The following is a 57,536-nucleotide window of genomic DNA, read 5'->3' as shown; positions in this document are numbered from 1 at the left end:
TGACCGAAATCGCCCGCGAGATACAGAACGGCGAGCGCGAGGCAGGCAACAGCCGTATGCACGGCTACGTCTTCCAGGGCCGCGCCTACGAGGGGCTGACCTGTAACGCCCTGGAGTGGGTGGCCAGTCACGGTGGCGGCACCATCGTCGATGGCGAGGGCGAGATCACCATCAACAACCCGCAGGCCGCCGCGGCATTGGACCTTGCCGCTTCCTGGATCGGCGACATCTCGCCCAACGGCGTCCTCAACTACACCGAGGAAGAGGCCCGCGGCGTGTTCCAGGGCGGCAATGCCGTGTTCATGCGCAACTGGCCCTATGCCTGGGCGCTGGCCCAGAGCGAGGGCAGCGAGGTGCGCGGCAAGGTGGGCGTGACCCAACTGCCCTATAGCGGCGACGGCAGCACCGCCGCCACCCTGGGCGGCTGGAACCTGGCGGTATCGCGCTACAGCGAGAACCCCGAGCTTGCCGCCGAGCTGGTGGCATTCCTGGCCGGCGAAGAGGAGCAGAAGCGGCGCGCCATCGAGGGGGCCTACAACCCGACCCTCGAAGCACTCTACCAGGATGACGAAGTACTCGAAGCGGTGCCCTTCTTCGGCGAACTCTACGAGACCTTCGTCAACGCCGTAGCACGGCCTTCGGCGCCCACCGGCGATGCCTATGGTCGCGTCAGCAACGCCTTCTTCAGCGCCACTCACGACGTGCTCTCCGGCAGCCGTAGCGGCGAGCAGGCGATGAGCGACCTGGATCACGAGCTGGCCCGTCTCAAGCGCCGCAACTGGTAACCCCCTTCAGGAGCCCGCCATGTCGACTCCCGTGACCGAAAGCGCGCCGATACCGGCGCGCCCCCTGCCGGCAAGCTATCGCAGTACCAAGGTGAGGCGGCAGCGAGTGCGCGCCGCCTGGTTCTTCCTGGCGCCGATGCTGGTGACCCTGGCCATGGTGGCCGGCTGGCCGCTGCTGCGCACTTTCTACTTCAGCTTCACCGACGCTTCGCTGTCGGACATGAGCGATACCCTGTTCATCGGGCTGGAGAATTACCTGGTCTACGACGACGGCCGCTGGTTCGGCGTGCTGGCCGACCCCATCTGGTGGCGGGCGGTATGGAATACCGTCTACTTCTCGGTGGTTTCGGTGTCGCTGGAGGTGGTGTTCGGGGTCATCGTCGCCCTGGTGCTCAACGCCGAGTTCAAGGGCCGCACCCTGGTGCGCGCCGCGGTGCTGATCCCCTGGGCGATCCCTACCATCGTCTCGGCGCAGATGTGGGCGTGGATGCTCAACGACCAGTTCGGCATCATCAACCACCTGCTGATGGCGCTCGGCATCATCGCCAGCCCCATCGCCTGGACCGCCGACGCCAACTACTCCATGTGGGCGGTGATCATGGTCGACGTGTGGAAGACCACGCCGTTCGTCGCCCTGCTGGTGCTGGCGGCACTGCAGATGCTGCCCAAGGACTGCTACGAAGCCGCCGAGGTCGACGGTATCCACCCGGTCAAGGTGTTCTTCCGCGTCACTCTGCCGCTTATCACCCCGGCGCTGATGGTAGCGGTGATCTTCCGCCTGCTCGATGCACTGCGCGTGTTCGACGTGATCTACGTGCTCACCTCCAACTCCACCAGCACCATGTCGATGTCGATCTACGCCCGCCAACAGCTGGTGGAGTTCCAGGACGTGGGCTACGGCAGCGCCGCTTCCACCCTGCTGTTCCTGATCATCGCCCTGGCGACCATCGCCTATCTCTATCTGGGCCGCAAGCAACTGCAACTGGGGGGTGACTGATGACCTCGCGCCAGCTTTCCAAACTCGCAGCGCGTGTCGGCTTCTGGCTGCTGGTGACCTTGATCGTGGTGATCGCTGTATTCCCGTTCTACTACGCCATCAAGACCTCCTTCACGCCTTCCGGCGACCTGTTCCGGGTCGAGCTGTGGCCGACGCGGGCAACGCTCGCCAACTACGTGCAGATTTTCTCCCAGCGCAGCTTTCTGCAGGCGATCTTCAACTCCATCCTGGTCGCCACCAGCGTGGTGTTCATCGCGCTGCTGCTGGGCATCACTGCCTCCTACGCCCTGGGGCGGGTACGCTTCCGCGGCCGCACCTCGGTGTTGCTGATCATCCTCGGCGTATCGATGTTCCCCCAGGTGGCGGTGCTGTCGGGGCTGTTCGAGGTGATCCGCGCGCTCAACCTCTACAACAACCCGGGCGGGCTGATCCTGAGCTACACCATCTTCACCCTGCCCTTCACCGTGTGGGTGCTGACCACCTTCATGCGCCAGCTGCCCCTGGAGCTCGAGGAGGCCGCGATCATGGACGGCGCCACGCCCTGGGTAACCATCACCAAGGTGTTCCTGCCATTGATGTGGCCGGCCATGGCAACCACCGGGCTGCTCGCCTTCATTGCCGCCTGGAACGAATTCCTGTTCGCCCTGACCTTCACCCTGACCGACAGCCAGCGCACGGTGCCGGTGGCGATCGCCCTGCTCTCCGGCGGCAGCGCCTACGAGCTGCCCTGGGCGCCGATCATGGCCGCTTCGGTAGTGGTCACGGTACCGCTGGTGGTGCTGGTGATCATCTTCCAGCGGCGCATCGTCTCGGGGCTGACGGCCGGTGCGGTAAAGGGATGAATCGGAGCGGCTGAACCCGACACGAACAGGATTGTCCACGGCAACTCGTACCTGACGAACAACCATGCCATCGAGGCTTGATCAAGGGAAACTCATGCAAGACAACACATTCTGGTGGCGCGGCGGCGTCATCTACCAGATCTACCCACGTAGCTTCATGGACAGCAACGGCGACGGCGTCGGCGACCTGCCGGGGGTCACCGAGCGGCTCGACTACGTCGCCTCGCTGGGCGTGGACGGCATCTGGCTGTCGCCCTTCTTCACCTCGCCGATGCGCGACTTCGGTTACGACATCAGCAACTATCGCGACGTCGATCCGCTGTTCGGCACCCTGGCAGACTTCAAGGCCCTGCTGGAGCGCGCTCATGCACTCGGCCTCAAGGTGATCATCGATCAGGTGATCAGCCACACCTCGGACCAGCACCCCTGGTTCCAGGAGAGCCGCAGGAACCGCGGTAACCCGCGCGCCGACTGGTACGTGTGGGCCGATCCCAACCCGGACGGCACCGCGCCCAACAACTGGCTGTCGATCTTCGGCGGTCCGGCCTGGACCTTCGACAGTCGGCGCCAGCAGTACTACCTGCACAACTTCCTGTCGAGCCAGCCGGACCTCAACTTCCACAACCCCGAGGTGCGCACCGCCCAGCTCGACAATATGCGCTTCTGGCTCGAGCTGGGGGTCGACGGCTTCCGCCTCGACACGGTCAATTTCTACTTCCACGACCAGCACCTGCGCAGCAATCCGGCGCTGACCATCGACGCCACCCGCACGCTGGGCGCGCCCAAGGAGAACCCCTATACCTGGCAGCGCCACATCTACGACATCAGCCGCCCCGAGAACGTCGAGTTCCTGCGCGAGCTGCGAGCGCTGATGGACGAGTACCCCGGCACCACCACGGTGGGCGAGATCGGTGACGACACGCCGCTGGAGCGCATGGCCGAGTACACCTCGGGGGGCGACAAGCTGCACATGGCCTACACCTTCGACCTGCTCAACGCACCGCGCTCGCCGGACTACATTCGCGGCGTGCTCGAGCGCTTCCAGCAGTTCGCCGGCGATGCCTGGCCGTGCTGGGCGCTGTCCAACCACGACGTAGTGCGCAGCGCCACCCGCTGGGGCAGCGAAGAGTGCGCCTTCGCCTACCCCCGCGTGGCGCTGGCCCTGCTCTTCTCGCTGCGCGGCAGCGTCTGCCTCTACCAGGGCGAGGAGCTCGGCCTGCCCGAGGCCGAGGTGCCCTTCGAGCGCATTCAGGACCCCTACGGCCTGCCGCTGTGGCCCGATTTCAAGGGCCGCGACGGCTGCCGCACGCCGATACCCTGGGACGATACCCCGCTGGCCGGTTTCTCTCACGTTGAGCCGTGGCTGCCGGTGGCCGAACCGCACCTGGCCATGTCGGTGGCACGTCAGCAGGACGACCCGGAGTCGATGCTCAACGCCACCCGTCGCCTGCTGCGCTTCCGCCACCAGCACCCGGCCCTGTTCGACGGCGACATGACGCTGCTCGACCTGGGCGAAGCGCTGGTCGCCTTCACCCGCCAGCGCGGTGGCGACAGGCTGCTGTGCGTGTTCAACCTCACCGGTCAGCCCCAGAGCGCGACGCTGCCCGAGGTGCGCGAAGCGCTGCAGGAGCACGGTTTCCAGTACGAGGTGAGCGGCGGCAAGTTACATCTGCCGCCCTATCAGGCGGCCTATTTCCGGCTCTAGATGGTTCTGAAAACAACGACCGGCCGTATAGCGGCCGAGGATGGATCGAATGGCAAGCGTCACCCTCGACAAAATCAACAAGGTCTTCGGCAGCACGCACATCATCAAGGATGTGGACCTGGCGATCGGTGAAGGCGAATTCGTGGTCTTCGTCGGCCCCTCGGGCTGCGGCAAGTCCACCCTGCTGCGCCTGATCGCCGGGCTGGAGTCGATCAGCGACGGCGAGCTCTCCATCGGCAATCAGGTGGTCAACGAGCTGCCGCCGCGGGAGCGCGGCGTGGGCATGGTGTTCCAGTCCTACGCGCTCTACCCGCACATGACCGTGTACGAGAACATGGCCTTCGGCCTCAAGCTGGCCAAGACCGCCAAGGAGACCGTACACGAGCGGGTGATGGCGACGGCGCGCATCCTGCAGCTCGAGGAACTGCTCGAGCGCAAGCCCAAGGCGCTCTCCGGCGGCCAGCGCCAGCGCGTGGCCATGGGTCGCGCCATGGCCCGGGAGCCGCGCATCCTGCTGTTCGACGAGCCGCTCTCGAACCTCGACGCCTCGCTGCGGGTACAGATGCGCAACGAGATCGCCCGCCTGCACAAGCGGCTCGGCTCGACCATGGTCTACGTGACCCACGACCAGGTCGAGGCGATGACCCTGGCGGACAAGATCGTGGTGCTCAATGGCGGTCGCGTGGAGCAAGTGGGCAGCCCCCAGGAGCTCTATCAGCGCCCGGCGACCAAGTTCGTGGCCGGCTTCATCGGCTCGCCGACGATGAACTTCCTGCCCGCACGCCTGCTCGGTGCCGATGCCACCGGCTGCCGGGTCGGCGCCACCGGGCTGACCGAGCTGGCGCTGCCCCAGGATGCCTCGGGCCATACCCAGGGAGCGGCGCTGACGCTGGGCATTCGCCCCGAACACCTGCGTCTGAGCGAGGCTCAGGGCAGCGAGGGCTTCGAGATCGTCAACGTCGAATACCTGGGCAACGAGGTATACGTCTACCTGGAGCCCAAGGAGGGCGAGACCCTGCTGATCCAGCGCGGCGAAGCGCCCACGACGTGGCGGGTCGGTCAGCGCGTGACGCTGGCTCCCGACCCCGAGCACGTGCACCTGTTCGACGCCGGAGGTCGGGCGCTGTCGGTCAAGGCCGCACGCGCCGTGGCCTGAGACCATGGTAGCGTTACAAAAATAGACGGCGGGACTGTCCCGGCCACGGCCGGGGCGGTATGCTGGGCGCCGTACTCATTAGCAGGGAAATAATCGTGTCGCCACCGGCCCGCCGTATCACCCTCAAGGATCTGGCCCGCGAGCTCGGCGTCTCCACCGCCACCATATCCAATGCCTTCAACCGGCCCGACCAGCTCTCGCCCAGCCTGCGCGAGCGCATTCTCGCCGAGGCCAAGCGGCTGGGCTATCGTGGTCCCGACGCCAAGGCGCGCAGCCTGCGCACCGGGCGTTCGCGCATCATCGCGGTGGTTCTGGCCGAGAGTCTTACCTACAGCCTCAACGATGCCGTCTCCAGCGAGTTTCTCTCCGGCGTGGCCGAGGTACTCGACAGCCAGGGCCATACCCTGCTGCTGCTCTCGGCACGGCAGGTCAATTGCCAGTTGGTCGACTCGGCAAGCATGGCCGACGGCTTCATCGTTTACGGCTTGATGCCCTCCGCCGAGCTGTTCGACTCGCTGCCCCTCCACGCTGCGCTGGTGGCGGTCGACTTCAACGTGGCGGGCCATCCTTCGATACACGTCGACAACGAGCCTTCCTGCTTCGAGATCGCCGACCACGCGCTGTCGGTCGCCCCACGCAAGCGACCGGCCATCGTCAACCTGCGCCTCACGGCGGAACCCTGCAATGGAAGAATCGATCCGCAGCACACCCTGCTCTCGGCCGAACTCACCATTACCCGCTCGCGGCTGGCCGGCTTTCATGCCGCCCTGGAAAAGCACGACTTCGACCTCGAACGGATCCCGATGTGGAACGTGGAGGAGAACACCTTCGAGGTATGCGCCCCGGTGATCGAGGAGATTCTCGATCTGCCCGACGCCGAGCGTCCAGACCTGCTGCTGTGCATGTCGGACCGTATCGCCCTGACCGCCCTGACCCTGGCCGAGCAACGCGGCCTGCGTATTCCCGATGACCTGAGTCTGATCGGCTTCGACGGTATCGCCGAAGGCCAGTACCGGGCGCCGCGGCTGACCACGGTGCGCCAGGAGAGCAGCGAGAAAGGACGCCTGGCGGCGCGCATGATCCTGGGCCTGGAGCCGAGCCACTCACGCCTGCTGACGACCGAGATGATGCTGGGCGAGACCTGCTCCTAGGAGCTGATTCGTTAAACAGCGGGCTCGCTTGCACGTTGCTTGCACACTTCATGACCATTGGCTGCATCGCCTTGCGAGATGCTGCATGGGCCCACCCTTCGCCGCGAGCCCACGATGCCAGCCTTACCTCTGCTCTCCCTGTCTTCTCCCGGTCGCGCCGGTCGCCGTCAACGGGGGCGCTTTACCCTGGGCGCCCTGCTGGCCGTGCTGGTTCTGGCAGCAGGCGCGGCCGGGGCCTGGTGGCTGGTCTCGCAGCCGCCGCGCATCGAGCGCCGGGCACCGGTCGAGCCACCCGCCCCGCTGGTGGACACCGTGCTGGCACAGCGTCAGGCAGCGGCGCCGTCGCTGCACGGCTTCGGCCGGGTGATCGCCGAGCGCGAAGCGCACCTGGCCAGCCGCGTAAGCGGCGAACTGCTCGAGTTCACTGACGCAGCGCTACCGGGCCGCGTGGTCGAGGCCGGCAGCGTGCTGGCACGACTCGACGACGCCGACCTGAGGCTGGCCCTGCGCGAGGCCGAGGCCGCGCTGGCCCAGGCCGAGGCGGCACTGGCCATGGAGCGCGGCGAGCAGCAGCGGGCCGAGACGGAGTATCGCAGCTTCGGCCGCGAGCTTTCCGCCGAGCGCCGCGCGCTGGTGCTGCGTCAGCCGCAACTTCATCAGGCCGAGGCCGAAGTGGAACGGGCCCGTGCCGCCCGCGACCGGGCACGGCTGGAGCTGGAGCGGGCCACCCTCACCGCGCCCTGGCGCGGAATGGTGCAATCGCGGCTGCTGGGCAGCGGCAGCATGGTGAACAACGGCACCGAGCTGTTGCATCTGGTCGACGTCTCGCGCTTCTGGATTCGCGTCTCGCTGCCCGGCGAAGCGCTGGGCTGGCTGCACGCCGCCGACGCCAACGGAGCGGGCAGCGGCGTGACGCTCTCGACACGTACCTGGCCCGGCGGCGAGACTCGCCGCGGCGAGGTGATCGCGATCCTGCCGGCGCTGGAGGAACAGGGCCTGCAGGCCCAACTGCTGGTGGCGGTCGACGATCCGCTGGGTCTCGACAACGGCGCAGCGGCCCTGCGCCTGGGCGATATGGTGCGCCTGGAGTTCGAAGCGCGCCCGCAGGACGATCTGTTCGTGCTGCCTGCCGCCGCTCTGCGCCCGGGTGACGAGCTATGGCTGCTCGACGAGGAGGAGCGTCTGCGTCGGCGCACGGTGAGCGTGATACATCGCGGTGAGACGCGGGTACTGATCGCCGATGGCCTCGAAGACGGCGAACGCGTAGTCACCTCGCAGTTGGGCCAGCCGCGCACGGGCATGCGCCTGCGCTCACGCATCGCCGACAGCGAACGTCCCGCCGGTGAGCGTCGGGAGTCCCGCTCATGATGCGCCGTGGTCCCATCGCCTGGATGGTCAATCACGGCGTCGCTCCCAACCTGCTGATGGTGCTGCTGATCGTCGGTGGCCTGTTGGCGTCGCTTGCGATCAAGAAGGAAGTGTTCCCCGAGTTCGAGCTGGAAATCGTCCACGTGGCGATCGGCTATCCCGGCGCCACTCCTGAGGAAGTGGAGCGCAGCCTGCTGCTGCCCATGGAGGCAGCCCTGGCCGACGTCGACGGCATCGACGAGATGACCGCCACCGCCAACGAGGGCGCCGGGCGTGTCTCCCTGTCCCTGATCGACGGGGTCGACGTGATGCGCGCCTATCAGGACATCCAGCAGGCGATCAACGCCATCACCAACCTGCCCGCCGCCGCCGACCCGCCGCGCTTCAGCCTTGCCGGTCGTGCGCGCAGCGTGATGAACCTGCAGGTGCACGGCTGGGTCGACGACCGGCTACTGCACGACGTGGCCGAGGATCTGCGCGCCGAGCTGCAGGCCGCCTCCGGCATCTCGCGGGTGGAGCTGGCGGGCAATCGCGAGCGCGAGGTGCAGATCCTGCTCGACGAGGAGGCGATGCGCCGGCATGGCCTCGACCATCGCGGGCTGGCCTCGCGAATCGCCGACGAGGCACTGGATCTCGCCAGCGGTCGTCTGGCCACCGCCGAGGGCGAATGGCTGATCCGCTACCAGGGACGCCGCGACGAGGCTCGCGAATTCGCCGAGCTGCCGCTGATCGGCACCACCGACGGCGGTCAGCTGCGCCTGGGGGACATCGCCCGGGTGGTGGACGGTTTCGCCGAAACCGATCGCGAGGTGCTCTACAATGGTGCTCCTGCACTCAGCCTCGAGGTGTACCAGATCGGCAACCAGACCCCGATCGGCATCTCCGATGCGGTGCACGCCCAGCTCGAACGGCTGCGTGCCGGCCTGCCCGAGGGGGTCTATCTGAGCGTGTCCCAGGACACCTCGGAGATCTATCGCGACCGCCTCGACCTGCTGCTCAAGAACGCCTGGCTGGGTCTGGCGCTGGTGCTGGTGCTGATGGCGCTGTTCCTCGAGGCGCGTCTGGCGTTCTGGGTCACCCTGGGCATCCCCACCGCCTTCCTCGGCGCCATGCTGTTCCTGCCGTGGCTGGGCGTGTCGATCAACATGATGTCGATGTTCGCCTTCATCATCGCGCTGGGCATCGTCGTCGACGACGCCATCATGGTGGGCGAGAACATCCACAGCTATCGCGAGCAGGGCCACTCTCTGCGCGAGGCCGCCGTGCGTGGCGCCCGCGAAATGGCGGTGCCGATCAGTTTCGCCATTCTCTCCAATATCGTCGCCTTCATGCCGCTGCTGTTCCTGCCGGGCTTCCTGGGAATGATCTTCGCCGTCATCCCGGTAGTGGTGGTCACGGTGTTCCTGGTGTCGTGGCTGGAGGCGCTGTTCATCCTGCCCGCGCACCTGGCCCATCGTGCCGGTGGCCGCAAGCCGGCGCCCTGGCTCAGGCCGCTGGACCGCCTGCGCCGCACCCTGCAGAACGGCCTGACGCACTTCACCCAGCAGCGCTTCGAGCCGTTTCTGCAGCGCGCCCTGAATCAGCGCCTGCTCACCGTGAGCCTGGCCATCGCCGTGCTGGCCCTGGCCATCGCCTGGAGCTTGAGCGGTCGCATGGGCTTCTCGCTGATGCCGCGGGTCGAGTCCGACCGGGTTCAGGCCACGGTGACCCTGCCGGTGGGCAGCCCCATCGCCGACGATCGCCGCATTCGCGATCAGCTGCTCGATGCCGCCATGGCGCTGAGCGAGCGCGACGATGGCCCACGCTTCGCCGCCAGCCGCGCCCAGATCGACGGCGACCGTTTGAACGTGCGCCTGACCATCGAGCGCGACAGCCTCAATGCCTGGCCGCCGTCGCGAGTCGCGCGGGAGTGGCGCGAAGAGGCAGGCGACATCATGGGCGCCCAGGCGGTACGTTTCGAGTCGGATTTCGGTGGCCCTGGCGCCGGTGCCGGCCTCACTCTGCGCCTGTCGCACCCCGACAGCCGCGCGCTGGAAGCCGCCGCCACCCGGCTGGCCGACGAGCTGACCGAGTTCGAGGGTCTGACCGACATCGACAGCGGTCTGGCCGACGGCAAGCCTCAGCTCGAACTGCGCCTGGCGCCGGAAGGCCGGGCGCTGGGTCTCACCGGCGCCGACCTGGCCGCTCAGCTGCGCGGCCCGCTGCAGGGCGTCACCGCCATCGAGCAGTTCGTCGGGCGACACGAGATCAGCGTGGCAGTGCGTCTGCCCAGTGAGGAGCGCGACAGTCTGGGCCATCTCCACCAGTTGCCGATTCGCACGCCGGATGGTCAGGTGGTGCCGCTTGCGCGCATCGCCGAGATCCATCTCGGTCGTGCGGCAACCACCCTGCAGCGCGTCGACGGCAGGCGCCAGATCAGCGTCACCGCCGATACCGAGAGCGACGCGCAGATCAACCAGGTGGTGGCCACCCTGCAGGCGGACGTCTTTCCCGCCCTGCAAGCGGCCTGGCCGGGGCTCGAGTTGACCCTAGGTGGCCGCCAGCAGGAGACCGCCGAGAACGTCTCCGCCTTGAGTCACGCCACCTGGCTGACGCTGATCGCCCTGTATGCGCTGCTGGCGATTCCGTTTCGCAGCTACCTGCAGCCGCTGCTGGTGCTGGCGGCGATCCCCTTCGGCGTGATCGGCGCCATGGCCGGCCATGCCATCATGGGCTTCGGCCTCTCGGTGATCAGCCTGATGGGCATGCTGGCGCTCTCGGGAGTCGTGATCAACGACGCTCTGGTGCTGATCGACTACGCCAACCGGCGCCGGCGCGAAGGCTTCGGCGCCCGCGAGGCGATAGTCGCCGCGGCGACCCGGCGCTTGCGCCCGATCATGATGACCACCCTGACCACCTTCCTGGGGCTCGCCCCGATGATCTTCGAGACCTCGCGCCAGGCCCGCTTCATGATTCCCATGGCCATCTCGCTGGGCTTCGGCATGCTGTTCGCCACCGTGATCCTGCTGGTGCTGGTACCCTGTCTCTATCTGATGCTGGAAGGATTGCGCGAGCGATGGGAACGCCTGACCACTACCGTTACCACTCAGGAGACGACCCGATGAGGCCGCGCCTGCTCCGCGCCCCGTTCTCTCATCTGGGCGTCAAGCTGTTCGTCATCATCCTGTCGGTCAACGTGGCGATCGCCGGGCTGGTCTTCCTGTCGGTGTCGCGCAGTCTCGACCGGGGCTTTCTCGACTATCTCGAGACCACCCAGGTGCAGCGTGCCGAAACCCTGGCCGAGGGGCTGGGCCAGGAGTGGGCACGCCGCGGCGGCTGGCAGTGGCTGCGCGACTCACCGCCGGCCTGGGAGCGGCTGGTGCGCCAGCAGCTGTGGCCGGGCGAGCGTCAGCCGCCCCATGGCATCGAGCGACGCCTGGGCGATGCCCGCGACTTCGTGCTGCACGATGCCGAGGGCCTGCCGGTGATCGGCCTGCCGCCGGACGACCAGGAAATGGCCGCCGAGCTCCACTGGCTGCCCATCGAGTATCGCGGTCAGCGGGTCGGCACCCTGGGCTATCGCCCGCCGCAGCAGCTGATGGCGCGCATGGATCGTATCTTCCTCGCGCGCCAGCAGCGCAACCTGGGCATCATCGTCGCCTCCCTCGGCCTGGCCTCGCTGCTGCTGGCAGGTGGGCTGGCCTGGTGGCTGGGCCGACGCACCCGCAGCATGGCGCTCGCCACGCGCAGCCTGATCGAAGGCGACTACAGCGCCCGCCTGCCGGAGCGCGGCCGCGACGAACTCTCTCGCCTGGCCCGCGACTTCAACATGCTGGCCGCCACCCTGGAGGCCAGCCGCGAGGCCCGCAGTCGCTGGGTATCGGACATCGCCCACGAGCTGCGTACGCCGCTGGCGGTACTGCGCGGCGAGATCGAGGCCATGCAGGACGGCATCCGTCCCTTCAACGAAGACAACCTGCACTCGCTGTCCCAGGAGGTGGGTCAGCTCGAGCGTCTGGTCGCCGACCTGCGCCTGCTCTCCCAGAGCGATGCCGGCGCCCTCGAGGTGCAACTGGCACCGCTCGACCTGGCGGCCAGCCTGGCCTCGCGCCTCGAGGAGGCCGGCGGCTGGCTAGGGGATTGCGGCATGACGCTCACCACGTCGATCCAGGGCCCGGCCTGGATCCGCGGCGATACCCGGCGCCTGCGCCAACTGTGGACCAATCTGCTCGACAACAGCTGTGCCTATACCACCTCGCCGGGCCAACTGGACGTCAGCCTGACTCAGGACGGGGAGCGAGTACGCGTGACCTGGCAGGACAGCCCGCCAGGCGTGCCGGAAGCATCGCTGGAGCGCCTCACCGAACGCCTATACCGGGTCGAGGGCTCGCGCAGTCGCGCCAGCGGCGGCAGCGGACTGGGACTCTCCATCGCCAGCGCACTGGTCAAGAGTCACGGCGGCACCATGCAGGCCTCACCCTCGCCGCTGGGTGGGTTATGCTGGACCCTTGAGTTTCCCGCCCTGGTGGCCGATGAGCGAACCCCATGAGGAATAGCGCCCATGCATGACTCCGACGCCCCACGCGACACCCTGCTGATCGTCGAGGACGAACCCAAGATCGCCCGCCTGGTGGCCGACTACCTGGAGGGCAGCGGCTTCGCCACCCAGCACATCGACCACGGCGATCAGGTGCTGCCATGGCTGCATGAGCGAGCCGGCGAGGAACGGCTGCCCGCCCTGGTGCTGCTCGACCTGATGCTGCCCGGCACCGACGGCCTCACCCTGTGCCGCGAGATTCGCCAGCGCTGGCCGGGCGTTGCCATCATCATGCTCACGGCGCGGGTCGAGGAGGTCGACCGCCTGCTGGGCCTGGAGCTTGGCGCCGACGACTACATCTGCAAGCCCTTCAGCCCGCGGGAGGTGGTGGCCCGGGTCAAGGCGGTGCTGAGGCGTAGTCAGGCGCTGCGCGACCCCGCCGCGGCCGGCGGTAGCCAGCTCACCCTCGACGACGAAGGCTGGCGCGCGCTGGCCGACGGCCAGGACCTGGGGCTCACCGCGGTGGAATATCAACTGCTCAAGGTGATGACGCAGGCCCCCGGTCGCATCTTCACCCGCGATCAGCTGATGGACCGCATGTATCGCGATCATCGCATCGTTTCCGAGCGCACCGTGGACAGCCACGTCAAGAAGCTGCGGCGCAAGATCGCCGACATCTGGCCCGAGCGCGAGATCATCCGATCGGTGTATGGGGTGGGCTACAAATACCAACCCGAGGAATAAGAGGCTCATTTGTACCGCATCGGCATCCGAACCCATACTCATTGCACGTTTCGTGCAACTTGATTGCACAGGGCCGTACGACACTGCAAGCATCCACTCAACGTGAAGGAGTCACTCGCATGCGCCGTACCATTACCCGAAACATGCTGATGCCCGCCCTGCTCGCCGTGGCCATCGCCCCCATGTCGCTGGCCGCGGTGGCCGCTCCCGGTCAGGGCGAAGGCGGCTGGCACGAGCAGCGCCACGAGCGCTTCCAGGAGCGCCGTCAGGCCCTGTTCGAGCGCGCCGGGCTCGACGAGGAGACCCGCAGCGCCCTGGAAGAGGCCCACAGCGAGCACATGCAGGCACTGCGCGAGTTGCACGAGCAGCACCGCGAGCGCATGGATGAGATCCTCGACGAGGAGCAGCGTGAAGCCCTGCGCGAGGCCAAGCGCGAGATGCGCCAGGAGCACCGCGCCGAGCGCGGCGGTGAGCGTCGTCAGAGCATGCAGGAACGTCTGACCACCCTGGTCGACAGCTGGGAGCTCTCCGACGAGGAGCGTGAGCGGCTGACCGAACTGCGCGAATCCCTGTATGCCGACATGCAGGAGCTGCGCGGACAGGAGTTCGACTCCCGCGAGGAGCGCCGCGAGGCCTGGCAGGAGCTGCGCGACGAGCATCGTGAAGCCCTGACGGAAGTGCTCACCGAAGAGCAGATCGACGCTCTCGAAGCCTTCATGCAGCAGGGCAAGCACAAGGGCCACAAGCATCACGGCCGCGGCTGATTGCCAAGCGGCACCAGGTATGACACGAGCAGGCCCGGCATTGCGCCGGGCCTGTTGCGTTGCGCCCCTCGCCTCGCTCAGTTGTAGAGCACTCCCGGCAGCCAGAACACGATGCTCGGCACCATGTAGAGAATGAACATGGCCACGAACACCAGCAGCAGGAACGGGGCGATACCGATGAAGATGTCGTTGAGCTCGATGCCCTTGGGCGAGATGCCCTTCAGGTAGAAGGCCGACATCGCCATGGGTGGCGTCAGAAACGAGGTCTGGATGTTGAGCGCCACCAGCACGCCGAAGAACAGCGGGTCGATGCCGAACAAGTGCAGCAGCGGCAGGAAGATCGGCACGAAGATGATGATGATCTCGGTCCATTCCAGCGGCCAGCCCAGGATGAAGATCAGCAGTTGCGCCAGCAGCAGGAACTGCAGTGGCGTCAATGACATGCCGCTGATCCAGTGCTCGATGAGGGAATGGCCGTCGAGCAGCGAGAACACCGAGGAGAAGATCCACGAGCCGACGAACAGCCAGCACACCATGGCGCTGGTACGCGCGGTGAGGAACACCGCCTCGCGCAGCCGCGCCAGGGTCAGCTGGCGGTAGGCCGCCGCCAGTAAAATGGCGCCCAGTGCACCGATACCCGCGGCCTCATGCGGCGTGGCCAGGCCGAAGAGGATGGCCCCCAGCACCGACATGATCAGCACGAACAGTGGCACGAACGAGGTCAACAGCCCCCAGTACACCTCACCCAGCGGCACGTCGAGCTTCTCCGCCGGCAGCTTCGGCGCCACCTTGGGGTTGATCATCGCCCGCCCCATCACGTAGACGATGTACAGCCCCGCCAGCAGCAGCCCGGGAATCAGCGCCGCGGCGTAGAGACGCACCACCGAGACCCCGGCCATCGCCCCGTAGAGGATCAGCATGATGCTCGGCGGGATCAGAATCCCGAGGCAGCCCCCGGCACAGATCACGCCGCTCGACATGCGCTTGTCGTAGCCGGCGTTGAGCATGGCAGGCAGCGCCAGCAGCCCCATCAGCGTAACCACGGCGCCGACGATGCCGGTGGCAGTGGCGAACAGCGCGCAGGTGATCAGGCTGGCCACCGCCAGCGAGGCGGGCATGCCGCGAGCGGCAAGCTGCAGGCTGGCGAACAACCGGTCGAGAATGTTGGCCCGCTCCACCATGTAGCCCATGAAGAGGAACAGCGGCACGGCGATCAGCACGTCGTTGGACATGACCCCATAGGCGCGCTGCACCAGCAGCGAAAAGATGATATCGCCGATGGCGAAGTAGCCGAAGCCGATGCCCATGGCGATCAACGTGAAGGCGATGGGAAAGCCGAGCATGATCAGCACGATCAGCATGCCCAGCATCAGGATACCGATTTCCGGCTCGCTCATTGGCGGGGCTCCCCTGATTTTTCCTGGGCGGCCTTGATCTCCGCCTCCTTGTTGATGGGAATGGCGATCTCCTCCACGTCACCCAGCCGGCGCGGCCACTTGCCGTGTATGAGACACATCACGCAGCGCGTCACTTCCGCCACCCCCTGTAGGGCAAGCAGCGCCGCGCAGGCGGGAATCACGAACTTGTAGGGCCAGATGGGCGGGCCCCCGGGCGTATAGGAGCTGTGCTCGTTCTGACGGTAGGAGATGGCGAAGAAGTCCCAGCCGTAGAACACCAGCGCGAAGATGCCGGGGTAGAAGAACAGCAGGTAGAGCGCGAGCTCCAACCCGGCCTGGACGCGGATGGGGAAATAGCGCGACACCACGTCGGCCCGCACGTGGGCGTTGTGGGCCAGCGCATAGGCGCCGCTCATCATGAACAGGGTGCCGTAGAGCATGTAGCTGGTGTCATAGGCCCAGGTGGTCGGTGCCCCCATGGCATAGCGCATGAAGACCTCGTAGCTCACCACGAGGGTCAGGATCAGGATCGCCCAGGCGAAGGTCTTGCCCACCCAGGTGCTGAGATGGTCGATGAAGAACACGAAACGCATGGTCACCTCTCACCATCCCTGCGCCACCCATCGGGGTGGCGCAGGACGGAACATGAACCCGGCAGCGTCCTGAACCGGGGCAACATGCCGATCCGGGCCCGCAGGCCCGGTGGCTCACAGGATGGTTGAGGTATCGGTGGGCGACTTGCCGTAGAAGTGCACATACGCCGGCTCCTTGGGCGTGGTGTGCTCGAGGTGGTAGCCCACGACGCGCTCGCAATACTCCCGCTGATGCTCGACTACCTTCCTGAAGAACTCGTCGCGGGACTCGTTCTCGATCACCTTGTCCCACGCCTCGAGCTGGGCCTGCAGCACCGAGTCGGGTGTGATGTAGGTCTGTACTCCCTGCTGTTCGCGCATACCGTTGAGATCGCGCGGATAGCGCTCCATGGCCTTCCAGTACATCTCGGAAGAGGCCGCCTTGGCGGCATACTGCAGAATGGCCTGGAACTCCTCGGGCAGGCTGTCGTGCCGGTTCCTGTTGAAGATGATCTCGAAGGCCTCGCAATCCTGGTGATAGCTGCGCAGCATCCAGGTCTTGCTGACGTCGGGGAAGCCGAGCAGCCGGTCCGACGAGGGGTTGTTGAACTCGGCGCCGTCGAGCAGGCCACGATCCATGGCCGGCACGATATCGCCACCGCCCATGATGGTCACGGCTGCACCGAATTCACGCATCAGGTCCGCCGCCAGGCCCACGGTGCGGTACTTGAGCCCGCGCAGGTCGTCGGCGCTGCGAATCGGCTCCTTGAACCAGCCCAGCGCCTGAGTCGGCATGGGGCCGGTCTGGTAGCCCACCAGCGGCAGCTCGAGCATCTCCAGCAGTTCGCCGTAGAGCTCCATACCGCCTCCAGTCCAGTACCAGGCAAGGAACTGATGGGCATCCCAACCGAAGGGGGGTGGCGTGCCGAACAGCGAGAAGGCCTTGTGCTTGCCGTACCAGTAGGCCGTCACGCCATGGCCGCCGTCGAGCGCGCCGGAGATCACCGCATCCTGCAACTGCAGCGCTCCGACCACGGCACCGGCCGGCAGCAGGTTGAGGCGCAGGCGACCGCCGGACATCTCGTTGACGATGCGCACGTAGTCGGCAGCGAACTCGTGGAAGATATCCTGGTTGGGCCAGGTGCTCTGGAAGCGCAGCGTAGTGGTCTGAGCCACGGCGATACTGGGGAAGCCCACCGCGGCGGCCGCCCCGGCCCCCACGGCCGCTGCCGATCCCGTGAGGAAACGACGACGCGAGGTGTCGGTGGTGGATTTGCTGTCGCTGGCGCTCTGCCCGCCGGCCTGGGCCGCGGGCGCTTTCTTTTCATGAGCCATCAGATACTCCGGAAACAATCGTTATCGTTGTACTTCTTACCCGCTCGAGCCGGCACCGGTCCGAGCGGTCTTCCCGAAAGCATCCATGCCGATACTGGCATAGCGTGCGTGTTCCCTGACTTGCAGTCGGTTACATCAGGTATAGCTGGGGTAAGTAAGCCTGCAAGCGAACTTTGCGTAGGCTCAGTTAACGTTTCGCCCGAATCTGTTAACGCAGGGTTGAAGGGCACAGGCAAAGCGCGTATTTTATTTGAACGTTCATTCAAAAATAAGAGCGGCTTTCCGCCATGAAGTTGTCAGCCCTGACGCCATCATCCAATTCCGCCGCAGCGGCGTACGAACGATCTCCTTTCGGCTTCGGTAGTCGCCGACGGCCCCGTCAGGTCTGAAACATTGAGTGGTCCTCAGGCGTGCTTTCGATTGTCGAGAAACAATCTAGAGCGCGTCTCGACAGGGATTGGCGGAAGGGTTCATTCACTTCGGAATGGAGTTCGCCTACATGGCGCAGAACCTACCCAGCGAGCGTCGCGATCGGCTCAACCCCGTGGTCTTCCACGGCTCGATGGCCGGCATACTGGTCTTCCTCGTCCTCACCATGACCTTCACCGATCAGGCCGGCGCCTTCTTCGACGCCGGCCTGGCCTGGGTCAGCGAAACCTTCGGCTGGTACTACATGCTGGCGGTGCTGGTCTACTTGGTCTTCGTGATTGCCATCGGTATGTCGCGCTTCGGCCGCATCCGTCTCGGTCCCGATCACTCGCGACCAGAGTTCTCGACGCTCTCCTGGGCGGCCATGCTGTTCGCCGCAGGCATCGGCATCGACCTGCTGTTCTTCAGCGTCGCCGAGCCGGTGGCCCACTACCTGATGCCGCCGGAGCTGCCTCCCGAAAGCCAGGAGGCGATGCGCGCCGCCGTGGTCCAGACCTTCATGCACTGGGGGCTTTCCGGCTGGGGGCTCTACGTGCTGATGGGCATGGCGCTGGCTTACTTCAGCTACCGCCACCGCTTGCCGCTGGCCATCCGCAGCGCACTCTACCCACTACTGGGCAAGCGCATCCACGGCCCCATCGGCAACGCCGTGGACATCACCGCGGTGATTTCCACCGTGTTCGGCATCGCTACCAGCCTCGGTATCGGCGTGATGCAGCTCAACTACGGCCTGGCCTACATGTTCGACGTGCCCGAGAGCCTCTCGGTGCAGGTCGTCCTGATCGCGCTGGTAGTGGTACTCGCGACCATCTCGGTGGTCAGTGGGGTGGAGAAGGGCATCCGCCGGCTATCGGAGTTCAACATGCTGTTGGCGCTCGCGCTGCTGCTGTTCGTGCTGTTCCAGGGTCATACCCTGCAACTGCTCGACATGGCGGTGAACAACGCCGGTGACTACCTCTCCAGCTTCGTGGCCATGAGCTTCAACACCTACGCCTTCGCCGGCGAAGAGGCCAACGAGTGGAAAATGTGGTGGACGATCTTCTTCTGGGGCTGGTGGATCGCCTGGACGCCCTTCGTCGGCCTGTTCCTGGCACGTATCTCCCGCGGTCGCACCATCCGTCAATTCGTTGCCGGGGCGCTGGGCATTCCGCTGGCGTTCATGATGGTGTGGATGTCGGTGTTCGGTAACAGCGGCATCGAACTGGTGGCCAATCAGGGCGTCGTCGAACTCGGCGAACAGGCCCTGAATACCCCACAGACCACCATGTACACGCTGCTCGAATACTACCCCTGGGTCGGTATCACCGCCGCAGTGGTGACGATTCTCGGCATCGTCTTCTTCATCACCTCGGCCGACTCCGGCGCGCTGGTACTGGCGAACTTCACCTCGATCCTGTCGGACGTGAACCACGATGCCCCGATCAGGCTGCGCATCTTCTGGTCGGCGGTGATCGGCCTGGTGACGGTGGCGCTGTTGATGGCAGGTGGCCTGGCGGCGCTGCAGAGCGCAGTGGTGATCACCGCACTGCCCTTCTCGCTGGTGATATTCGCCATCATGCTCGGCATGTACAAAGCGCTGAAGCTGGAGGGCAGCAAGGCCGAAGCGCGCAGCCGCATCGCCGGCACCGCCCCGGGCGGCGACTGGCGCGAGCGTCTCGACCGCGCCCTGGACACCTCTACCCGCGCGGGCGCTGCCGCCACTATCGAGCACGCCATTCGTCCGGCACTCACACAGTTCGCCCAGGAGCTGGAGAGCCGCGGCCAGGAGGCCAACGTCAGCGAGGAGCAGCTCGAAGGCGAGGCGCTGCCCTGCCTGACCCTGCAGGTGGATCTGGAGAATGCCGCCAGCTTCGTCTATCAGGTGTGCCCGCACCGCATGCGCACGCCGAGCTTCCTGCCGGCGGACGACGACTACTACGTGCGGTTGGACGTCTATCTGGCTGAGGGCGGCCAGGAGAAGGATCTCAACGGCTTCACCCGCGGTCAGGTGATCGCCGACGTGCTCTCGGAATACGAGCGCCATCTGCACTTCCTGGCCCTGGCCGACGAGGGCGGCAGCGTGCAGGCCATGCCGGGAGCGGTGGGCGAGCCGCCGGCGGACGCCAGCCCGGCCTGATCGGCTCGCTTGGCCTGGCGCGGCGACACCTCACGGTGTCGCCGCTTTCTTTTGCTCCCTGAACATGGCATAGACGTTGGCCGCCTTGTGGCGACGCAATATGCGGGAGTAACGTTATCGTTACCTTGCACCTCTCTCGGTATCGCCATGGCCCGCTCCCGCCTCCCATCCGGTTTTCGATTCCCCATGCCCGGCAGCGCGCTGCTCGCCGCCTGGCGGGAAGGCTACGGCCTGGCCGAGCTCAAGCGCGACCTGCTGGCCGGTCTGACCATCGGTATCGTCGCGGTGCCACTCTCCATGGCTCTGGCCATCGCCACCGGTGTGCCGCCACAGCATGGGCTGTATACCGCCATCGTGGCCGGTGCCATCATCGCCCTCACCGGCGGCTCGCGCTTCAATATCTCCGGCCCCACTGCCGCCTTCGTGGTCATCCTGTTCCCCATCGTCGCCAGTCATGGGCTCGGCGGGCTGCTGATCGCCACGCTGATGGCAGGGCTGATCCTAGTGGCGCTGGGGCTGGCGCGCCTGGGCAACCTGATCCAGTTCGTGCCCTATCCGGTGGTGCTCGGCTTCACCGCCGGCATCGCCGTGGTGATCGCGCTGCTGCAGCTGCCCGACTTTCTCGGGCTCGACGGCGTCGAGCTCGGCGACAGCACACTGCACAACCTGGCCGCCATCGTACGCGCCGCACCGGGGGTGGCGCCGGCCGAGTTGGGTATCGGCCTGATCACGCTGGCCACGCTGATCCTGTGGCCGCGCTTGAAGCTGCCGGTGCCGGCGCCGCTGGTGGGACTGGCGGTGGGCACGCTGGTTGCCCTGGGCGCCACCTGGTGGGGCATGGAAATCGAGACCATCGCTTCGCGTTTCAGCTGGGAATACCAGGGCCAGAGCGGCAGCGGCATTCCGCCCTTCGCCCCCGGTCTAGTGATGCCCTGGCGGCTGCCGGGGCCGGACGGTCTGCCGCTCACGGTGGATTTCGCCCTAATCCGCGAGCTGCTCGGCCCGGCCTTGGCCATCGCCATGCTGGCGGCCATCGAGTCGCTGCTCTGCGCGGTGGTGGCCGACGGCCTGACGCGCACCCGCCACGACCCCAATGCCGAACTGATCGGCCAGGGGCTGGGCAACATTGCCGCACCTTTCTTCGGCGGCATCACCGCCACCGCGGCACTGGCGCGCACGGCCACCAACGTGCGCAGCGGCGCCTTCTCGCCGCTGGCCGCGGTGATTCATGCGCTGGTCGTGCTGCTGGCGGTAGTGGCGCTGGCGGGCGTGCTGGCCCTGGTGCCGATGGCGGCGCTTGCCGCGCTGCTGTTCATCATCGCCTGGAACATGAGCGAGGCGCGCCACTTCATGCACACCTTGAAGAGCGCGCCGGGCAGCGACGTCGCCATCCTGGTGATCTGCTTCCTGCTCACGGTGGTGTTCGACATGGTGCTGGCGGTGGCGGTCGGCATCGGCCTTGCCGCGGCGCTGTTCATTCGCCGCATGGCCCACCTGACCCATGCGCGACGCCTGGAACCGGGCCTCGACGAGGAGAGCCGCGACCTGCCCCGTCAGGTGGCGCTCTACGACATCAACGGACCGCTGTTCTTCGGCGCCGCGGAGAAGGCCGTATCGTCGCTGCGGGTGGTGGACCCCGACGTGCGGGTGGTGATGCTCGACATGCGCGACGTGCCGAGCCTGGATGCCACCGCCATCGTCGCCCTGCAGTCGCTGGTCGAGGAGCTGAGTACGCGCCAGGTGGGGCTGATCTTCATCGGTATGCCGGCGCGCATGGTGCTCAAGCTCAAGCGTGCCGGGGTCAAGCGTCAGGCCGGTCGTCTGGCCGCCGTGCGCCAGCCCGCCCAGGCCCGCCGGCTGGCCGAGCAGTGGCTAGCCACGCCGGCCGCTTGAAACGCGCTACTCGCCCTGCAGCGTGGCGATCAGCCGCCGCGCGCCACCGTGGTCTCGGTGCTCGCCGAGCCAGATGCCTTGCCAGGTGCCCAGCGCCAAGCGGCCGTCGCGCACCGCCAGGGTCAGTTGGGTGCCGAGCAGGCTGGCGCAGACGTGGGCGGGCATGTCGTCCGGCCCCTCCAGGGTGTGGCGGAAATAGGGCAGATCCCCCGGGATACGCTCGCGCAGGAAGGCGTCGAGGTCGTGACGCACGTCCGGGTCGGCGTTCTCGTTGAGGGTCAGCGAGGCCGAGGTGTGCAGCAGCTGCAAGTGCAGCAGGCCGACCCTCACCTCGCGCAACTCGGCCAGCGCCCTGGTTATCTCGTCGGTGATCAGGTGAAAGCCGCGCGAGCGCGGCGCCAGGCGCAGCTCCTGCTGATGCCACATGGCGACTCTCCTCGTCGGTGGCTTGGACGGATGTTCGTCCATGCTAGCGGGTCTGTCGGCTAGGCCCAAATCAGCTGCAAAAAAAGGCGCGACCGAGGTCGCGCCTGAACGCCGCCAGCTCAGGCGACGAGAGAGCAATCTTTCAGCTGGCCAGATCGAGCACCACCCGGCCTTCGATCTTGCCTTCGTGAAGTCGCTGGAAGACGTCGTTGATGTTCTCCAATCGGTCGGTGCTCACCGTGGCCTTGACCTTGCCCTCGCCAGCGAAGTCGAGCGATTCCTGCAGGTCCTGGCGGGTGCCGACGATGGAGCCACGCACGGTGATGCCATTGAGCACGGTCTCGAAGATCGGCAGCGGGAAGTCACCGGGCGGCAGGCCGTTGAGCGAGATGGTGCCGCCGCGGCGCACCATGCCCTGAGCCTGCTCGAAGGCCTTGGGCGACACCGCCGTGACCAGCACTCCGTGGGCGCCACCAATGGTCTTCTTGAGATAGGCCACCGGGTCGGTCTTGGCCGCGTTGACCGTGACGCTGGCCCCCAGACGCTCGGCCAGCGCCAGCTTGGCGTCGTCGATGTCCACGGCGGCCACGTTGAGCCCCATAGCCTTGGCGTACTGCACTGCCATGTGACCCAGGCCGCCGATGCCCGAGATGACCACCCACTGGCCGGGGCGGGTGTCGGTGACCTTGAGCCCCTTGTAGACAGTGACGCCGGCGCACAGCACCGGGGCGATTTCGACGAAGCCGACGTTGTCCGGCAGGTGGCCGGCATAGTCCGCCACCGCCAGGGTGTAGTCGGCGAAGCCGCCATTCACCGAATAGCCGGTGTTCTGCTGCGACTCGCACAGGGTTTCCCAGCCGCCCAGGCAGTGCTCGCAGTGGCCGCAGGCGGAGTGCAGCCAGGGTACGCCGATGCGGTCGCCCTCTTTCAGGTGCTTGACCCCGGCGCCAACGGCGGCGACGTGTCCCACACCCTCGTGGCCGGGAATGAAGGGGGGATTGGGTTTGACCGGCCAGTCGCCGTGGGCGGCGTGCAGGTCGGTATGGCACACGCCGGAGGCGGCGATCTTGACCAGCACCTCGCCGGGACCGGGACGCGGTACCTCGACCTCTTCGATGGCCAACGGTTCGCCAAACTTGCGCACCACGGCGGCTCTCATCGTCTTGTCCATAGCCTTGCTCTCCTTATCTCCTGTCGTGTCGGACGGCAGTTGCCGAAGACGGAATCAACGCAATCGCCAGGGCCTGGAGTGGTGGGCCACTCTCGAAAAAAAGGAAGGACGCCGCCCGGTCGGGCGGCGTGGTTCACGACATGCTGGCTCAGAAGAAGCCGAGCGGATTGATGTCGTAGCTGACCAGCAGGTTCTTGGTCTGCTGGTAGTGCTCGAGCGCCACCTTGTGGGTCTCGCGGCCGACGCCGGACTTCTTGTAGCCGCCGAAGGCGGCGTGAGCCGGGTACTGGTGGTAGCAGTTGGTCCACACGCGGCCGGCCTGGATGCCGCGGCCCATGCGGAAGGCGACGTTGATGTCGCGGCTCCACACCCCGGCGCCGAGGCCGAACTCGGTGTCGTTGGCGATGGCCAGGGCCTCGGCCTCGTCCTTGAAGGTGGTCACCGCCACCACCGGGCCGAAGATCTCCTCCTGGAACACGCGCATCTTGTTGTTGCCCTTGAGCAGGGTCGGCTGGATGTAGTAGCCCTTGTCATAGGCCGGGTCGAAGCTCTCCTTGTCGCCGCCGGTGAGGAACTCGGCACCCTCTTCGCGGGCGATGTCCATGTAGGACATGATCTTGTCGAACTGCTCCTGGGAGGCCTGAGCGCCGACCTGAACGTCGGTGTCCAGCGGATTGCCACGCTTGATCTTGCCCACCCGCTCCATGACCTTGGCCATGAAGGCGTCGTAGATGTCTTCATGGATCAGCGCCCGCGACGGGCAGGTACACACTTCACCCTGGTTGAAGAACGCCAGCACCAGACCCTCGGCGGCCTTCTCGATGAACGCCGGTTCGGCGTCCATGATGTCGGCGAAGTAGATGTTGGGCGACTTGCCGCCCAGCTCCACGGTGGAAGGAATGATGTTGTCGGCGGCGCACTTGAGGATGTGCGCTCCCACCGGGGTGGAGCCGGTGAAGGCGATCTTGGCGATGCGCTTGCTGGTGGCCAGCGCCTGGCCCGCCTCGGCGCCGTAGCCGTTGACCACGTTGACCACGCCCGGCGGCAGCAGGTCGCCGACCAGCTTCATCAGCTCGAGCACGGAAGCCGGGGTCTGCTCGGCGGGCTTGAGCACCACGCAGTTGCCGGCGGCCAGGGCCGGGGCCAGCTTCCACACCGCCATCAGCAGCGGGAAGTTCCACGGGATGATCTGGCCCACCACGCCCAGCGGCTCGTGGAAGTGATAGGAGACGGTGTTGGCGTCGATGTCGGCGGCGGTGCCTTCCTGAGCGCGGATACAGCCGGCGAAGTAGCGGAAGTGGTCGATGGCCAGCGGCAGGTCGGCGTTGAGGGTCTCGCGCACCGCCTTGCCGTTGTCCCAGGTTTCGGCAACGGCGAGTTTCTCCAGGTTCTGCTCGATACGGTCGGCCATCTTGAGCAGGATGTTGCTGCGCTCGGTGGCGGAGGTCCGGCCCCAGGTAGGAGCGGCGGCATGGGCGGCATCCAGCGCCTTGTCGATGTCCTCGGCGGTGGAGCGTGGAATCTGGCAGAACACTTCGCCGTTGACCGGGCTGACGTTGTCGAAGTACTGGCCCTTGACGGGGGGGACGAACTCGCCGCCGATGTAGTTGCCGTAGCGCTGTTCGAAGGTGATGACGGAACCGGGCTGACCGGGATTGGCGTAGATCATGATGCTAGCTCCTGATTGAGTTGTTCTTGCTCGGCAATGCAGAGAAAGGCTGCTTGCTTTCGGGTCGTCGGTGCTGTCGGGTACTGCCCCGGCTCACTCGACCGACCCGCCAGGAAGCGAGTCTTGTAGCCAGTGTAGATACCCTTTGAAGGCCTGCCCCATACTTCATTTGAAGGAGGATGGGGTGGCCTTTGGTAGTAGCCTGCCGGGCCCGGTTGCGGCCCGGCGGGCAACGCTTTCGCCCCCTCTTACTGCGCGTACTCACGCGGCAGCTTGAAGGTCCACAGCATGCCACCCTGGTTGAAGTTCTTGATCACCTCGGCCACCTCGCCGCCCCACAGTGGCACCGCACCGCCCCAGCCGGATACCACCGAGACGTACTGCTCGCCATCCATCTCCCAGGTAATCGGCGTCGCCACCACGCCGGAGCCGGTGTTGAAGCCCCACAGCTCCTCGCCGGTGGTGGCATCGAATGCCTTGAGATAGCCCTCCGGCGTACCGGTGAAGACCAGGTTGCCGGCGGTGGTCATCACGCCGCCCCACAGCGGGGCGCGATTCTCATGCCGCCAGACTTCTTCGCCGGTGCGCGGATCGACCGCCCGCAGCACGCCGATGTAGTCGTCGTTGGCGGGCCGGATGGTGAAGCCAGCGCCCAGGTAGGCCGCCCCCTTGCGGTAGGAGACCGGCTCGTTCCAGATATCCATCATCCACTCGTTGGAGGGGATGTAGAAAAGGCCGGTGTCCTGGCTGTAGGCCATGGGGTTCCAGTTCTTGGCTCCCAGGAAGGCCGGATAGGCTTGCACCGACTCGCCGCGCTCGCCCTCGACGTCGGCCGGATTGCCCGGGCGCCCACCCTCGGTGAAGATCGGCCGGCCGCTCTCGTCCAGGCCTTCCGCCCAGGTGATCTTGTCGGCGAAGGGGAAACCGCGAATGAACTCGCCGTTCTCACGGTTCAGCACGTAGAAGAAGCCGTTGCGATCCGCCGTGGCCGCCGCCTTGATCACGCTGCCGTTATCCTCGTAGTCGAACGAGATCACCTCGTTGACGCCGTCGTAGTCCCAGCCGTCGTTGGGCGTGGCCTGGAAGTGCCACTTGATGCTGCCGTCGTCGGGATCGATGGCCAGCCGTGAGGAGCTGTAGAGGTTGTCGCCGGGGCGCAGGTGAGAGTTCCACGGCGCCGGGTTGCCGGTGCCGATCAGCAGGGTATGGGTGTCGGCGTCGTAGAAGCCGCCCAGCCAGGGGGCGCCGCCGCCCTGCTGCCACATGTCGCCCGGCCAGGTCTGCCCGGCCTCGCCGCCGGTGATGCCGTGCTCCACCGCTTCGCCGTTCTCGTAGACGTAGCCCATGTGGCCCTCGATCACCGGCCGGGTCCACAGTTCGTCGCCGGTCTCGGCATCGAAGGCGAAGATCGTGCCCACCACGCCGAATTCACCTCCGGCCACCCCGGTGATCAGCTTGCCGTCGATCACGATGGGCGCCGCCGTGATAGAGTGCCCCGCCTGATAGTCGGCCACGCGCTTGATCCACTGCACCCGGCCGGTCTCGCGGTCCAGCGCCACCAGACGCGCGTCCAGGGTGCCGAAATAGACCTTGTCGCCATAGATGGCGGCACCGCGGTTGATCACGTCGCAGCAGGGCATGATCCCATCCGGCAGACGCGCCTCGTACTGCCAGATCTGTTCACCGGTATAGGCATCCACCGCCCAGATACGCGAGTAGGAGCCGGTCACGTACATCACGCCGTCCTTGACCAGCGGCTGGGACTCCTGGCCCCGCTGCTTCTCGCCACCGAAGGAGAAGGCCCACACCGGCCTGAGTTGATGAACGTTGTCGGTATTGAGTGTCGTCAGCGGGCTGTAGCGCTGGCCGTGCAGGCCCATGCCATTGGTGACCACCTGATCGGTGGCGAGGTGGTCGTTGAGCATGTCGTCGAAGGTGACGGCCTGGGCCTGGGCGGAAATGGCCAGGGCAAGGGCCGTCAGGGCAAACGGTCGAGACAGCTTGCCGATGGGAAATGACTGAGTCATGACGCTCTCCGGAGGGGCAGTAGGTCAACAGGATTGTTATTCGCTCCAGCGCCGCTCCTGCCAGGCGCTTCACGACTCAATGTGTGCCATGTGTAACGGGCCAACCATGGCCAACAGGGACGACATGCTCTCCTCACTTGGTCGTAAGACTCTTATTGAAAAGATCGCTGCGATACTGTCGCATAGCCAATGTCGTCGCCTTTTTGTCAGCCATTACTTACACGCTGATCAGAGAAAAACGACAGAAGCTTCCGGGAGGGGATGGTATTTTTCTCATTCGCTAAAGCAACCACTAATGCAGCATCGGGCGTACACGCGATGCTCGGCAACACGGACGTAGGGAGGTGTCATGGCGCACGCAACCGGACTGCAGTTCACCCTGACCCTGCCCGGCGTCGATGACGTGGCGGTGGTGGACTTCATCCACCGCGAGGCGCTTTCCAAGCCGTTCGAACTGATCCTCAACCTGGCCAGCCGCCACGGTGACCTGGACGCCGCAGCGCTGCTCGACCGCGAAGCCTGTCTCACGATCTGGCAGGACGGCGAGCCGCTGCGCCGGGTGCATGGGGTGATCAGCGAGTTCGGCCGCGGCGACCGCGGCCATCGCCGTACCTTCTATTCGCTGGTGCTGCGCCCCTCCCTGTGGCGTCTCTCGCTGCGTCAGAACTCGCGTATTTTCCAGCAGCTTTCACCGCTGGTGATCATCGAGACCCTGTGCGCGGAGCGTGGCCTGCACGACATCGCTTTCGCCGTGACACGCGAACCCGAGGTTCGGGAGTTCTGCGTGCAATATCGCGAATCCGACCTGGCCTTCATCGAGCGCCTGGCCGCCGAAGAGGGGCTGTGCTACTTCCACGAGTTCAGCGACAGCGGTCATCGTCTGGTGTTCGCCGATGCGCCCCACGTGCTCGGCGACCTCGGGCCGCGCACCTATCACAGCCGCGCCGGCGGCACCGCGCCCAGCCGGCACGTGCGCCAACTGCGCCAGCTCGCCCGGGTGGCGCCCTCCTCGGCGACCCTCAAGGATTACTCCTTCAAGCAGCCCGCCTATGATCAGCTGCATGAACACGTCGGTCAGGACGTGGAAGCACTCGGTCAACGTGGCGTCGCCGATCAGGGCTACGAGCACTACGACTATCCCGGCCGCTACAAGCAGGATGCCTCCGGCCAGCCCTTCACCCGCGTGCGCCTCGAGTCGCTGCGCCACGAGGCACTCACGGCCGAGGCGATCAGCGACCTGCCCGAGTTTGCCCCCGGCGCTCGCTTCGAGCTGACCGACCACGATGCCGCCAGCCTCAACCGCGACTGGCAACTGATCGCGGTCACCCATTACGGCAAGCAGCCCCAGGCCCTGGAAGAGGACGGTATCGTCCTGAACGGTGAGCAGGGGGCGGCCGACGACGCGGGCATGACGCGCTACCACAACGAACTGTTGCTGACCCCCGGCGACATCGCCTGGCGCCCCAGGCCCAATCCCAAGCCGCGGGTCGACGGCCCCCAGATCGCCTTCGTGGTCGGGCCGGCAGGGGAAGAGATCTACTGCGACGAATACGGCCGGGTCAAGGTACAGTTCCCCTGGGACCGCGACGCTGCGCCCGATGAAACCGCCAGCGCCTGGATCCGGGTCGCCCAGGGTTGGGCCGGCAGCGGCTACGGCAGCATGGCGATTCCCAGGATCGGCCATGAGGTGATCGTCAGCTTCCTCGAGGGCGATCCGGATCAGCCGCTGATCACCGGGCGTACCTACCACGCGACGAACCTACCGCCTTATCCGCTGCCCGTCCACAAGACCCGCACCACCATCAAGACCCAGACCCACCAGGGTGAGGGCAGCAACGAGCTGACCTTCGAAGACTTGGCCGGCGAAGAGTTCATCTACGTGCATGCCCAGAAGAACCTGGAGCTGCACGTCAAGAACTCGCGGCAGAAGCGCGTGGAGTACGACGACAGCGCCACCATCGGCCACGACTCCACTCTCGCCGTCGCCAACGACCGCATCGAAACCATCGAGGGCAACCGCGACGTCACCGTCGGCGCCAACCTCAGTGAAAAGATCGACGGCGAACGCGGCCTGCGCGTCGGCAGCAGCTTCCAGACCCACGCCGGGGGCGACATCACTCTCAAGGCCGATGGCGAGATCGTGCTCGACGCCGCGAAGATCACCCTGGTGGCGGGCGGTGCCGCGCTGGTCGTTGCGGACGGTCGCGTCGACGTCACCCCGCATCTCAACGTCGGCTCCGCTTCCCCGGGAGCCGCCGCCCTGCCGCCCATTCCCGCCGTGCTGGAAGCGGCCGCCGGAGAAGGCAGCCCCTTCGTCTCCCACTGCCCGCTGCTAGGGTAACCCATGTCGTCCTATGACTACTGGACCGGGCGCTGCCACCTGCGTGCCGGCTCGCCGGCGGCGAGACGCTGGCAGGCCGCTACCGACGAGGCCATGGTCACCGTAGTGGTACGGGCCGAATCGGAAGACGACATGCGCACCCGATTGCAGCAAACCCTCGACGGCGAAGGACTCACGCTGGAACGCCTCGACGCAGTGCAAACCCTGCTGCAACGCTTTCGCCGCGAAGGCATGTCGAAAACGCTGATCGACCTGGCGGAGGCGCTCTCACCGCGTACCCCGGTAGCCTTCGGCGAGATGCTTCCACTGCTGTCGATACCCACAGCGCCACAAGAGGCTTCCCGCCCGCCGCCGCCCCCGGTCCGCTACGACGAGATCGCCTGGGCGGACCTCTTCACCCCCACCTCGCCACCGCTGTGGGCGGTGATCGACGGCGTCAACTGTCGCGAGGCCATGCAACGGCTCGCCGCTGCCGAGGTCCAGAGCGCCTGCCTCTACGCCACCACCGACGCCGCCACCCGCGCCATCGCCCCCTGGCTGGTCCGGCTCGAACCCGACAGCGAGATCCGTCACTGGCTGGCAGGCCTGCCCCAGGCGCAGCACTGGGGCCTGCTGCTGCAGTCCCACGCCACCCTGAAGCAGCTGCGCAGCCACCTGCGCAAGTTCACCATGCTGTGGACCCCGGCCAACGACCAGGCCCCGGTCTACTTCCGCTTCTACGACCCGCGCGTGGCGCTGGACATGGCCCAGGCGCTGGCCCCCTGGAAACTGGCCGCCCTCATGGCCCCGCTGGACACGCTCATCGTCGGACTCTCGCCCCTGATGAACGTGCCCGACGCGGCCAACCTCAGCGACCCGCCCCACTTCGCCGCCACGCCCCAGGAAGTACAGGGGCGCCTGCTGCGGCTGGCGCTGAATGACCCCGAGACCGAGCGCCACGGCGAGGCCACTCCCATCACCCCCGGGCGCAGCTTCGCCATTGACCCAACCGAGTTCACCCGTTTCGGCGCCCTGCAGACAACCCGGGCACAGCGCAAGCTGGCCAGGGAACTCATGGAACCCTATGCCACGACCCCGCTGGCGGACCTCCTGGCCGCGGTCGAGGCTGCCGGCAGGCTGGGGCAAACCTACCGGCTCGTCTCGAAGCAACAGATCAAGACCCTGGCGAAGTGCTGCCTGGAACTGGGCGACGACTTCCTCCAGCACCACCCGGACGCCAGGGAGATACTCGAACATCCGCACATGGCCGGCTGGCGAAAGCGCGACCTGCTGGAGGCGTGGCTGCCCCGCGGGCGCATCAGGCATGCCCTCTTGGCACCGTATCGCGATCAGGAAAGTGAGATGCAGAACGACAATTTTCGGCCCATCGTCAGCGAGGAGCGGTCATGAGCTATGTGCCCACGATTGAAGACATTGCCTACCTGGCCATGCATCAGCCGGACAAGTTTACCAGTGCCGAGCAGACATTACGGTCCATGAGCCATGCGCTTAGAAACGGGAATGGCAATGTCGACCAAACAACCCAGGTAACCGTACGGAGACACTACGCGAATTACCAGCTCAATGGCGGCCAGCCGCTAACCGAAAGCCCCATTCCTCGTACTAGTGGCTCAGCAGAGGAAGATGGGCCAGACACGGAATTTGCGGCCACCTGTGTGCAGTGCACGCAGGACGACGGATGCTGCATCAAGGCTGGCAGCGTGATTGACAAGAGCCACCCATCCCGCAAGGTTGAATGGCCTCCCGTCGATGGAGCCACGACCCTACTGGTCGTTGCCGAACTGCAAGGCACTCAGCTCATTTCCGACGTGTTGGTAAACTGGGAGGGAGAAGAAAATTGTCTCGCAGGCCGCTCGGATAAACCCTGTCTGTTGACGAGTGGACTGGCGGATGGCCGGCACCAGATTACGGAAAGTACCAGCGAAGCTTCCGTCGCCTATCAGCAGCACTTGAGTCTGGCCTTGGCGCTGGGGGATTTCATTCCTCACGACGTCACGCTGGCGCTGTTGGCCTTTGACAGCCTCATGAGTCTCAATGCACTGAACAACCAGGGTGGAAGAGCGAGCTTTCAGCCGAACCAGTGCTGGCCGGGCAAGGATGTCAAGGAAGCTCTGACGGTCATCCCCTATCCCTGCACCAAGCTGGATGGCGACGTCACCCTGGCCGTGGAAACGTCCTTCATGACCCATGGCGTGTCCGCTCAGGTGGAGGCCAAAGGGACACTAAGCGGGCAGTACGGCCGCTATGAACTGACACTGGAAGGCAGCGCCGACTCGACGGGGCATTCTCAAGAGAGCATTCCTAGAGAAAACGATGCGCCGGGGCTTGTGGGCATGATCGTCAATACCATTCAGACCATGGATCGGTACATTTCCATGGGAAGCTCAAATGACGGTATCAGGCGCAACAGCTCGAACATGGGCTCGGGCGTCATCCTCAGTAAATCCCTCACCTTCCAACCAACGGGATTCGAACTCGCCCCGGTCGCAGGCAGTCCGGACCTGGAAGTCAAAATCGGCAGTCTGAATTCCACACTGAGCGTGGGCGTCACGGGGCGGATCGACCTGATCGAAGCCGTTTCGGCTGCACTGCTTTCTCCCGCCGGCAGGGATATGGTGCAGAATGCCCGTGCGCGTATGGAGGCAGGTGAAAACGTCAACGCTACCATCCAGGGTAATCTTCAGCTCAGCGCCATGGGATCGTTGACACACACAGTAAACGGGAGCGGTGGGGAGAGCGTGGCCACCTACCGGATTCCCGCTTCGGGTGAGCCGAGCGAGGCCATCTTCAATGGCATCGCTCAAGAATTCACCGGAGAGCTGAAGATCCTGGGCCTGGCAGAACTCAAGCTCCATGTGGAGGGCCGGGTCTTCATTCTCTCCGCCCAGGCAGGTGCGCGCGGCTCCATTCACACCTCCTGGACCTGGGAGGTACGCTCGCGCGATGGCGTGAGGGAGAAGCGTTATATCTTCGAAGGGGTCAAGGTCAGTGGGGAAGCCTATGCTGAAGTCGACTTTAGAAGAGGAGAAGACACTGATGATAGTCAAAGCTTGGGGATTGAATCACAAACAGGACTTGCAGACTCAAGGCTAGAAGGAGAAGCTCAAGTCTCGGACCTGTTTGACAGGGTAAGGTCCGCTATTGACAACTCCAACCGGCAAGCAGCTGGAGATATTGAAGGTTTCAATCCCAACCCAAGAGGGGATGATGGCAATGGGAAGACGATCTGGGAGCCGGATCCAAAGGAGCCCGAATGGGTGCCGTTTTAAGCTTCTATATTCATTGTTTTTTTCATGCTTTTTACTGTTACAGGGGACGGCAATGGCTCATCCGATTGAGCGTGAATATTGGGTAAATATCCATACACAGGGCTCCGCCTGGACTCTGCGCATCAATGACCTAAAAATTTGGTCCTATGGTCGAACTGGTCATCAGAGTATCTCCTACCCTATTAGTACAAATATCAAGAACGGGCATAATACGGTTTCCTTAATCTTTGCCCCTTTGATAAGCCAAGACCCCGAGACGGGAGAGTTTCTTCAAGGTCCTAAGCCGGATTTCTGGGTTGACGTTTCCATTGAAGCAATCAATACCCGGACGCAAGAGAAAGAACGCCTCAACACTCTACTGTTGCGCTACGATATGGAGACCGGCGAGCTGGTAACTTACGACGAGCCCGTGGGGAGTGACAGAGCCGTCCATGAAACCGAACACCTGCGTACCAATGGCGAGTTCCACGTCAGCTCGCCAGATATTCTGGTGCTTGGCAGCGGTGAGTCTATCAATGCTGAACGAGTAGATATGAGCTTCCGTGTCTTCGATCCCATCCCTGATTTTCATTGGCGTGATGAGGCCACGGAGTTAGAGGACACACCGCTGATGCGCCATGAGTTACGGCAGGCCTATCAGGAACTTTACCGTCTTTTCGAGGCAGGCGATACCGAAGCCATTCTGCGCAAGGCAGGGCCGGTCTGGGACCGCGCTGGCCTGCTGATGGCTGGTGGCAAGAGCGCTAGAGAGTATTCAGAATCGATGCCCATTGGTTCGCAACTGATTAGCATGCGTCGTGAGCCAGACGGACCGCGCCTGGAGCCATTGAGACTCGCTGACGATCCTTTGAGCGACAGCCTGGAGTTCATGGGTAACGGTCGTCTCGTCAGCATCCGACCAAGCCCTCTGCGCTGGTCTTATCCTGATCAGCCAAACAAAGAAGCACATACCATGCCCTTCGTGTTCTACCGCACCGCTGCCGGAGAGTGGCGCATTGCCACTATAGACTAATGAAACCAGTAGCACGCAAAGGCGATCTGCATCGCTGCCCCATTCCCGGCCACGGCGTGACGGAAATCGTCTCGGGCTCGCCCTCTGAGGTAGAGGGCCAGCCCGTGGCTCGGGTAGGCGACAAGACCGGCTGCGGCGCCACCATCATCGAAGGGGCGAGCAGTTCCACCACCGATGGAAGGCCTACGGCTTATCTTGGCTGCAAGACGGATCATGGTGGAGAGATCATTACCGCCTCGGGCAAGGCAAAGGTTCAGCCGTGACAAGGCTATCGAAGTTCCTGGTCCTTGTAGTGCTTGCCATGCTCGCCTGGCAAGGATCGGCAATGGCTAACAATTTCGAGTATCGATACAACGCTTATATTCACACCGAGGGATCCGCTTGGTCCCTTCGGGTCAATGATATTTATGTGCGTGACAATGTCGATGTTCCCTATGCAGATTATTCACCAAATATCGGCTTGAACCTCCGTCCTGGAAAAAACACCCTTTCTCTACTTTTCTCTCCTATTACCGGGCAGGACCCGAGTACCGAAGAGTATCTCTATTCCCTACATGATGGAGTGGCGATCGACATTGCGGTCGAGCGTTATCAATGGACGACCCAGGAGCGGGAGCGCATTCACCCTATTCGCATCCGCTACAACGAGGCGGAAGGCAGGTTCGAACATCTCGAACTCACTGCCAGTGGCGAGGAGCGTGTGCTAGAACAGCCGCACCTGCGTAGCAATGGTCGCATGCAACTCTCCGAATTTGATGACATCATTTTTGGTGGTGGTCAGACGATTGATGGCTATCGTCTGGACATCACTTTTACCGTCGATGATCCCATCCCGGCCTTTCACTGGGAGCGGGAAGCCGTCGTGCTGGAGGATACTCCTGAACTGCGCCGTGAGCTACGCGATGCCTATCGGCATATTCATGGTTTGATTTCAAGAAATGATACAGAGGCGATCTTTCAAGAGGTTGAGCCAGTCTGGGAGCGTACGGCATATATGCTGACGGAGAGAAACTCCGCTCGTGATTTCATCGAAAACACTCAACATGGTTTGGCTGGATACGAGCGGGTGGGTCCAGGAGGTGAGGTATTGCAGCCTCTCTACTGGGGTGATAACCCGCAGGAAGATCAGTTGGAGTTTCTGGATAACGGTCGTCTAGTTCGGATCCGTCCCAATCCCATTCTCTGGGAGCATCCCCCTGCTGGCAGCGAGCGTTTTGCCAGCTTCCCGGTGGTCTTCTACAAAACCCGCAATGGCGAATGGCGGGTGGCGGATGTGGCGACCGGCATATGAAACCCATTGCACGAAAAGGCGATCTGCATCGCTGTCCTATCCCCGGCCACGGCGTAACGGAAATCGTCTCGGGCTCGCCCTCTCAAGTCGAGGGCCAGCCCGTGGCCCGGGTGGGCGACAAGACCGGCTGCGGCGCCACCATCATCGAAGGAGCGAGCAGTTCCACCACCGATGGAAGGCCTACGGCTTACCTTGGCTGCAAGACGGACCATGGCGGCGAGATCATCACCGCCTCGGGCAAGGCAAAGGTGCAGCCATAGTCGTCTCTGTCCAACGACTGCGTGAGACTAGCAACAAAGGTGCCCAGAAGAGAGGAAGCACGAATGCGGCAACGTAATCGAGGCGCCTCACGCGAATGGACGCAGGGTGAACTGGCCCTGCTCGAGAGCCATTACCTGGCCATGACGTGGTGGGAGCTGCAGGTACGCCACTTTCCTCATCGTACCCTTGCGGCGATCAAGCGCATGGCCCACAAACAGGGGCTGAAAAAGCGGGCGGGCGCAATCACGGAGAAGCAGCCTTGGACCGAGGAAGAGCTGCTCGTGGTGGTTCAACACTTTCCCACACTCACGGCACCGGAGATTCGGCGTCGCTTTCTGCCGCACCGTACCGTCATCGCCATCCGCCACGTGGCCAAGAAATTCGACCTGAAGGCCTTTTCGGCAGAGCGCTGGACCGAACGAGATCTGGCGATTCTACGACGCGGCTTTCCTCAAGGCGGCGCTTCGCAGGTAAGAAGGGAACTGCCACATCGCACCGAGGAGGCGATCAAATTTAGGGCTCGGGCAGAAGGCCTGCGCTATGTGCCCCAAGGTGATGGCGATACAGGTGATAGATGGAGTGCCGAGGAGCTTCAGCGTCTCGAGGAGCACCGACACTTGCCTGCCGAGGAGCTGGCCAAGCTATTTCCACACCGGCCCAAGCGAGCAGTTATCAACAAGCGCTACAAGCTACGGTGGGCACCGACCCAACGATGGTCAAAGGCCGAGCTGCAGCACTTGCAAGAGAACCTGAACGCTCCTTTGGAAGTCTTGTGTCAGCTGTTTCCCCACCGCCCCCGAGATGGCGTCCGGATCAAGCGGGACCGTTTTCGGAGGCGTGAAAAAAGCCACCCAAATCTCACCTGATAGTATGAGGAGGATGGCAAGAGCCATGCGCGACAAGAAACGGCAATGAATCGGGGTCGGTGTGGTGTCATCCTCCTTCGGAAATCAGTTCGAGAGCCTCCAGCTCATAGCGCCCGTAGAGGTGCACCACGCTGCGCATCAGCTCGTGGCGAGCCACGGCAATTTCATCGAATCGTTCGGGAATCGGCAGTGCCATGACCTCGCTTGCGGTCATGCCGGCGCCGGCGGCACTGCGCAGGGTGTCGTCCAGCCAGGCTAGATAGTCGTGCATCTGCTCGAAGGGGGCCGTTCCCACCACCACCGGCCCGTGACCGGGCACCAGATAGCGGAAATCGAGCGCTTCCAGCGTACGCAGCTCCTCACGCCAGACGTCGATCCCCGGTGTGTGCGGCGTGGTCGGGGCGCGTTGGTAAAACACCATGTCGGCGGCCAACAGCACACCGGTCGTATGATCCAACAGCACCAGATCGGCGCCCGAATGCCCGCTCATGGCGATCAGCTCGATCTCCCGGCCGCCGATCGTCACTCGCCCGGGGGTCACCGCTTGCGTGGGCAGTACGACTTCGGTACCGCGCATCCAGTCGCCCAGCGCGCGGTAGAGGTTGTCCGCGAAGTCGTTGCCCTGCTCGGCAAGAAGCCGAATCGTTCCCTCCAGGGCGTGGAGGATGTCGGCATCGAAGGCCTGATTGCCGAAGACGTGGTCGGGATGGTGATGAGAGAGAAACACATGGGTGATGGGCAGCGCGGTTACCGCCTCTATCGCTTTGCGCATCTGCTCGCCATAGCGACGCGATGGCCCGGTGTCGAACACGACCACCCCTTCCTCGGTGATGAGGAAGGCGGTATTGACGATATTGCCGCCATTGGCGCGGGCAAAATCCTCCCTGGCGCCTTCGAAGACCCACACGCCCGGGGCGATCTCCAGCGGCTCGAGAGAGTAGCGATAGGCATCGGCCTGGGCGGAGAAATTCCCCACCATCAGACAGCCCAGCAGCAGCAGGACTTGGCGCATGCTCATCCCCCCAGGCGGCTTTCGGTGAGGTTGCCGCCATTGTCGCGCAGCAGCAGGGTGATGCCGGCCGGGGCGTCGTCGTGCTCCAGGTCGAAGACGAACAGCGGGTTCTCCGAGGCGGACTCCGACAGCGACATGCTGGCTAGGCGCTGTTGGCTCGCCGTGTGGCGGAGCTCCACGCTCTCGATGTTGAAGCGGGGAATGTTGGCCACCATGCCGGAATCCATGGGGTGCATCACCTGGGCCTTGAGCCGGCTACCGGCCATGCCGTCGGCCGGCGAGAACAGGGCGCCGCGCACCTGGCCGAAGCTGTTCGCCCAGTCGGGATTGCTGGCGGTGGCGCTGGGCGCAGTGCACCCGCCGCCGGCAGCCTCGACGTGAACGCTGCCGATGTGCCAGGCGTCCTGGTCGTCACGCACCGCGGCGCGCACGGTGGACGCCTGCTGAATGCGGAAGTTGAGCGCCACCGTGCGGATGTCGGCCGCCTCTGGGCGCAGGGTGAAGAGATGCGGCACCGGGTTGAGGTCCACCCAGGCGATCACCTCCTGGACGGCATGGGGAAACGCCGACAGATCGACGGTCAGCGGCACCTGGGTGGCATCCTCGGCGAAGGGCGGCGCCTTGAGTACCACCGTGTCGCTGTGGCGGATGTCGGCCCCCTCACCCAGGTAGCGGGCCAGGTTGTAGTCCCACATCGGTGAGCGAAAGGGATCCTCCGGCACCTCGGCGGCCACCGGCGTGACCGTTAGCCAGGCCAGGGCCAGCAGCCAGACGCAGCGGCACGATTCGGGTAGCAAGCGGGGCATCGCCGTCACTCCGTCTGGCCGAGTATCTCGGCGTAGAAGTCGGGCATGCGGTAGACCAGTGCATGGGCCTGGAAGATGTCGCCCAGGCTGCCCTCGCGCAGCGCACGGTCGACGATCGCCTCGACGGCATAGCCCAGCTGGCGATGGCTTTCGCGCACCGCCATGCCGATGTCCCATTGCTGGCGGGAGATGCCCGGAAACACCGCCTCGGCGAGGCGGAAATCATGCTGCGGATACTGCGCCAGATAATGTTCGAGCTCGCCGCGCATGGCCATGACCCCGGCCACCTCGCCGCGGGCCATGGCGGCGAAGGCATCTCCCACATCGCGGTAATGGCGTACGCCATCGCGCAGCTGGCCGCCCATGGTGGCCGTCAGATAAGTGGCCGGCAGGGTGTCGTACTCCGCGCCGATGCGCTGATGGCGGAAGCTGCCCAGGGTGACCTCGCCCTCGAGCCGGCCGGCATCGTAGGCGATGTCCCACTGCTCACGCTGATAAGGGCCGAACATCACCACGCTCTTGTTGATGTACTCGCCGGTGGAGTCGCGCATGTAGGAGAAGTCGCGGTCGTAGGGCACCCGCATCATCACGTCGGCCACCTGAGTGGGACGCAGATAGTGGCCGCGGGAGACACTGTTGCCAAGATCCCGCCCCAGGCTGCTGCCTGGCTTGATCCAGAAAGGCCGAAACTCCACGCCCAGCCCGGCGGCGATGGCCCGGCCGATCTCGGCATCGATACCGCGCGCCTCTCCCTGCTCGTCGCGATAGGCGTAAGGGGGAAAGTCCTGGTAGAGCCCGATGTTGATGTGCCCCGATGCCAGGACCTCATCCAGATCGCGCAGCGCAGGGCGCCGCAGCAGCTCGGCGCTGGCTTGGCTTCGCGTCACCTCGTGGGCGGTTTCGAGTGCTGCCGCCGAGAGTTCGCCCGCTCCGCTCGGCGATGCCAGCAACAGCCAGCCGAACGCCGCCAGCACGCTGATCCAGTTGCGCTTGCCCATGATGCGCTCCTCCTTCCCGGGAAATCGGTCGGTGCTCGTCTCCCCTCAGGGGGTCACCGATTCGATATAGGTCTTGATCGCCCAGATGGCGGTCTGATCGAGGTTGGACTTGAACGACGGCATCCCCCGCTCGGTGCCATTGATCACGCGCTGCAGATAGAACTCGTCGTCCCACTCCTCGAGGTTGCGCAGATCGGGGGTCAGACCGCCCGACATGGCCTGGATGCCGTGACAGACGGCGCAGTTGCCGGCGTAACCGCGCTCGCCGACTGCAACCGCCTCGTCGTAAAGGTCAGCGTGCTGGTTGCCGGGACGGAAGGGGTTTTCCATCAGCGGCGCCTCGCCCAGGTCGGGCAATCCCTTGGTGTCGACCTCCTGGGGGGTGACGTCGCCATGCCCCAGGGCAGCGCTGGCGGTGCCCAGCGACAGGGCCAGCAGCGCCACACCGGCGAGGCGTCGGGAGACGTGAACGGCGGAAGAAAGGGCAGGAAGGGGCATGCGGTTCATGGGAGCACCTGTTCTTGTGATGATTGACTCGTTGTCGTGACTGGCGGGTGGTGACTAGCTGAGTCGAGTCTGGTCACAACGCAGCGCAGCCGCATCGCCACTTTTTGCCCCTTCCCCCTCCTTCCTTGGTCGTAGTTCGCTTTTCCCGCCCTGCTCCCGTCGTAAGCCCTTGGGAGGAGCACAAGGGCCCCATGGTGGCATGGGCCATCTGCGGATGAAGTGCTGAACTGCTTCTCATCCCTCACACGAACGATCGTCATGACAACCCTCATCACGACAACTCTCATCACGACAACAAGGACAAGAACATGACTGACGCCCCCCTTACCTCACCGGTCGCACACCCCACGCACCCTACCCGCCGTCAGCTCGGCCTGGCACTACTCGCTGCGGCCCTGGGCCTCTCCTCGACCCTGGCCCTGGCGGCCGGAGATCTCGCCACCCGACCCGAACGCCTGGAACGGCTGGTGATCGGCACCGGCGAGAGCATGCTCGGCGTATCGGTACGCGAACATCACATGGAGACCGGGCAGTCCTACCGCCTGGTGATCGAGGCCACCGGCATGCAGGAGTGCGCCTGGGTGGCGCCTGCCTTCTTCAAGAACGCCTGGCTGCGCAAGATCGAGGTGGGCAACGTCGAGATCAAGGCGCCCACGCTCACCGAGCTGGAGTTCGAGCGGGAGGGCGAGGCGGAGCTGTTCTTCGTACCCATTCGCCCTGGCACCTACGAATGGGCCTGCGCCGGTCTGGAAGAGCGCGGTGTGACCGGCACCTTCATCGTGCAGTGACCTGACCTTTCACTGCCCTACAGGAGCCGATCATGAAAGAGTCCCCACTTAGCCGTTGCCTGGCCGGCGGCGTGTTCCTCGCCACCTGCCTGCTCGCCCCCCTGGCCCAGGCCGATACGCTCGAGGTGCGTTTCGGCTACCTGCAGTGGCAGCCCGACCGTGGGCCGGCGCTGGCCCGGCTGACCCCCGAGCCCGAAGACGCCGGCCTGCAGGGGGCGCAGCTGGCGATCAACGACAACCTGAGTACCGGCCGCTTTCTCGGCCAGCACTATCAACTCGAGAGCGCCATCCTGGGCAGTGAGGACGCCCTGCTGGAAGCGCTGGCCACCATGCTCGATGCCGACATCGAGTTGATCGTGCTGAACGTGCCGGCTACGACCCTGCGCAAGGCGAGCGAGATCGGCGGCGAGCGCGCCCTGCTGTTCAATGCCGGCGCGCGTGACGTCTCGCTGCGCCTCGACGAGTGCTCCCCCTATCTGCTGCACACCGTCCCCAGCCACGCCATGCTCACCGATGCCCTGGCCCAGTGGTTGAACGTGCGCCGCTGGCGCTCGGTGTTTCTGATCAGCGGAACGACCGACGACGACCGGGCCTGGGCCGAGGCCTTCCGCCGCTCGGCGCAGAAGTTCGCCTTGAACGTGGTCACCGACAAGGAGTGGACCTTCGAGGCCGACATGCGCCGCAACGCTTCCGCCGAGCTGCCGCTGTTCACCCAGGGGCCCGACTACGACGTGGTGGTGGTGGCCGACGAGCGCAACGACTTCGGCGACTTCGTGCCCTTCAACACCTGGCTGCCCAGGCCGGTGGTAGGCACCCAGGGCATGTCGCCGGACGCCTGGCACCCGGCCATCGAGGCGTGGGGGGCAGCGCAGTTGCAGAACCGCTTCGCCAAGCAGGCCGAGCGCCCCATGACCGGCACCGACTACGCCGCCTGGGCGGCGGTACGCGCCGTGGGGGAAGCCGTGACGCGCACCGAGAGCGCCGACATGGAGATCCTGCGCGACTATCTGCTCGGCGACGACTTCGAGCTGGCCGCCTTCAAGGGCCGGCCGCTGAGCTTCCGCGACTGGAACGGCCAGCTGCGCCAGCCGGTGCCGCTGGCTCACCCCAACAGCCTGGTGGCCATGGCCCCGTTCGAGGGCTTCCTTCACCAGCACACCGAGCTAGACACCCTGGGCTACGACCGTCCGGAAAGCCGCTGTCGCCTGCGCGACTGACGCCTTGCCCGCCGACCTCCTTGCCTGCCGAACTACAGGAGCAGAACAATGAAACTCCCCATCCGTCTTGCCGCCGCCGTGTTGATGTTTGGCCTCTCCTCTTCGGTGTGGGCCCAGAGTCTGGCCTACGTCTCCAACGAGCGCGATCACACCATCTCGGTGATCGACATGGCCACTCTGGAGGTGGTGGACACCTTCCCCGTCGGCCAGCGCCCGCGCGGCATCCTGCTCTCCCCCGACGAGAGCCTGCTCTATGTCTGCGCCAGCGACGACGACGCCGTTCAGGTGGTCGACCTGGCCACGCGCCGCGTCATCGATACCCTGCCCTCCGGCGAGGACCCGGAGCAGTTCGCCCTGCACCCCAACGGGCGGCATCTCTACATTGCCAACGAGGACGATGCCCTGGTCACCGTGCTCGACGTGGAAACCAAGCGCGTGCTGGCCCAGATCGAGGTCGGCATCGAGCCTGAGGGCATGGGGGTGAGCCACGACGGCCGCTGGGCGGTGAACACCAGCGAGACCTCCAACATGCTGCACTGGATCAACACCGAGACCTTCGAGATCGAAAAGAACATCGTCATCGGCTCCCGCCCGCGCCACGTGGAGTTCACCCGTGACGACGCCCTGCTGTGGGCCTCGGCGGAAATCGGCGGCACCGTGCACATCATCGACGTCGAGAGTCTCGAAGAGATCCACACCATCGATTTTCGCATCCCCGGGGTGAATCAGGACCGGGTCCAGCCGGTGGGCATCCAGCTCACCTCCGACGGTCGCTACGCCTTCGTCGCCCTGGGCCCGGCCAACCATATCGCCGTGGTGGATGCCCAGACCTTCGAGGTGCTCGACTACCTGCTGGTGGGCGCCCGGGTATGGCAGGTAGCGCTCAGCCCGGATGAAAAGACACTGCTCACCACCAACGGCGTGAGCGGCGACGTCTCGGTGATCGACGTGGACAAGCTGGAGGTGATCAAGACCATCGACGTGGGCCGCTTCCCCTGGGGAGTGAAGATCACCTCGGGATCCCGGTCATGAACGTGCAAGCCCTCGATATCGGCTATCGCTATCGGCACGATCCCGTCCTGCAGGAGGTCAGCTTCACGCTGGCCTCCGGCCGTTTCCACGCCCTGCTGGGCCCCAACGGCGCCGGCAAATCGACCCTGTTCGGCCTGCTCACGCGACTGCTTGCGCTGCAGCAGGGCGATCTGCTGCTGGGCGGCCGCTCGCTCCGGCGCCAGCCGGCCGCGGTGATGCGCCATATGGGCGTGGTGTTTCAGCAGAACGCCCTGGACCTGGATCTCAACGTGATGCAGAACCTGCTCTATCACGCCGCCCTGCACGGCATGTCACCACGCGAGGCCCGCCGGCGCTGCGCGGAAGAGCTCGAGCGCCAGCGGCTGGACATGCACGCCCGCACGCCGGTGCGCCGGCTCAACGGCGGCCACCGCCGCCGCGTGGAGATCGCCCGTGCCCTGCTGCACCGCCCTGCCCTGCTGCTGCTCGACGAGGCCACCGCCGGGCTCGATCTCGACAGTCGAACGGCACTCAATGCCCACGTGCGGGGGCTGTGCCGCGAACGGGGGCTCACCGTGCTGTGGGCCACCCATCTCATCGAGGAGATCGGCGACGGGGATCGAGTGCTGGTGTTGCACCGCGGTCGGCTGCTGGCCGACGAGACCGGCGAGGCGCTGTGCCGCCGCCATGGCGGCACCAGCCTGACCGAGACCTTCCACAGCCTGACCCGGGAGGCCGTGGCATGACACCGCGCGATTACTGGTACTGCTTTGTGGGCGTGCAGAAGCGCGAATGGCTGCGCTTCTGGCAGCAGCGTACGCGCTTCGCCAGCGCCCTGGTCCGGCCATTGCTGTGGCTGGTGGTGTTCGCCGCCGGCTTCCGCATGGTGCTGGGGGTGTCCATCATCCCGCCCTATGTGACCTACATCACCTACGAGACCTACATCGTGCCCGGGCTGTGCGGCATGATCATCCTGTTCAACTCCATGCAGGGCGCGCTCTCGATGGTCTACGACCGTGAGCTGGGCTCCATGCGGGTGCTGCTCACCAGCCCCCTGCCGCGCCCTTTCCTGCTACTGACCAAGCTGCTGGCCATGGGCAGCGTCTCGGTCGCCCAGGTGTACGTCTTCCTGCTCATCGCCCGCTGGGGCGTCGGCGTGCGTCCGCCGCTCGAGGGCTACCTGGCGGTGCTGCCCGCGCTGCTGCTGGCATCGCTGATGCTGGGGGCGCTGGGGCTGCTGATCGCCACCTGGATCAAGCAGCTGGAGAACTTCGCCGGGGTCATGAACTTCGTCATCTTTCCGATGTTCTTTCTCTCCTCGGCGCTCTATCCGCTATGGCGCATGCAGGAAGCCAGCCCCTGGATCTATCAGCTGTGTCTGCTCAACCCCTTCACCCACGCCGTCGAGACGCTGCGCTTCGCGCTTTATCTGCAGTGGAACGGCGAGGCGGCCACCATCACGCTTGCCACCACTCTGGTGCTGGCCACGCTGGCAATCGGCGGCTTTCGGCCGCAGCGGACCAGGCTACTTGGCATGCGCATTAACTAATTTTCGATCGAGAGAGACTCCCCGGACGCCTGACGCCCCAGCGCCTCCAGGCGCCGGGCCAGCCCGGCGTGGGCCTCGGCATCGAGCCGAGCATCGTAGCGCAGGTGGGCGGGGCGCCCCGCCAGATACCAGATGCGATTGGCCAGCGCCTCGGCGTCGCGCGCCTCGTGGGTCACGCAGATCATGGCCATGGCGGGAAACTGCTTCAGCAGCATGCGGATCAAGCCTTTCAGCTCGTCGGCGCGGTGCGGGTCCAGAGAGGCGAAGGGTTCGTCCAGCAGCAGCAGATCGGGGCGCATGGCCAGGCAGCGTGCCAGGGCGGCACGCCGGGCCATGCCCAGCGACAGCTGATCGGGGTAGCGGTCGGCGGCCTGCTCCAGCCCGACTCGGGCCAGCAGCGGCTCCACCTGGTCGCGGCCGACCCCAACCAGGCGCAGGTTGTCGCGCAGCGTACGCCAGGGCAGCAGGCGATGCTCCTGAAACAGATAGCCGATGCGCAGCGTCGGCCGCGGCTGGCCCCGCTCCAGGCCGGCCAGGCGGTTGAGCAGGGTGGTCTTGCCGATGCCGGAGGGGCCGAGCAGACAGATATGGTCGCCCGGCGCCACCTTGAGGCTCATGGGCGCCAGGATGGCGTGGCCCGCCGGCACGTCGAACTCAGCCATGTTCGGCTCCGGCATGTTCGACTCCGGTACGGCGCCAGCGTGTGGCGCGGCGCTCCAGCGGCTGCAGCAGACCGAGCTCGATCAGCTGCACGATGGCGATGAACGCCAGGCTGTAGGCCAGCAGTCCGGCCACGTCGAAGACCTGGAACGCCAGATGCAGCTGGAAGCCGACGCCATCGGAGCGCCCCAGCAGCTCGACCACCAGCACGATCTTCCAGATCAGCGCCAGCCCGCCGCGGGTCGCCGCCATCAGGTAGGGAAACAGCTGCGGCAGCCACACGTGCCACAGGCGCATGAGGGAAGAAAAACCGTAGACACGCGCCATCTGCTCCAGCCTCGGATCGAGACTGCGCGCCCCCTCGCGCAAGGTGACGGCGACGTTGGGTACCTTGTTGATGACCACTGCCAGGATCGCCGCGGCCTCCACCAGACCGAACCAGACGTAGAGCAGGATGATCAGCACCAGCGCCGGCAGGTTGAGCAGCAGCACCAGCAGCGGGTCCAGCAGGGCATCGAGCCAGGCCAGGCGTCCCATGGCGATGCCGATCAGACTGCCGAAGGCCATCGCCAGCAGGAAACTGAGCGCGACCCGCTGCAGGGTCACGGCCAGATGACGCTGCAGCTCGCCGCTGGCCGCCTCCCGTTGCAGGGTGTTGAGTACCGCCGCCGGCGAGGGCAGTAGGGAGGTGTCCAACTGCCAGGCCAGCACGCCCCACAGCCCCACCAGCAGCGGCAGGACCACCCAGCAGGCGAGCGCCGAGCGCCTCATGGCACGCCGCCCGGATCGAGCACGAAGAGCCGGACGGGCATCACCTCCTCCGCGGCGCTGCCGGCCATGACCAGCAGCCGTTGCAGCGCCGCCACCCGTGCCTCGTCCAGCGGTTCGGGAATGCCCTGCAGGTAGCCTTGGCGCAGCGCGGTGAAGTGGGCGTCGTCGCTTACGCGCATCAGCGGGCGCAGCGCCTCCCAGTGGTCGGGGTCGTCGCGCAACTGCCGTTTGGTGCGCGCCACGGCGCGGGCGAAGCCGGCCACCAATGCCTGGTGGTCGTCGGCCCAAGAATCATGGAAGACGTAGCCCAGAATGGGCAGGCCGGTGGGAATGTCCAGGCTGGCCAGCAGCGAGTCCATGGGCAGCGCCACGTCGGCCTCACCGGCGGCGGTCAGCTCGGCAGCGAAGTGCCAGAAGGTCACCAGCACGTCGAACTGCCCGCGGCGAAAGGCCTGGCTCAGCAGCGGTGGCGCGCCGAACTGCACCTGCGCCTCACGCTCCAGTGCCATGCCCCGGGCCTGTGCCGCCCGGGTCAGCAGCACCCAACCCTTGCTGTCGGGGCCGCCGGCCACGCCGATGCGCTTGCCGCGCAGGTCCTCGATATCGTGAATGGGCGCCCCGGGAGCGGCCAGCACGTCGCCCATCTGCGAGGAATAGGGTAGATAGCGGTAGGAGTGCCCCGCCACATGCCGCGCCTGGGCCCAGGTAAGATCGACCACGGCACCATCCACATCGCCGCTGGAGACGGCGATGCGCGAGGCCGGCAGGTTGGCCACCAGGCGCACGTCGAGCACGAAGCCCTCGTCCCGGTCGAGGCCGTGGCGCTGCAGATGGTCCAGCTCCCAGTGGGCGGTGCCGAACTGCAGCACGCTGAGGCGCAGCAGCGGCGGCTCGGCGCGCAGGCTGTCGGCGGCGACCAGCAGCGCGAGCAGCAGCGCAGCGCGGGCCAGCGGCAGGAACTTGGCAAGGCTCGGTGTCTTCATGTCTTCAGACTAAGGAGCTGCCTGTCGCGGCAGAATAGTACTTTCGTGCTTTACGCTTCGCGACAAAGGTGCAATTCCGGCTTACGACAAAAGAGAGTCCCATAGCGCTATGAGGCTAGTTCCAAGAGGCCACGGGAAGCACGCCATGAGGATAGCGAAGCGGATACTGGCCGCCCTGCTGCTGGCGGTACTTTGCCCGGCCACTTCCGGTGCTGCCGCCCCGGGCGAGGATCCGCTGCTGTTCTCGGAGCGGGGCTATCGCATCGACCGCTATCGCAGCCCCACTCCCGCCACCGCACCGGGCGCGGAGACGGTGGACACCGCGGCGGTGGTCGAGCTGCTCGGCGCCAGCCCCCCCGCGCTGGCCATCGACGTGATCAACCTCACCTTTCGCCATGGCCGCTTTCTGCAGAGCGAGCCGCACCGCTCCGTCCCGGGCGCGCTGTGGCTGCCCAATACCGGGCTCGGTCATCTCGACGACGACTGGTACTACAGCCGGCACGATTGGGTGGGCTACCTGCTCGACGAGGTCGGCGCAGCCAGCGGCGGCGACCCGCACCATCCCATCGTGGTGCTGTGCCGTTCGGATTGCTGGCTCTCCTGGAATGCGGTGAAGCGCCTGGCCGAGGCGGGTTACCAGCGTCTTTACTGGTATCGTGACGGTATCGACAGCTGGGAGGCGGACGGCCAGCCGCTGGAGAGCGCCGCCCCGCGCCTGCCGCCATTCGCCGCTACTGGGCGCCAGGCCCCACGACGTACGACTACAAGGATAACGACAAGATGCACGACCAAGCCCCCAGCTACCGTATCCTGATCGCCGACGATCATCCGCTGTTCCGCGAGGCCATCGCCCGGGTGGTCGGCGACGGCTTTCCCGGCAGCGAGCTGCTGGAAACGGCGGACCTCGACGCCACCCTCGCCGTGACCGCCGACGAGGAGGATCTGGACCTGATCCTGCTCGACCTCAACATGCCCGGCATGAGCGGCCTCACCGGTCTGCTGCAGCTGCGCAACGAGGCGCCCACCATCCCGGTGGCGATCATCTCCGCCGAAGAGGACAAGAACGTCATGCTGCAGGCGGTCTCCTGCGGGGCGGTCGGCTTTCTGACCAAGTCCTCGCCCAAGGAGCAGTTGATCAAGGCCATCGCCCAGATACTGGAGGGCAACATCTACCTGCCCTCGGAGATCATGCGTGCCAGTGCCGCCCGGGCTCACGAGCCGAACGAGCGCAGCATCAGCGCCGAACAGCTCGAGACCCTGACCCGCAAGCAGATCCAGGTGCTCGAACGCATGACCCGCGGCGAATCCAACAAGATGATCGCCTACAACCTCAACATCGCCGAGACCACGGTCAAGGCCCACGTCTCGGCGATCCTGCGCAAGCTCGGCGTGAGCAACCGGGTCCAGGCGATTCTTTCGGCCAGCGACATCGACTTCAGCCGCTATCTGCGCAAGCCCTGATCCGCTCCCTCGACGAATTCGAGTGGAGTCTCCGCCAGCAGCTGCTGCAGCGTGGTTCTCAAGCGCAGCGGCTTGACCGGCTTGTTGAGCAGCTGGAAGCCCAGCTCGCGCACCCGCTGGCGCAGCTCGCGACTGTGATCGGCGGTGATCACCAATACCGGCAGCGGCTCCTGACGTAGCGCGTTGATGCGCTCCGCCAGCGCCACCCCGCTGCGCTCGTGGTCGAGGTGATAGTCGACCACCAGGGCATCGGCCTCGCCGTCGGCCAGGTTCACCCGCGCGGCGAGACGCTCCTCACTCTCGGCGACCACCACCTGACAGCCCCAGCGTTCCAGCAGGTGGCGCATGGCCAGGCAGATGGAAGGATCGTTGTCCACCACCCACAGCCGCCGTCCGGCGAGTTCGCGACCGGCCACGCAGCCTACTGGCTGACGCCGCTCGCCGACCTCGACGCGCTGGGCGTAGGGCAGCGTCACACCGAACAGGGTGCCGTGCCCGACCCGCGACGCCACCCGCACCGGCTGCTGCAGCATGCGCGTGATCTTGTCGACGATGGAGAGGCCGAGACCCAGGCCACGATCCCGCGCGTTGGCCGCCGCCGGCAGACGCCGAAACTCCTGGAAGATCAGCTCGCGCTCCTCTTCGGCGATGCCGCAGCCGGTATCGAGTACCTGGATCTCGAGCCCCTCCCGGCGCCGCCGACAGCCCAGCAGCAGGCGGCCGCGAGGGGTATAGCGCACGGCGTTGCTGAGCAGGTTGCGGATCACCCGGGCGAGCAGCGAGATGTCGCTGCTGACCAGCGCCGACGACGGCACGTAGTGGAACTCCAGACCCTCGCTGGCGGCCACCTGACGATACTCCCGCGCCAGGCCGTCGAGCAGGTCGCGAATGGCGAAGGGCGCGACCTCGGGGGTGATCACGCCGGCATCCAGCTTGGAGATGTCGACCAGGGTGCCGAGCAGCGCCTCCACGTCCTTCAGCGAATGGCCCACCTGCTGGATCAGCTCCTGATTGGCCGGCGACATCTCCTGCTCCACCAGGGCACCGACGAACAACCGGGCCGCATTGAGCGGCTGCAGCAGGTCATGGCTCACCGCTGCCAGGAACTTGGTCTTGGAGAGGTTGGCCGCCTCGGCCTCGGTCTTGGCCTCGCGCAGTTGGCCTTCGGCGGCCAGCCGCTCCTCGATCTCCTCGCGCAGTTGGGCGTTGACCCGGGTCAGCTCCGCGGTACGCTCCCGCACTCGCTGCTCGAGGTTCTGATAGGCATGGTGCAGCGCCTCGGAGGTGCGCCGCTGCTCGGTGATGTCACGGATCAGCACGAAGAAGCCGATCACGCTGCCGTCGCTGTCCCGGTGCGGCACGTAGGCCCGCAGCAGCACCCGGTGCTCGCCCTCGGCATTCTGTTCGGGCAGTTCGAAGCTGATGCGCTCCCCCGCCAGCACCCGCTGCAGGTAGGGCATCAGGCGCGCGCAATGCTCCGCCGAATGGAGGTCGCCGAGCGCCGAACCCAGCAGCAGGTCGTGGGGCCAGCCGTACCACTCCTCGTAGACCCGGTTGGTGAACACGTAGCGCAGCTCGCGATCCAGGTAGGCGATCATCGCCGGCACGTGGTCGGTGATGGTACGGATCCAGCGTTCCCGCTCGGCCAGCGCCTCGGCCTGGCGAATGCGCTCGGTGATGTCGGTGTAGGTCAGCACCTGACCGCCGCCCGGCATGGGGTGGCCGCGTACCTCCACCACGCGGCCGTCGCTGAGCCGGCGCTCGCAGGCGGCCAGCACGGCCTGCCCATCGGCTGGGTCGACCAGTTCGCTGGCGCGGCTCAGCTCGGTCAGCGCCAGCGGCAGCGTCAGCCCCGCGAGACCGGTGAGCTGAGAGAAGCGCTGGTTGTGCATCTCCAGCTGGCCCTGAGGGGTGACCACGGCAACCCCCTGGGAGAGGCTGTCCAGGGTGGCCTGCAGCAGGCGCGACTTCTGCGCCAGGGCATGCTCGCGCTCGGCGTGCTCATGGCGCTTGAGCTCGGTGATGTCGACGTAGAGGAATACCCTGCCGCCGCCGCGAATCGGCCGCTGGTTGACCTGCACCCAGCGCCCGTCGTGAAGCTGATAGACGGTACGCCCCTGGCGCTGCTTGAGCTGCTCGCTGACCACCAACCCCGAGCTCAGCGCCAGCCGGCGCAGCTCCTCCAGGGTCATGCCGGCATGCACCTCGATGCCTGCCGGCCGCCAGAACTCGGCGAAGCGGCTGTTGTAGTGACGAATGCGCTGGTCGGCACCGAACAGCACGAAGGCGTCGGTGATGCTCTCGATGGCATCGACCAGGTACTGGTTGGCCTGCTCGGCCCGCTCCCGCGCCTCGCCCAGCAGGCGGTTGCTGGCACGCAGCTCATGCAGGGTCTGGTTGAGCGCGCGGGTTCGCTCGCGCACCTGCTCGGCCAGCAGAGCGGCATGCTCGAAGGCGGCATAGGGCGCGGTACGCGGCAGGTTGCTCGACTCGACCCGCTCGATCAGCGCCGCGTTGATGCGCTGAAGCTTGGCGACCTGGCGCTCCAGCTCGCGTTCGCGCTCAGTGGTCGCCACGGGAGCGTCCTATGTAGACCCCGCTGAAGGTCTGGTTGAGGTGCAGGCCGCTGTAGTGCTCGCCGTAGGTGTTGAAGCCGAGGATGCGGCGCTGGCGGTAGAACTCCCCGGCCGCCTGCTGCCGCCCCTCCTGCTCGAGTTCCAGGCGGCGCAGGAAGCAGTCGCAGCCGAGGATGCACTCCGCCGGCCCCAGGCGCCCTTCGATGTCGGCGATTTCACGGTCGAGATCCGTCAGCAGATCGCTCGCCTGCATGGCCGTCAGCACGATGCCGGTCTCCACGGCGCAGTAGAAGCTCAGGCTGAGGTCGGGATTGACGCTCTGGATGGCGCGTACGTAGGTCTTGTCGTGGAGCCTCACGGCGAGCGGATGACGCGCGAACACCTCGGGGTTCAGTTCTTCCAGCGTACAGCCCACCAGTCGCGCGTACTCCAGAGCCGCCGGCTCGGCGTTGAGCTCCATCACCCGGCGCTGCTCCTGGTCGGCCGCCGTGACCACCAGCTTCTCGCCGCTGGGGCGCAGGTGGTGGGTCGAGAACACTTCGAAATCCAGCGCGGTGTTGACCATCAGCACCACGGCGGCGCGATCATGAAAGGCGCCCTCGCCGTACACGTGCGTGCCGGTGAGGCGGTTGTCGTCGCCGGCGCTGCCACCGAAGTGAGGAATCCCGGCCAGCACCGAGGTCAAGGTCAGCAGCACCTGCTCCTCGCAGGTCGAGAGCCCGTCGAGCAGGGTCATGGCGAAGGTGTGGCCCTTGAGCGGCGCCAGCCCCGAACGGGTACAGTGCTCCATCAGCCGGTCGGTGATGCGCTGGGCGTCGAGCAGGGTGAAACGGTCGAGATCGCGGATCAGCCGATAGTCGAGAGCAAAGGCCCGGCGGTCGAAGCCCACCGCCACGATGGAGCCTCGCGAGTAGCCGTCGCTGCCAAGTTCGCCGGCGGTGGTGCAGCCGCACAGCTTGACGCCCCCCAGATGCGCCTCCAGGGCCGTGGCCAGGGCCGGCAGATCGTGCTCGGCGGAACAGAAGAACAGCACGCCCTCGAGGTCGGGGTGCAGCAGTCGGCTGGCCAGGTACTGAGCCGCCAGTTCGGGGTCCCTGGCGAAGGAGTGCGCCACGCGCAGGGGCTCATCCGGCAAAGCCTGGTCACGGTAATGCGACTTCGCTAATGGCAACATGGCACTCCTCGAGCAAGACAGGGATCCTGCTTTCAGTCTAGGGCTTGATGCAAAGCAGCAACATAGGACTTGAGTGCCGGGGCACGCTTACACGGCTACGACCAAGGTTGTAGCTTCGCTCATCCCTTCTCTTGGCGCGCGATCAGTTGACTGAGCACGGCACGCAGCTTGCCGGGTCGCAGCGGCTTGTGCAGCAGCGGGATACCGCACTCCGCCAGGGTGCGGCGCCAGGCCTCGGAGCGGTCGGCGGTGATCACCACCGCCGGCAGCTGCGGCTGCCGCCAGTGCCGCCGCAGCTTCTCCACCAGCCGGTCACCGGTCTCTCCGGCATCGAGATGCAGGTCCACCAGCAGCACGTCGGGCGCCGCGAGCCGCTGCTCCAGCACCTCGTCGAAATCGTGGGCGGTATCGCACCGCATGCCCCACTGCTCGAGCAGGGCCTGCATGCCCATCAGGATCCGGCTGTCGTTGTCCACCACCAGCATGCGCCGCCCCGTCAGCGGGCTGTCCGGCTGAGCGGCGGCCGACGAGGCAGCCTGGGCAGGCGCCGGGCGGCAGATCGGCACCTGGACGGCAAAGCTCGAGCCCCGCCCAAGGGTGGAGGTCACCGACACCGCCAGCCCCAGCCGCTGGCAGATGCGCTCGACGATGGCCAGCCCGAGCCCCACCCCCTGCCGGTTACGCGCCCGCTCGGCGTTGAGCTGGTGATACTCCTCGAAGATCGCCCGCAGCTGATCCGGCGGAATGCCCGGCCCGCTGTCGTGCACCTCGATGGAAACGACGTCGCCGCGGCGCCGCACGCCCAGCAGTACGCTGCCGGCGTCGGTGTAGCGGCAGGCATTGGAGAGCAGGTTGCGCAACACCCGCCCCAGCAGGCGGTGGTCACTGTCGACGTACAGGCTGCTCTCCACGCAGCGAAAGCGCAGCGCCTTGCGCTGGGCACGCGGCGCGTACTCGGCCACCAGGCCGCACAGCATCTGCGCGAGCGGAAAGCACTCGCGCTGCGGCTGGATGCGCTCCTGGTCGAGCCGGGCGATGTCGAGCAGGTCGGTGAGCAGCTCCTCGGCGCCCTCGAGGGAGAGATGGATGCTGTCGACCAGGCGGCTCGCGTCATCGTCCAAGGCACGCTCGCGCAGGGTGGAGACCAGCAGCCGGGCCGCATTGAGCGGCTGCAACAAGTCGTGGCTGGCTGCCGCCAGGTAGCGGTCCTTGCTGCGATTGGCCTCCTGGGCCAGGTCACGGGCGGCGCGCAGCTGCTCCTCGATCAGGCGGCGTTCGGCCACCTCGCCGGCCAGATCGTCATTGAGCTGCTCGAGCCGCTGGGTGCGCTCGCGCACGCGAGCCTCGAGCCGCGCATTGAGCGCCAGCAGCTCCTGGCGCGCGCGTTCGCGCTCGGTGATGTCGGCCACGAAACCCTCGACCAGGATCTCGCCGCCCCGGTCCGGCTTGCGCAGCAGGGTCAGGGCCACCGGTACCCGCCTGCCGTCGCAGCCGGCCAGCCAGGTGGTATGGCCTTGCAGGTGACCCTGCCTGTGCAGCAGGCGGGAGACCTCGTCGAGTCCCTCGGCATCGGCGAACAGCGCTTCCAGCGACGTGCAGCGTGCCAGCGTGGCGGCCACGTCGGCATCGCCGAGCATGGCCGCCAGCGCCGGATTGGCGGCCAGCAGGCGTCCGCCCAGCGAGGCCTGGAAGATACCGTGCAGGGCGTTCTCGAACAGCCATTTGTAGCGGTTGCGCTCCGCCTCGAGCTCGGCCATGCGCGCCGTCAGCTCGGGGTAGTAGCTCTTGCGCGCCGACTGCTGACCCAAGCCCAGCAGCTGACTGACCGAATAGCCCTCGGGGTCGCCGGCCTTCTTCATCGGCTACCTGTCGCTTGGCGCGTCACATCGCCTCCTCGTACACCACCTGGACGTCGCGGGGGCTGGAGCGGCGCGGATTGGTCAGGATGCAGGGGTCCTCCAGTGCGTGGCGGGCCAGGAACGGCACGTCGCTGGTGTGGACACCGAGCCTGCCCAGGCTGCCCGTCAGGCCCACGGCCCGCTTCAACTCGATCAGGTGATCGATCAGCCGCGCCTTGACCTGTGTGCTGTTCAACCCGCGACAGTCGATGCCCAGGGTCTCGGCAATGCGGGTGAAGCGCTCCGGCGCGGCTTCGAAGTTGTAGGCCACCACGTGCTCGAGCAGCAGTGAATTGCACAGCCCATGGGGCAGGTCGAGGAAGCCGCCGAGACTGTGCGACATGGCATGTACGGCGCCGAGTATGGCGTTGGAGAACGCCAGCCCCGCCTGCATGCTGCCGAGCATGACCTGGGAACGCAGTTCCAGGTCGTGGGGAGCCTGTACCAGCGCCACCAGATGCCCATTGATCAGGCGCATGGCCTCCAGGGCATGGGCATCGGTGAGCGGTCCGCTGCCGGTGGAGACGAAGGCCTCGATGGCATGCACCAGGGCATCGACGCCGGTGCACGCCGTGAGGAAGGGGCTCATGGTCAGGGTGACCTGGGGGTCGATCAGCGAGACGTCCGGTACCACCGACTTGCTGACGATGGAGAATTTCATGCGCCGCTGCTGGTCGGAGATGATCGCGAACTGGGAGATGTCCGCCGACGTGCCCGCCGTGGTGGGCACGAAGATCAGCGGCGGGATGGGCACCCGCAGGGTGTCGACGCCCTCGAAGTCGATGATGTGGCCGTCGTGGGCGACGACGATGCCGATGCCCTTGGCGCAATCCATGGGGCTACCGCCGCCGATGGCGACGATGGCCTGGGCGCCCATCTCGCGGTAGGCCATGGCGCCCGCCATGACCTCCTCGGCCCGCGGGTTGGGCGAGACCGAGGTGAAGCGCTGGCTGAAGATGCCCTGCTCCGCCAGATCCGCCTCCACCTCCTCGACCCAGCCGGCCAGCACCACGCCGGGGTCCGACACCAGCAGCACCCGCTCGGCGCCGAAGGTGCCCACGAAGTTGGCCACGGCGCGCCGGGCACCGTCGCCGAAGATGATCTCCGGAGCCACGAACTTGCGCAGCTCGTTGATATTGGATGCCATACCGGGTCTCCGCTTGGGAAACACTGCACAAATGCCTGCACGAGCGAATCACTGCGTTGCGCGGTGCGCGGAATCCTCACATATACCTCAATATGCTCCGGTTCCTGTGCTCCGGGCGCCTTGTGCTTCACCTCGCTCGGCGATTTGTCCAGCGCTTCCCTTGACGCTGACCGGCAGAGGCGCGGCCGAGATCAGCGGTTTCTTGTTATGTCGTCGCCTCGCGTGGGCGCATTACCGTCATGGTACGAGCCGGCCTGCCCCAGCGCTCTTCGCCCTTGGTCGGGTATCTTCTCAGCCGCGCCAGAAGGTGCGCGAATGCCTTGCCTGCCTCGGCACCAGCGTTGCGATGTCGCCTGCCGAATCGGCGGCTTCGGCCACGGCCCGGTCGATCAGCTCGCGCCGGGGCGACTTGCTGCACACCGGGTCGGCCGCCGCCGGGTCGCCGGTGAGCAGGAACGCCTGACAGCGGCAGCCGCCGTGGTCCTGGTGGCGCTCGCTGCAGCTGCCGCAGGGCTCGGGCATCCAGGCGTCGCCGCGAAAGCGGTTGAACGCTTCGCTGGCGTACCAGATCTCCTCGAGCGAGCCGTCGCGCACCTGGGGAAAGGCCATGGGTAGCTCACGTGCACTATGACACGGCAACACGCTGCCGTCCGGCGCTACGGTCATGAAGATCGCCCCCCAGCCGCCCATGCACGCCTTGGGGCGCTCGGCAAAGTAGTCGGGTACCACGAACAGCAGGCGCATCTCCCTCCCGCGCTCGGCGAGACGCTCGCGCCAGCGCTGCGTTACCGCCTCGGCACGCTCGACCTGAGCACGGCTCGGCAGCAGTCCGGCGCGGTTGAGCTTGGCCCAGCCGTAGTACTGGCAGCTGGCCAGCTCCACGACGTCCGCCCCCAGCTCGTCGCACAGGGCGATCAGCCGGTCGGTGTCGTCGATGTTGTGGCGATGCAGCACCACGTTGAGCACCATGGGATAGCCGGCCGCCTTGACCGCCCGTGCCATGGCCAGCTTGGCGGCATGGGCCTTGGCCGAGCCCGCCACGGCGGCGGCCAGCTCGTCATCCGCGGCCTGCAGGCTGATCTGGATGTGATCCAGCCCCGCTTCGCGCAACGCCTCGATTCGGGCGCCGTCCAGCCCCACCCCGGAAGTGATCAGGTTGGTGTAGAAGCCGAGCCGCCGCGCCTCGGCGACCAGCACCTCCAGGTCGCGCCGCACCAACGGCTCGCCCCCGGAGAAACCGAGCTGCACGGCGCCCATGGCCCGCGCCTGGCGCAGCACATCGATCCAGGCGTCGGTGTCGAGTTCCTCACGGTAGCGGGCGAAGTCGAGCGGGTTGGAGCAGTAGGGACACTGCAGCGGGCAACGATAGGTCAGCTCAGCCAGCAGCCACAGCGGCGGGTCGATCGCTTGCGGGGACGCGGCAAGGCTCATGGGCTCGCCTCCAGCCAGCCCTGGCGCCCGGCCTCGGCGAGAAACGCCGCCACATCGTCGGCGATCTCCGCGGTACCGGGAAACTGCGCCTCCAGCGCGGCCACGATGTCCGCCTCATGGCGCCGGCCATCGACCAGCGTCAGGATCGCGCCGGCACTCTCGTTGAGCTGCACCATGCCCTCGGGGTAGAGCAGGACGTGGCGTTGCTGGGCGGGCTCCCACTGCAGCCGCCAGCCGCGGCGCAGCGCCGGAGCCACCTCCGGGCTCATGCCAGCCCCCGATGGAACACGGCCCGCTCGGTCACGCTATGGTAGGGCGGACGGCCGAGCTGATAGGCCAGGGTCATGGCGTCGAGCATGCTCCACAGCACGTCGAGCTTGAACTGCAGGATATCGAGGGCGCGCTGCTGGGTTTCCACGCTGGTGCACACCGCCAGCGCCACCTCCAGGCCATGCTCGACGTCGCGGCGTGCCTCCTTCAGGCGCTTGCGGAAGTAGCCGTAGCCGGCCTCGTCGATCCAGGGATAGTGGCCCGGCCAGGTATCGAGGCGGCTCTGGTGCGCCAGGGGGGCGAACAGCTCGGTGAGCGAAGAGATCGCCCCCTCCTGCCAGCTCGCCCGGCGCACGAAATTGACGTAGGCATCCACCGCGAAGCGCACCCCGGGCAAGACGTGCTGCTGCGACCACAGCTTGTCGCGGGTCAGCCCCACCGCTTCGCCCAGGGTCAGCCAGGCCTTGATGCCGCCGGCGTCGTCATCGCGACCGTCGTGGTCAAGCAGGCGCTGGATCCAGCGCCGCCGGGTGTCGGCATCCGGGCAGTTGGCCAGCAGCGCGGCGTCCTTCTGCGGGATCATCACCTGGTAATAGAAGCGATTGGCCACCCAGCCACGGATCTGCTCCGGCGTGGAGCGCCCTTCGGCCATGTCGATCTGATAAGGATGGTGAATATGGTAATAGGCGCCCTTGGCCATCAGGGCCTCACGAAAGGCCTCGGGCGAGAGCACGGCAGCCAACGGTGATGGTGTTTGCACGGCGTTCATGGCGAGTCCCTCTTAGATACCATCTCTCCTAACCGGCCACAAATGCCCCATCAGGCGGTTTGTGGCCGATATTCGGTTTGCGTCTTGAGGACCCCGTAAGCGATATGGATCAGCTTACGCATTGCCGCCCCCAAGGCCACCATCTTGCTCTTGCCGTTTCCTGTAAGCCGTTGATATAACGCCGAGATATCGGGATTCCGCCTCAGCCCAACGACGGCTGCCATGTACAGGCTCTGCCGTAGTTTCGGATTGCCGGCTTTCGACAAGCGGGGACGCCCGCGTACGGAGCTACCCGATTCCCAACTGACGGGCACGAGCCCCGCAAACGCCGCCGCCTGGCGGGCGCTTTCGAAAGCACGGCTACGCAGCATCGCCAACAGTCGGAGAGATACCGCAGGGCCAACG

At 65.9% G+C, this 57,536-nt stretch carries 50 protein-coding genes (1 of these 50 running past the window's edge); 28 read left to right on the top strand and 22 right to left on the bottom strand.

Going from position 1 to position 57,536, the window contains the following annotated elements; translation table 11 throughout:
- The 11 genes from HOP59_RS08645 to HOP59_RS08595 form a co-directional block, all read left to right on the top strand.
- Positions 1–785: the 3' portion of an ABC transporter substrate-binding protein gene (locus tag HOP59_RS08645; protein ID WP_010627070.1), read on the top strand. Its footprint begins 481 nt before the window's first position; the window shows 785 of its 1,266 coding nt (coding positions 482–1,266); the start codon falls outside the window, past its left edge; the stop codon is at positions 783–785.
- 19 nt (positions 786–804) lie between these two features.
- Positions 805–1,782, top strand: a complete 978-nt coding sequence (locus HOP59_RS08640) for a carbohydrate ABC transporter permease (protein WP_026037951.1) — start codon at positions 805–807, stop codon at positions 1,780–1,782.
- Positions 1,782–2,624, top strand: a complete 843-nt coding sequence (locus HOP59_RS08635; RefSeq protein WP_234253581.1) for a carbohydrate ABC transporter permease — start codon at positions 1,782–1,784, stop codon at positions 2,622–2,624. Before HOP59_RS08640 ends, HOP59_RS08635 begins: the two co-directional genes overlap by 1 nt.
- A gap of 94 nt (positions 2,625–2,718) precedes the next feature.
- Positions 2,719–4,329, top strand: coding sequence for an alpha-glucosidase family protein (locus HOP59_RS08630; protein ID WP_234253580.1), 1,611 nt, complete (start codon positions 2,719–2,721; stop codon positions 4,327–4,329).
- A 49-nt stretch (positions 4,330–4,378) separates the two neighbouring features.
- The gene (locus HOP59_RS08625) at positions 4,379–5,485 is read left to right on the top strand and encodes an ABC transporter ATP-binding protein (protein WP_234253578.1); all 1,107 of its coding nucleotides are present in this window, start codon (positions 4,379–4,381) and stop codon (positions 5,483–5,485) included.
- Between the two features lie 95 nt (positions 5,486–5,580).
- On the top strand, positions 5,581–6,636 hold the full coding sequence (locus HOP59_RS08620) for a substrate-binding domain-containing protein (protein WP_010627065.1): 1,056 nt from the start codon (positions 5,581–5,583) through the stop codon (positions 6,634–6,636).
- A gap of 114 nt (positions 6,637–6,750) precedes the next feature.
- Positions 6,751–8,004, top strand: coding sequence for an efflux RND transporter periplasmic adaptor subunit (locus tag HOP59_RS08615; protein ID WP_234253577.1), 1,254 nt, complete (start codon positions 6,751–6,753; stop codon positions 8,002–8,004).
- Positions 8,001–11,108: an efflux RND transporter permease subunit gene (locus tag HOP59_RS08610; RefSeq protein ID WP_010627062.1), complete on the top strand. Its 3,108-nt coding sequence runs from the start codon at positions 8,001–8,003 to the stop codon at positions 11,106–11,108. Before HOP59_RS08615 ends, HOP59_RS08610 begins: the two co-directional genes overlap by 4 nt.
- Complete coding sequence (locus HOP59_RS08605) at positions 11,105–12,532, top strand: ATP-binding protein (protein WP_234253575.1); 1,428 nt, start codon at positions 11,105–11,107, stop codon at positions 12,530–12,532. The genes HOP59_RS08610 and HOP59_RS08605 overlap by 4 nt, the downstream gene beginning before the upstream one ends.
- Before the next feature lie 12 nt (positions 12,533–12,544).
- Positions 12,545–13,264 carry a response regulator gene (locus HOP59_RS08600; protein WP_234253574.1) on the top strand — a complete coding sequence of 240 codons (720 nt, stop codon included), beginning with the start codon at positions 12,545–12,547 and terminating at the stop codon, positions 13,262–13,264.
- 119 nt (positions 13,265–13,383) lie between these two features.
- Entirely contained in the window at positions 13,384–14,028 is a 645-nt protein-coding gene (locus HOP59_RS08595; protein WP_010627059.1) for a hypothetical protein, read from the top strand.
- Positions 14,029–14,105: 77 nt separating this feature from the next.
- Here the strand turns inward: HOP59_RS08595 and HOP59_RS08590 are convergent, their stop codons facing one another.
- From HOP59_RS08590 to HOP59_RS08580, 3 genes are all read right to left on the bottom strand, one after another.
- A complete protein-coding gene (locus HOP59_RS08590; RefSeq protein ID WP_010627058.1) occupies positions 14,106–15,425 on the bottom strand; it encodes a TRAP transporter large permease in 1,320 nt (439 codons plus the stop codon).
- Entirely contained in the window at positions 15,422–16,018 is a 597-nt protein-coding gene (locus HOP59_RS08585) for a TRAP transporter small permease subunit (protein ID WP_234253924.1), read from the bottom strand. The genes HOP59_RS08590 and HOP59_RS08585 overlap by 4 nt, the downstream gene beginning before the upstream one ends.
- Positions 16,019–16,132: 114 nt before the next feature.
- A complete protein-coding gene (locus HOP59_RS08580; protein ID WP_010627056.1) occupies positions 16,133–17,332 on the bottom strand; it encodes a TRAP transporter substrate-binding protein in 1,200 nt (399 codons plus the stop codon).
- A gap of 499 nt (positions 17,333–17,831) precedes the next feature.
- Here HOP59_RS08580 and betT point away from each other — a divergent pair, with 499 nt between their 5' ends.
- Positions 17,832–19,877: a choline BCCT transporter BetT gene (gene betT / locus HOP59_RS08575; protein WP_234253573.1), complete on the top strand. Its 2,046-nt coding sequence runs from the start codon at positions 17,832–17,834 to the stop codon at positions 19,875–19,877.
- Between the two features lie 186 nt (positions 19,878–20,063).
- Entirely contained in the window at positions 20,064–21,770 is a 1,707-nt protein-coding gene (gene dauA, locus HOP59_RS08570; protein WP_234253572.1) for a C4-dicarboxylic acid transporter DauA, read from the top strand.
- A 6-nt stretch (positions 21,771–21,776) separates the two neighbouring features.
- On the opposite strand, the gene HOP59_RS08565 is transcribed toward dauA, so the two are convergent.
- The 4 genes from HOP59_RS08565 to HOP59_RS08550 form a co-directional block, all read right to left on the bottom strand.
- Positions 21,777–22,196 carry a secondary thiamine-phosphate synthase enzyme YjbQ gene (locus HOP59_RS08565; RefSeq protein WP_234253571.1) on the bottom strand — a complete coding sequence of 140 codons (420 nt, stop codon included), beginning with the start codon at positions 22,194–22,196 and terminating at the stop codon, positions 21,777–21,779.
- Positions 22,197–22,338: 142 nt separating this feature from the next.
- Positions 22,339–23,367, bottom strand: coding sequence for an alcohol dehydrogenase AdhP (gene adhP, locus HOP59_RS08560; protein ID WP_234253569.1), 1,029 nt, complete (start codon positions 23,365–23,367; stop codon positions 22,339–22,341).
- A gap of 148 nt (positions 23,368–23,515) precedes the next feature.
- On the bottom strand, positions 23,516–25,036 hold the full coding sequence (gene exaC / locus HOP59_RS08555; protein ID WP_234253567.1) for an acetaldehyde dehydrogenase ExaC: 1,521 nt from the start codon (positions 25,034–25,036) through the stop codon (positions 23,516–23,518).
- Between the two features lie 248 nt (positions 25,037–25,284).
- The gene (locus HOP59_RS08550; protein ID WP_234253565.1) at positions 25,285–27,063 is read right to left on the bottom strand and encodes a PQQ-dependent methanol/ethanol family dehydrogenase; all 1,779 of its coding nucleotides are present in this window, start codon (positions 27,061–27,063) and stop codon (positions 25,285–25,287) included.
- Between the two features lie 349 nt (positions 27,064–27,412).
- Between HOP59_RS08550 and HOP59_RS08545 the strand changes: the two genes are divergently transcribed.
- The 8 genes from HOP59_RS08545 (at position 27,413) to HOP59_RS08510 (ending at position 36,103) form a co-directional block, all read left to right on the top strand.
- A complete protein-coding gene (locus HOP59_RS08545) occupies positions 27,413–29,404 on the top strand; it encodes a type VI secretion system Vgr family protein (protein ID WP_234253564.1) in 1,992 nt (663 codons plus the stop codon).
- A 3-nt stretch (positions 29,405–29,407) separates the two neighbouring features.
- A complete protein-coding gene (locus HOP59_RS08540; RefSeq protein WP_234253562.1) occupies positions 29,408–30,793 on the top strand; it encodes a DUF4123 domain-containing protein in 1,386 nt (461 codons plus the stop codon).
- Complete coding sequence (locus tag HOP59_RS08535; protein WP_234253561.1) at positions 30,790–32,673, top strand: hypothetical protein; 1,884 nt, start codon at positions 30,790–30,792, stop codon at positions 32,671–32,673. The genes HOP59_RS08540 and HOP59_RS08535 overlap by 4 nt, the downstream gene beginning before the upstream one ends.
- Before the next feature lie 52 nt (positions 32,674–32,725).
- Positions 32,726–33,685, top strand: a complete 960-nt coding sequence (locus HOP59_RS08530) for a hypothetical protein (protein WP_234253560.1) — start codon at positions 32,726–32,728, stop codon at positions 33,683–33,685.
- Positions 33,685–33,948, top strand: a complete 264-nt coding sequence (locus tag HOP59_RS08525; protein WP_234253559.1) for a PAAR domain-containing protein — start codon at positions 33,685–33,687, stop codon at positions 33,946–33,948. The genes HOP59_RS08530 and HOP59_RS08525 overlap by 1 nt, the downstream gene beginning before the upstream one ends.
- A 62-nt stretch (positions 33,949–34,010) precedes the next feature.
- A complete protein-coding gene (locus tag HOP59_RS08520; RefSeq protein WP_234253558.1) occupies positions 34,011–34,976 on the top strand; it encodes a hypothetical protein in 966 nt (321 codons plus the stop codon).
- On the top strand, positions 34,973–35,236 hold the full coding sequence (locus HOP59_RS08515; protein WP_159549502.1) for a PAAR domain-containing protein: 264 nt from the start codon (positions 34,973–34,975) through the stop codon (positions 35,234–35,236). Before HOP59_RS08520 ends, HOP59_RS08515 begins: the two co-directional genes overlap by 4 nt.
- A gap of 63 nt (positions 35,237–35,299) precedes the next feature.
- The gene (locus HOP59_RS08510) at positions 35,300–36,103 is read left to right on the top strand and encodes a hypothetical protein (protein WP_234253557.1); all 804 of its coding nucleotides are present in this window, start codon (positions 35,300–35,302) and stop codon (positions 36,101–36,103) included.
- 67 nt (positions 36,104–36,170) lie between these two features.
- On the opposite strand, the gene HOP59_RS08505 is transcribed toward HOP59_RS08510, so the two are convergent.
- Genes HOP59_RS08505 through pedF form a run of 4 tightly spaced genes read right to left on the bottom strand, consistent with a single transcriptional unit; the run spans position 36,171 to position 39,426 of the window.
- Positions 36,171–37,115, bottom strand: coding sequence for a quinoprotein relay system zinc metallohydrolase 1 (locus tag HOP59_RS08505; RefSeq protein WP_234253556.1), 945 nt, complete (start codon positions 37,113–37,115; stop codon positions 36,171–36,173).
- A 2-nt stretch (positions 37,116–37,117) separates the two neighbouring features.
- Positions 37,118–37,921 (bottom strand): quinoprotein dehydrogenase-associated SoxYZ-like carrier, encoded by an 804-nt coding sequence (locus HOP59_RS08500; protein ID WP_234253555.1) that lies wholly within the window; start codon positions 37,919–37,921, stop codon positions 37,118–37,120.
- Between the two features lie 5 nt (positions 37,922–37,926).
- On the bottom strand, positions 37,927–38,919 hold the full coding sequence (locus HOP59_RS08495; RefSeq protein WP_234253554.1) for a substrate-binding periplasmic protein: 993 nt from the start codon (positions 38,917–38,919) through the stop codon (positions 37,927–37,929).
- A gap of 45 nt (positions 38,920–38,964) precedes the next feature.
- The gene (gene pedF / locus HOP59_RS08490) at positions 38,965–39,426 is read right to left on the bottom strand and encodes a cytochrome c-550 PedF (RefSeq protein WP_234253553.1); all 462 of its coding nucleotides are present in this window, start codon (positions 39,424–39,426) and stop codon (positions 38,965–38,967) included.
- A 308-nt stretch (positions 39,427–39,734) separates the two neighbouring features.
- Between pedF and HOP59_RS08485 the strand changes: the two genes are divergently transcribed.
- From HOP59_RS08485 to HOP59_RS08465, 5 genes are read left to right on the top strand one after another with little or no spacing between them, the layout of a single operon-like run.
- Positions 39,735–40,214: a cupredoxin domain-containing protein gene (locus tag HOP59_RS08485; RefSeq protein WP_234253552.1), complete on the top strand. Its 480-nt coding sequence runs from the start codon at positions 39,735–39,737 to the stop codon at positions 40,212–40,214.
- Positions 40,215–40,246: 32 nt separating this feature from the next.
- Positions 40,247–41,431, top strand: coding sequence for an ABC transporter substrate-binding protein (locus tag HOP59_RS08480; protein ID WP_234253549.1), 1,185 nt, complete (start codon positions 40,247–40,249; stop codon positions 41,429–41,431).
- Between the two features lie 48 nt (positions 41,432–41,479).
- Positions 41,480–42,463: a YVTN family beta-propeller repeat protein gene (locus HOP59_RS08475; RefSeq protein ID WP_234253547.1), complete on the top strand. Its 984-nt coding sequence runs from the start codon at positions 41,480–41,482 to the stop codon at positions 42,461–42,463.
- The gene (locus HOP59_RS08470; RefSeq protein WP_234253544.1) at positions 42,460–43,188 is read left to right on the top strand and encodes an ATP-binding cassette domain-containing protein; all 729 of its coding nucleotides are present in this window, start codon (positions 42,460–42,462) and stop codon (positions 43,186–43,188) included. The genes HOP59_RS08475 and HOP59_RS08470 overlap by 4 nt, the downstream gene beginning before the upstream one ends.
- Complete coding sequence (locus HOP59_RS08465; RefSeq protein ID WP_191223282.1) at positions 43,185–43,991, top strand: ABC transporter permease; 807 nt, start codon at positions 43,185–43,187, stop codon at positions 43,989–43,991. Before HOP59_RS08470 ends, HOP59_RS08465 begins: the two co-directional genes overlap by 4 nt.
- Here the strand turns inward: HOP59_RS08465 and HOP59_RS08460 are convergent.
- Genes HOP59_RS08460 through HOP59_RS08450 form a run of 3 tightly spaced genes read right to left on the bottom strand, consistent with a single transcriptional unit; the run spans position 43,988 to position 46,405 of the window.
- Positions 43,988–44,653 carry an ABC transporter ATP-binding protein gene (locus HOP59_RS08460; RefSeq protein WP_234253541.1) on the bottom strand — a complete coding sequence of 222 codons (666 nt, stop codon included), beginning with the start codon at positions 44,651–44,653 and terminating at the stop codon, positions 43,988–43,990. The two genes, HOP59_RS08465 and HOP59_RS08460, sit on opposite strands and share 4 nt — an antisense overlap.
- Positions 44,646–45,422, bottom strand: coding sequence for an ABC transporter permease (locus tag HOP59_RS08455; protein WP_234253538.1), 777 nt, complete (start codon positions 45,420–45,422; stop codon positions 44,646–44,648). The genes HOP59_RS08460 and HOP59_RS08455 overlap by 8 nt, the downstream gene beginning before the upstream one ends.
- Positions 45,419–46,405 carry an ABC transporter substrate-binding protein gene (locus tag HOP59_RS08450; RefSeq protein WP_234253536.1) on the bottom strand — a complete coding sequence of 329 codons (987 nt, stop codon included), beginning with the start codon at positions 46,403–46,405 and terminating at the stop codon, positions 45,419–45,421. Before HOP59_RS08450 ends, HOP59_RS08455 begins: the two co-directional genes overlap by 4 nt.
- A 145-nt stretch (positions 46,406–46,550) precedes the next feature.
- Between HOP59_RS08450 and HOP59_RS08445 the strand changes: the two genes are divergently transcribed.
- Positions 46,551–47,219 carry a rhodanese-like domain-containing protein gene (locus HOP59_RS08445; protein WP_234253534.1) on the top strand — a complete coding sequence of 223 codons (669 nt, stop codon included), beginning with the start codon at positions 46,551–46,553 and terminating at the stop codon, positions 47,217–47,219.
- Positions 47,186–47,866: a response regulator gene (locus tag HOP59_RS08440; RefSeq protein ID WP_086510125.1), complete on the top strand. Its 681-nt coding sequence runs from the start codon at positions 47,186–47,188 to the stop codon at positions 47,864–47,866. Before HOP59_RS08445 ends, HOP59_RS08440 begins: the two co-directional genes overlap by 34 nt.
- Here HOP59_RS08440 and HOP59_RS08435 read toward each other — a convergent pair.
- The 8 genes from HOP59_RS08435 to HOP59_RS08400 all read right to left on the bottom strand — a co-directional run.
- Positions 47,848–50,442 carry a hybrid sensor histidine kinase/response regulator gene (locus HOP59_RS08435; protein WP_234253532.1) on the bottom strand — a complete coding sequence of 865 codons (2,595 nt, stop codon included), beginning with the start codon at positions 50,440–50,442 and terminating at the stop codon, positions 47,848–47,850. The two genes, HOP59_RS08440 and HOP59_RS08435, sit on opposite strands and share 19 nt — an antisense overlap.
- Complete coding sequence (nosP, locus tag HOP59_RS08430) at positions 50,429–51,616, bottom strand: nitric oxide-sensing protein NosP (RefSeq protein ID WP_103969168.1); 1,188 nt, start codon at positions 51,614–51,616, stop codon at positions 50,429–50,431. The genes HOP59_RS08435 and nosP overlap by 14 nt, the downstream gene beginning before the upstream one ends.
- A gap of 119 nt (positions 51,617–51,735) precedes the next feature.
- Positions 51,736–53,475 carry a PAS domain-containing hybrid sensor histidine kinase/response regulator gene (locus HOP59_RS08425; protein WP_234245273.1) on the bottom strand — a complete coding sequence of 580 codons (1,740 nt, stop codon included), beginning with the start codon at positions 53,473–53,475 and terminating at the stop codon, positions 51,736–51,738.
- Positions 53,476–53,497: 22 nt separating this feature from the next.
- Entirely contained in the window at positions 53,498–54,661 is a 1,164-nt protein-coding gene (ercA, locus tag HOP59_RS08420) for an alcohol dehydrogenase-like regulatory protein ErcA (protein ID WP_086510128.1), read from the bottom strand.
- Between the two features lie 291 nt (positions 54,662–54,952).
- Positions 54,953–56,092, bottom strand: coding sequence for a pyrroloquinoline quinone biosynthesis protein PqqE (gene pqqE, locus HOP59_RS08415; RefSeq protein WP_234253531.1), 1,140 nt, complete (start codon positions 56,090–56,092; stop codon positions 54,953–54,955).
- Complete coding sequence (gene pqqD, locus HOP59_RS08410) at positions 56,089–56,361, bottom strand: pyrroloquinoline quinone biosynthesis peptide chaperone PqqD (protein WP_010627040.1); 273 nt, start codon at positions 56,359–56,361, stop codon at positions 56,089–56,091. Before pqqD ends, pqqE begins: the two co-directional genes overlap by 4 nt.
- Positions 56,358–57,131, bottom strand: a complete 774-nt coding sequence (gene pqqC / locus HOP59_RS08405; protein WP_234253528.1) for a pyrroloquinoline-quinone synthase PqqC — start codon at positions 57,129–57,131, stop codon at positions 56,358–56,360. Before pqqC ends, pqqD begins: the two co-directional genes overlap by 4 nt.
- A 50-nt stretch (positions 57,132–57,181) precedes the next feature.
- A partial coding sequence (locus HOP59_RS08400; RefSeq protein ID WP_234253525.1) for a transposase occupies positions 57,182–57,536 on the bottom strand: 355 nt, incomplete at its 5' end.

The sequence above is a fragment of the Billgrantia aerodenitrificans genome (assembly GCF_021404405.1).
Taxonomy (GTDB): Bacteria; Pseudomonadota; Gammaproteobacteria; order Pseudomonadales; family Halomonadaceae; genus Halomonas; species Halomonas aerodenitrificans.
The sequence above is the reverse complement of the archived record's forward strand: the minus strand, read 5'-3'. Positions and strand labels throughout refer to the sequence as shown.

Coding starts and splice junctions, on each gene's coding strand:
- HOP59_RS08640 (WP_026037951.1), top strand. CDS start 805: ATGTCGACTCCCGTGACCGAAAGCGCGCCGATACCGGCGCGCCCCCTG.
- HOP59_RS08635 (WP_234253581.1), top strand. CDS start 1,782: ATGACCTCGCGCCAGCTTTCCAAACTCGCAGCGCGTGTCGGCTTCTGG.
- HOP59_RS08630 (WP_234253580.1), top strand. CDS start 2,719: ATGCAAGACAACACATTCTGGTGGCGCGGCGGCGTCATCTACCAGATC.
- HOP59_RS08625 (WP_234253578.1), top strand. CDS start 4,379: ATGGCAAGCGTCACCCTCGACAAAATCAACAAGGTCTTCGGCAGCACG.
- HOP59_RS08615 (WP_234253577.1), top strand. CDS start 6,751: ATGCCAGCCTTACCTCTGCTCTCCCTGTCTTCTCCCGGTCGCGCCGGT.
- HOP59_RS08610 (WP_010627062.1), top strand. CDS start 8,001: ATGATGCGCCGTGGTCCCATCGCCTGGATGGTCAATCACGGCGTCGCT.
- HOP59_RS08605 (WP_234253575.1), top strand. CDS start 11,105: ATGAGGCCGCGCCTGCTCCGCGCCCCGTTCTCTCATCTGGGCGTCAAG.
- HOP59_RS08600 (WP_234253574.1), top strand. CDS start 12,545: ATGCATGACTCCGACGCCCCACGCGACACCCTGCTGATCGTCGAGGAC.
- HOP59_RS08595 (WP_010627059.1), top strand. CDS start 13,384: ATGCGCCGTACCATTACCCGAAACATGCTGATGCCCGCCCTGCTCGCC.
- HOP59_RS08590 (WP_010627058.1), bottom strand. CDS start 15,425: ATGAGCGAGCCGGAAATCGGTATCCTGATGCTGGGCATGCTGATCGTG.
- HOP59_RS08585 (WP_234253924.1), bottom strand. CDS start 16,018: ATGCGTTTCGTGTTCTTCATCGACCATCTCAGCACCTGGGTGGGCAAG.
- HOP59_RS08580 (WP_010627056.1), bottom strand. CDS start 17,332: ATGGCTCATGAAAAGAAAGCGCCCGCGGCCCAGGCCGGCGGGCAGAGC.
- betT (WP_234253573.1), top strand. CDS start 17,832: ATGGCGCAGAACCTACCCAGCGAGCGTCGCGATCGGCTCAACCCCGTG.
- dauA (WP_234253572.1), top strand. CDS start 20,064: ATGCCCGGCAGCGCGCTGCTCGCCGCCTGGCGGGAAGGCTACGGCCTG.
- HOP59_RS08565 (WP_234253571.1), bottom strand. CDS start 22,196: ATGTGGCATCAGCAGGAGCTGCGCCTGGCGCCGCGCTCGCGCGGCTTT.
- adhP (WP_234253569.1), bottom strand. CDS start 23,367: ATGGACAAGACGATGAGAGCCGCCGTGGTGCGCAAGTTTGGCGAACCG.
- exaC (WP_234253567.1), bottom strand. CDS start 25,036: ATGATCTACGCCAATCCCGGTCAGCCCGGTTCCGTCATCACCTTCGAA.
- HOP59_RS08550 (WP_234253565.1), bottom strand. CDS start 27,063: ATGACTCAGTCATTTCCCATCGGCAAGCTGTCTCGACCGTTTGCCCTG.
- HOP59_RS08545 (WP_234253564.1), top strand. CDS start 27,413: ATGGCGCACGCAACCGGACTGCAGTTCACCCTGACCCTGCCCGGCGTC.
- HOP59_RS08540 (WP_234253562.1), top strand. CDS start 29,408: ATGTCGTCCTATGACTACTGGACCGGGCGCTGCCACCTGCGTGCCGGC.
- HOP59_RS08535 (WP_234253561.1), top strand. CDS start 30,790: ATGAGCTATGTGCCCACGATTGAAGACATTGCCTACCTGGCCATGCAT.
- HOP59_RS08530 (WP_234253560.1), top strand. CDS start 32,726: ATGGCTCATCCGATTGAGCGTGAATATTGGGTAAATATCCATACACAG.
- HOP59_RS08525 (WP_234253559.1), top strand. CDS start 33,685: ATGAAACCAGTAGCACGCAAAGGCGATCTGCATCGCTGCCCCATTCCC.
- HOP59_RS08520 (WP_234253558.1), top strand. CDS start 34,011: ATGGCTAACAATTTCGAGTATCGATACAACGCTTATATTCACACCGAG.
- HOP59_RS08515 (WP_159549502.1), top strand. CDS start 34,973: ATGAAACCCATTGCACGAAAAGGCGATCTGCATCGCTGTCCTATCCCC.
- HOP59_RS08510 (WP_234253557.1), top strand. CDS start 35,300: ATGCGGCAACGTAATCGAGGCGCCTCACGCGAATGGACGCAGGGTGAA.
- HOP59_RS08505 (WP_234253556.1), bottom strand. CDS start 37,115: ATGCGCCAAGTCCTGCTGCTGCTGGGCTGTCTGATGGTGGGGAATTTC.
- HOP59_RS08500 (WP_234253555.1), bottom strand. CDS start 37,921: ATGCCCCGCTTGCTACCCGAATCGTGCCGCTGCGTCTGGCTGCTGGCC.
- HOP59_RS08495 (WP_234253554.1), bottom strand. CDS start 38,919: ATGGGCAAGCGCAACTGGATCAGCGTGCTGGCGGCGTTCGGCTGGCTG.
- pedF (WP_234253553.1), bottom strand. CDS start 39,426: ATGAACCGCATGCCCCTTCCTGCCCTTTCTTCCGCCGTTCACGTCTCC.
- HOP59_RS08485 (WP_234253552.1), top strand. CDS start 39,735: ATGACTGACGCCCCCCTTACCTCACCGGTCGCACACCCCACGCACCCT.
- HOP59_RS08480 (WP_234253549.1), top strand. CDS start 40,247: ATGAAAGAGTCCCCACTTAGCCGTTGCCTGGCCGGCGGCGTGTTCCTC.
- HOP59_RS08475 (WP_234253547.1), top strand. CDS start 41,480: ATGAAACTCCCCATCCGTCTTGCCGCCGCCGTGTTGATGTTTGGCCTC.
- HOP59_RS08470 (WP_234253544.1), top strand. CDS start 42,460: ATGAACGTGCAAGCCCTCGATATCGGCTATCGCTATCGGCACGATCCC.
- HOP59_RS08465 (WP_191223282.1), top strand. CDS start 43,185: ATGACACCGCGCGATTACTGGTACTGCTTTGTGGGCGTGCAGAAGCGC.
- HOP59_RS08460 (WP_234253541.1), bottom strand. CDS start 44,653: ATGGCTGAGTTCGACGTGCCGGCGGGCCACGCCATCCTGGCGCCCATG.
- HOP59_RS08455 (WP_234253538.1), bottom strand. CDS start 45,422: ATGAGGCGCTCGGCGCTCGCCTGCTGGGTGGTCCTGCCGCTGCTGGTG.
- HOP59_RS08450 (WP_234253536.1), bottom strand. CDS start 46,405: ATGAAGACACCGAGCCTTGCCAAGTTCCTGCCGCTGGCCCGCGCTGCG.
- HOP59_RS08445 (WP_234253534.1), top strand. CDS start 46,551: ATGAGGATAGCGAAGCGGATACTGGCCGCCCTGCTGCTGGCGGTACTT.
- HOP59_RS08440 (WP_086510125.1), top strand. CDS start 47,186: ATGCACGACCAAGCCCCCAGCTACCGTATCCTGATCGCCGACGATCAT.
- nosP (WP_103969168.1), bottom strand. CDS start 51,616: ATGTTGCCATTAGCGAAGTCGCATTACCGTGACCAGGCTTTGCCGGAT.
- HOP59_RS08425 (WP_234245273.1), bottom strand. CDS start 53,475: ATGAAGAAGGCCGGCGACCCCGAGGGCTATTCGGTCAGTCAGCTGCTG.
- ercA (WP_086510128.1), bottom strand. CDS start 54,661: ATGGCATCCAATATCAACGAGCTGCGCAAGTTCGTGGCTCCGGAGATC.
- pqqE (WP_234253531.1), bottom strand. CDS start 56,092: ATGAGCCTTGCCGCGTCCCCGCAAGCGATCGACCCGCCGCTGTGGCTG.
- pqqD (WP_010627040.1), bottom strand. CDS start 56,361: ATGAGCCCGGAGGTGGCTCCGGCGCTGCGCCGCGGCTGGCGGCTGCAG.
- pqqC (WP_234253528.1), bottom strand. CDS start 57,131: ATGAACGCCGTGCAAACACCATCACCGTTGGCTGCCGTGCTCTCGCCC.